This is a genomic window from Streptomyces albireticuli (assembly GCF_021228125.1).
GTDB lineage: Bacteria > Actinomycetota > Actinomycetes > Streptomycetales > Streptomycetaceae > Streptomyces > Streptomyces albireticuli.
On the sequence record NZ_JAJQQS010000026.1, the window covers coordinates 1 to 53,567 of the forward strand.

General features: G+C 70.9%; 70 protein-coding genes and 1 pseudogene (1 of these 71 running past the window's edge). 55 read left to right on the forward strand and 16 right to left on the reverse strand.

Annotation, left to right across the window (positions count from 1 at the left end; translation table 11 throughout):
- Positions 1–291 precede the first annotated feature (291 nt).
- From LUZ64_RS33300 to LUZ64_RS33320, 4 genes are all read right to left on the reverse strand, one after another.
- Positions 292–663, reverse strand: coding sequence for a DUF6907 domain-containing protein (locus tag LUZ64_RS33300; RefSeq protein WP_095582963.1), 372 nt, complete (start codon positions 661–663; stop codon positions 292–294).
- A gap of 1,012 nt (positions 664–1,675) precedes the next feature.
- On the reverse strand, positions 1,676–2,125 hold the full coding sequence (locus tag LUZ64_RS33305; RefSeq protein ID WP_095582962.1) for a GIY-YIG nuclease family protein: 450 nt from the start codon (positions 2,123–2,125) through the stop codon (positions 1,676–1,678).
- A 21-nt stretch (positions 2,126–2,146) separates the two neighbouring features.
- Positions 2,147–3,355 (reverse strand): NsdA family TPR-like regulatory protein, encoded by a 1,209-nt coding sequence (locus LUZ64_RS33310; protein WP_095582961.1) that lies wholly within the window; start codon positions 3,353–3,355, stop codon positions 2,147–2,149.
- A 122-nt stretch (positions 3,356–3,477) separates the two neighbouring features.
- Entirely contained in the window at positions 3,478–3,777 is a 300-nt protein-coding gene (locus tag LUZ64_RS33320; RefSeq protein ID WP_170116846.1) for a hypothetical protein, read from the reverse strand.
- A 608-nt stretch (positions 3,778–4,385) separates the two neighbouring features.
- On the opposite strand from LUZ64_RS33320, the gene LUZ64_RS33325 reads away from it, so the two are divergent.
- The 34 genes from LUZ64_RS33325 (at position 4,386) to LUZ64_RS33495 (ending at position 25,959) form a co-directional block, all read left to right on the forward strand.
- On the forward strand, positions 4,386–4,616 hold the full coding sequence (locus LUZ64_RS33325) for a hypothetical protein (RefSeq protein WP_143593334.1): 231 nt from the start codon (positions 4,386–4,388) through the stop codon (positions 4,614–4,616).
- A gap of 147 nt (positions 4,617–4,763) precedes the next feature.
- Complete coding sequence (locus tag LUZ64_RS33330) at positions 4,764–5,090, forward strand: ParB/RepB/Spo0J family partition protein (protein ID WP_170116845.1); 327 nt, start codon at positions 4,764–4,766, stop codon at positions 5,088–5,090.
- 49 nt (positions 5,091–5,139) lie between these two features.
- Entirely contained in the window at positions 5,140–5,421 is a 282-nt protein-coding gene (locus LUZ64_RS33335) for a hypothetical protein (RefSeq protein WP_143593332.1), read from the forward strand.
- A 17-nt stretch (positions 5,422–5,438) separates the two neighbouring features.
- The gene (locus LUZ64_RS33340; protein ID WP_095582957.1) at positions 5,439–5,660 is read left to right on the forward strand and encodes a hypothetical protein; all 222 of its coding nucleotides are present in this window, start codon (positions 5,439–5,441) and stop codon (positions 5,658–5,660) included.
- A 43-nt stretch (positions 5,661–5,703) separates the two neighbouring features.
- The gene (locus LUZ64_RS33345) at positions 5,704–6,096 is read left to right on the forward strand and encodes a hypothetical protein (RefSeq protein WP_095582956.1); all 393 of its coding nucleotides are present in this window, start codon (positions 5,704–5,706) and stop codon (positions 6,094–6,096) included.
- Positions 6,097–6,177: 81 nt separating this feature from the next.
- The gene (locus LUZ64_RS33350) at positions 6,178–6,369 is read left to right on the forward strand and encodes a hypothetical protein (protein ID WP_095582955.1); all 192 of its coding nucleotides are present in this window, start codon (positions 6,178–6,180) and stop codon (positions 6,367–6,369) included.
- Between the two features lie 19 nt (positions 6,370–6,388).
- Entirely contained in the window at positions 6,389–6,571 is a 183-nt protein-coding gene (locus LUZ64_RS33355; RefSeq protein ID WP_143593330.1) for a hypothetical protein, read from the forward strand.
- A gap of 112 nt (positions 6,572–6,683) precedes the next feature.
- Positions 6,684–6,932 carry a hypothetical protein gene (locus LUZ64_RS33360; protein ID WP_095582953.1) on the forward strand — a complete coding sequence of 83 codons (249 nt, stop codon included), beginning with the start codon at positions 6,684–6,686 and terminating at the stop codon, positions 6,930–6,932.
- An 86-nt stretch (positions 6,933–7,018) separates the two neighbouring features.
- Positions 7,019–7,597 (forward strand): DUF6197 family protein, encoded by a 579-nt coding sequence (locus LUZ64_RS33365; RefSeq protein ID WP_095582952.1) that lies wholly within the window; start codon positions 7,019–7,021, stop codon positions 7,595–7,597.
- A 31-nt stretch (positions 7,598–7,628) separates the two neighbouring features.
- Complete coding sequence (locus tag LUZ64_RS33370) at positions 7,629–8,024, forward strand: hypothetical protein (RefSeq protein WP_095582950.1); 396 nt, start codon at positions 7,629–7,631, stop codon at positions 8,022–8,024.
- 87 nt (positions 8,025–8,111) lie between these two features.
- Positions 8,112–8,765 (forward strand): hypothetical protein, encoded by a 654-nt coding sequence (locus LUZ64_RS33375; protein ID WP_095582948.1) that lies wholly within the window; start codon positions 8,112–8,114, stop codon positions 8,763–8,765.
- Complete coding sequence (locus LUZ64_RS33380; protein ID WP_095582946.1) at positions 8,762–8,989, forward strand: hypothetical protein; 228 nt, start codon at positions 8,762–8,764, stop codon at positions 8,987–8,989. Before LUZ64_RS33375 ends, LUZ64_RS33380 begins: the two co-directional genes overlap by 4 nt.
- 21 nt (positions 8,990–9,010) lie before the next feature.
- Positions 9,011–10,279, forward strand: coding sequence for a hypothetical protein (locus tag LUZ64_RS33385; protein WP_095582944.1), 1,269 nt, complete (start codon positions 9,011–9,013; stop codon positions 10,277–10,279).
- 64 nt (positions 10,280–10,343) lie between these two features.
- On the forward strand, positions 10,344–12,464 hold the full coding sequence (locus tag LUZ64_RS33390) for a hypothetical protein (protein ID WP_095582942.1): 2,121 nt from the start codon (positions 10,344–10,346) through the stop codon (positions 12,462–12,464).
- A 525-nt stretch (positions 12,465–12,989) separates the two neighbouring features.
- A complete protein-coding gene (locus LUZ64_RS33395; RefSeq protein WP_095582940.1) occupies positions 12,990–13,223 on the forward strand; it encodes a MerR family transcriptional regulator in 234 nt (77 codons plus the stop codon).
- A gap of 73 nt (positions 13,224–13,296) precedes the next feature.
- Positions 13,297–14,643, forward strand: coding sequence for a collagen-like protein (locus tag LUZ64_RS33400; protein WP_095583347.1), 1,347 nt, complete (start codon positions 13,297–13,299; stop codon positions 14,641–14,643).
- A 13-nt stretch (positions 14,644–14,656) separates the two neighbouring features.
- Positions 14,657–14,998 carry a hypothetical protein gene (locus tag LUZ64_RS33405; protein ID WP_095583346.1) on the forward strand — a complete coding sequence of 114 codons (342 nt, stop codon included), beginning with the start codon at positions 14,657–14,659 and terminating at the stop codon, positions 14,996–14,998.
- A gap of 75 nt (positions 14,999–15,073) precedes the next feature.
- Positions 15,074–15,421, forward strand: a complete 348-nt coding sequence (locus LUZ64_RS33410) for an HNH endonuclease (RefSeq protein ID WP_095583345.1) — start codon at positions 15,074–15,076, stop codon at positions 15,419–15,421.
- 204 nt (positions 15,422–15,625) lie between these two features.
- On the forward strand, positions 15,626–16,090 hold the full coding sequence (locus LUZ64_RS33415; RefSeq protein ID WP_095583344.1) for a phage terminase small subunit P27 family: 465 nt from the start codon (positions 15,626–15,628) through the stop codon (positions 16,088–16,090).
- Between the two features lie 109 nt (positions 16,091–16,199).
- Positions 16,200–17,774, forward strand: coding sequence for a terminase large subunit (locus LUZ64_RS33420; protein ID WP_232399018.1), 1,575 nt, complete (start codon positions 16,200–16,202; stop codon positions 17,772–17,774).
- A gap of 24 nt (positions 17,775–17,798) precedes the next feature.
- Positions 17,799–18,020, forward strand: a complete 222-nt coding sequence (locus LUZ64_RS33425; RefSeq protein ID WP_095583342.1) for a hypothetical protein — start codon at positions 17,799–17,801, stop codon at positions 18,018–18,020.
- A gap of 2 nt (positions 18,021–18,022) precedes the next feature.
- Positions 18,023–19,954 carry a phage portal protein gene (locus LUZ64_RS37365; protein WP_095583341.1) on the forward strand — a complete coding sequence of 644 codons (1,932 nt, stop codon included), beginning with the start codon at positions 18,023–18,025 and terminating at the stop codon, positions 19,952–19,954.
- A gap of 1 nt (position 19,955) precedes the next feature.
- Positions 19,956–20,168, forward strand: a complete 213-nt coding sequence (locus LUZ64_RS33440) for a hypothetical protein (RefSeq protein ID WP_095583340.1) — start codon at positions 19,956–19,958, stop codon at positions 20,166–20,168.
- A gap of 1 nt (position 20,169) precedes the next feature.
- Complete coding sequence (locus tag LUZ64_RS33445; RefSeq protein WP_095583339.1) at positions 20,170–21,111, forward strand: HK97 family phage prohead protease; 942 nt, start codon at positions 20,170–20,172, stop codon at positions 21,109–21,111.
- A gap of 7 nt (positions 21,112–21,118) precedes the next feature.
- Positions 21,119–22,441 (forward strand): phage major capsid protein, encoded by a 1,323-nt coding sequence (locus tag LUZ64_RS33450; RefSeq protein WP_095583338.1) that lies wholly within the window; start codon positions 21,119–21,121, stop codon positions 22,439–22,441.
- Positions 22,442–22,453: 12 nt separating this feature from the next.
- Positions 22,454–22,666: a hypothetical protein gene (locus tag LUZ64_RS33455; protein ID WP_095583337.1), complete on the forward strand. Its 213-nt coding sequence runs from the start codon at positions 22,454–22,456 to the stop codon at positions 22,664–22,666.
- A complete protein-coding gene (locus tag LUZ64_RS33460; protein WP_095583336.1) occupies positions 22,666–23,013 on the forward strand; it encodes a hypothetical protein in 348 nt (115 codons plus the stop codon). The genes LUZ64_RS33455 and LUZ64_RS33460 overlap by 1 nt, the downstream gene beginning before the upstream one ends.
- A complete protein-coding gene (locus LUZ64_RS33465; protein WP_095583335.1) occupies positions 23,003–23,554 on the forward strand; it encodes a head-tail connector protein in 552 nt (183 codons plus the stop codon). The genes LUZ64_RS33460 and LUZ64_RS33465 overlap by 11 nt, the downstream gene beginning before the upstream one ends.
- The gene (locus tag LUZ64_RS33470) at positions 23,554–23,904 is read left to right on the forward strand and encodes a hypothetical protein (protein ID WP_095583334.1); all 351 of its coding nucleotides are present in this window, start codon (positions 23,554–23,556) and stop codon (positions 23,902–23,904) included. The genes LUZ64_RS33465 and LUZ64_RS33470 overlap by 1 nt, the downstream gene beginning before the upstream one ends.
- 9 nt (positions 23,905–23,913) lie before the next feature.
- Positions 23,914–24,198 (forward strand): hypothetical protein, encoded by a 285-nt coding sequence (locus LUZ64_RS33475; protein WP_095583333.1) that lies wholly within the window; start codon positions 23,914–23,916, stop codon positions 24,196–24,198.
- An 8-nt stretch (positions 24,199–24,206) separates the two neighbouring features.
- The gene (locus tag LUZ64_RS33480; protein WP_232399020.1) at positions 24,207–24,632 is read left to right on the forward strand and encodes a hypothetical protein; all 426 of its coding nucleotides are present in this window, start codon (positions 24,207–24,209) and stop codon (positions 24,630–24,632) included.
- Between the two features lie 53 nt (positions 24,633–24,685).
- A complete protein-coding gene (locus tag LUZ64_RS33485) occupies positions 24,686–25,207 on the forward strand; it encodes a hypothetical protein (protein ID WP_211305111.1) in 522 nt (173 codons plus the stop codon).
- Between the two features lie 72 nt (positions 25,208–25,279).
- On the forward strand, positions 25,280–25,615 hold the full coding sequence (locus LUZ64_RS33490) for a hypothetical protein (RefSeq protein WP_095583332.1): 336 nt from the start codon (positions 25,280–25,282) through the stop codon (positions 25,613–25,615).
- A 2-nt stretch (positions 25,616–25,617) separates the two neighbouring features.
- Positions 25,618–25,959: a hypothetical protein gene (locus LUZ64_RS33495; protein WP_095583331.1), complete on the forward strand. Its 342-nt coding sequence runs from the start codon at positions 25,618–25,620 to the stop codon at positions 25,957–25,959.
- Here the strand turns inward: LUZ64_RS33495 and LUZ64_RS33500 are convergent.
- Positions 25,905–26,189 (reverse strand): hypothetical protein, encoded by a 285-nt coding sequence (locus LUZ64_RS33500; protein ID WP_143593377.1) that lies wholly within the window; start codon positions 26,187–26,189, stop codon positions 25,905–25,907. The two genes, LUZ64_RS33495 and LUZ64_RS33500, sit on opposite strands and share 55 nt — an antisense overlap.
- Positions 26,190–26,393: 204 nt before the next feature.
- On the opposite strand from LUZ64_RS33500, the gene LUZ64_RS37655 reads away from it, so the two are divergent.
- The 10 genes from LUZ64_RS37655 (at position 26,394) to LUZ64_RS33550 (ending at position 36,736) form a co-directional block, all read left to right on the forward strand.
- Positions 26,394–29,774 carry a phage tail tape measure protein gene (locus tag LUZ64_RS37655; protein ID WP_095583329.1) on the forward strand — a complete coding sequence of 1,127 codons (3,381 nt, stop codon included), beginning with the start codon at positions 26,394–26,396 and terminating at the stop codon, positions 29,772–29,774.
- A 3-nt stretch (positions 29,775–29,777) separates the two neighbouring features.
- On the forward strand, positions 29,778–32,015 hold the full coding sequence (locus tag LUZ64_RS33510) for a hypothetical protein (protein ID WP_232399022.1): 2,238 nt from the start codon (positions 29,778–29,780) through the stop codon (positions 32,013–32,015).
- Positions 32,016–32,025: 10 nt separating this feature from the next.
- Complete coding sequence (locus LUZ64_RS33515; protein WP_232399024.1) at positions 32,026–33,108, forward strand: DUF5047 domain-containing protein; 1,083 nt, start codon at positions 32,026–32,028, stop codon at positions 33,106–33,108.
- Positions 33,105–33,845 (forward strand): hypothetical protein, encoded by a 741-nt coding sequence (locus LUZ64_RS33520; protein WP_095583327.1) that lies wholly within the window; start codon positions 33,105–33,107, stop codon positions 33,843–33,845. Before LUZ64_RS33515 ends, LUZ64_RS33520 begins: the two co-directional genes overlap by 4 nt.
- 10 nt (positions 33,846–33,855) lie before the next feature.
- Positions 33,856–34,521, forward strand: a complete 666-nt coding sequence (locus LUZ64_RS33525; protein ID WP_095583326.1) for a hypothetical protein — start codon at positions 33,856–33,858, stop codon at positions 34,519–34,521.
- Positions 34,522–34,585: 64 nt separating this feature from the next.
- Positions 34,586–35,530 carry a peptidoglycan recognition protein family protein gene (locus LUZ64_RS33530; RefSeq protein WP_095583325.1) on the forward strand — a complete coding sequence of 315 codons (945 nt, stop codon included), beginning with the start codon at positions 34,586–34,588 and terminating at the stop codon, positions 35,528–35,530.
- Between the two features lie 7 nt (positions 35,531–35,537).
- Positions 35,538–35,786 (forward strand): hypothetical protein, encoded by a 249-nt coding sequence (locus tag LUZ64_RS33535; protein WP_095583324.1) that lies wholly within the window; start codon positions 35,538–35,540, stop codon positions 35,784–35,786.
- 11 nt (positions 35,787–35,797) lie between these two features.
- Positions 35,798–36,211, forward strand: coding sequence for a hypothetical protein (locus LUZ64_RS33540; protein WP_143593376.1), 414 nt, complete (start codon positions 35,798–35,800; stop codon positions 36,209–36,211).
- On the forward strand, positions 36,208–36,564 hold the full coding sequence (locus LUZ64_RS33545; protein WP_095583322.1) for a hypothetical protein: 357 nt from the start codon (positions 36,208–36,210) through the stop codon (positions 36,562–36,564). Before LUZ64_RS33540 ends, LUZ64_RS33545 begins: the two co-directional genes overlap by 4 nt.
- Before the next feature lie 13 nt (positions 36,565–36,577).
- A complete protein-coding gene (locus LUZ64_RS33550) occupies positions 36,578–36,736 on the forward strand; it encodes a hypothetical protein (RefSeq protein ID WP_170116864.1) in 159 nt (52 codons plus the stop codon).
- A 51-nt stretch (positions 36,737–36,787) separates the two neighbouring features.
- On the opposite strand, the gene LUZ64_RS33555 is transcribed toward LUZ64_RS33550, so the two are convergent.
- Positions 36,788–37,129, reverse strand: a complete 342-nt coding sequence (locus LUZ64_RS33555) for a hypothetical protein (RefSeq protein ID WP_095583321.1) — start codon at positions 37,127–37,129, stop codon at positions 36,788–36,790.
- A gap of 86 nt (positions 37,130–37,215) precedes the next feature.
- Here LUZ64_RS33555 and LUZ64_RS33560 point away from each other — a divergent pair, with 86 nt between their 5' ends.
- The gene (locus LUZ64_RS33560) at positions 37,216–37,521 is read left to right on the forward strand and encodes a hypothetical protein (protein ID WP_095583320.1); all 306 of its coding nucleotides are present in this window, start codon (positions 37,216–37,218) and stop codon (positions 37,519–37,521) included.
- Between the two features lie 37 nt (positions 37,522–37,558).
- Here the strand turns inward: LUZ64_RS33560 and LUZ64_RS33565 are convergent, their stop codons facing one another.
- From LUZ64_RS33565 to LUZ64_RS33575, 3 genes are all read right to left on the reverse strand, one after another.
- Complete coding sequence (locus LUZ64_RS33565; protein ID WP_095583319.1) at positions 37,559–37,864, reverse strand: DUF6233 domain-containing protein; 306 nt, start codon at positions 37,862–37,864, stop codon at positions 37,559–37,561.
- Positions 37,865–37,906: 42 nt separating this feature from the next.
- On the reverse strand, positions 37,907–38,155 hold the full coding sequence (locus LUZ64_RS33570; protein ID WP_095583318.1) for a hypothetical protein: 249 nt from the start codon (positions 38,153–38,155) through the stop codon (positions 37,907–37,909).
- 238 nt (positions 38,156–38,393) lie between these two features.
- Positions 38,394–39,068: an HAD family hydrolase gene (locus tag LUZ64_RS33575; RefSeq protein WP_095583317.1), complete on the reverse strand. Its 675-nt coding sequence runs from the start codon at positions 39,066–39,068 to the stop codon at positions 38,394–38,396.
- Between the two features lie 126 nt (positions 39,069–39,194).
- Between LUZ64_RS33575 and LUZ64_RS33580 the strand changes: the two genes are divergently transcribed.
- The 5 genes from LUZ64_RS33580 (at position 39,195) to LUZ64_RS33600 (ending at position 42,036) form a co-directional block, all read left to right on the forward strand.
- Positions 39,195–40,427 (forward strand): helix-turn-helix domain-containing protein, encoded by a 1,233-nt coding sequence (locus LUZ64_RS33580; RefSeq protein WP_095583316.1) that lies wholly within the window; start codon positions 39,195–39,197, stop codon positions 40,425–40,427.
- Positions 40,428–40,495: 68 nt separating this feature from the next.
- A complete protein-coding gene (locus LUZ64_RS33585) occupies positions 40,496–40,852 on the forward strand; it encodes a hypothetical protein (protein ID WP_095583315.1) in 357 nt (118 codons plus the stop codon).
- Complete coding sequence (locus LUZ64_RS33590) at positions 40,849–41,181, forward strand: DUF6415 family natural product biosynthesis protein (RefSeq protein ID WP_248289091.1); 333 nt, start codon at positions 40,849–40,851, stop codon at positions 41,179–41,181. The genes LUZ64_RS33585 and LUZ64_RS33590 overlap by 4 nt, the downstream gene beginning before the upstream one ends.
- Before the next feature lie 214 nt (positions 41,182–41,395).
- The gene (locus tag LUZ64_RS33595; RefSeq protein WP_095583313.1) at positions 41,396–41,659 is read left to right on the forward strand and encodes a hypothetical protein; all 264 of its coding nucleotides are present in this window, start codon (positions 41,396–41,398) and stop codon (positions 41,657–41,659) included.
- A 212-nt stretch (positions 41,660–41,871) separates the two neighbouring features.
- A complete protein-coding gene (locus tag LUZ64_RS33600; protein WP_170116863.1) occupies positions 41,872–42,036 on the forward strand; it encodes a hypothetical protein in 165 nt (54 codons plus the stop codon).
- Positions 42,037–42,202: 166 nt separating this feature from the next.
- Here the strand turns inward: LUZ64_RS33600 and rpmF are convergent, their stop codons facing one another.
- A complete protein-coding gene (rpmF, locus tag LUZ64_RS33605; protein ID WP_095583312.1) occupies positions 42,203–42,373 on the reverse strand; it encodes a 50S ribosomal protein L32 in 171 nt (56 codons plus the stop codon).
- 70 nt (positions 42,374–42,443) lie between these two features.
- Positions 42,444–43,211, reverse strand: coding sequence for a type I methionyl aminopeptidase (map, locus tag LUZ64_RS33610; protein WP_095583311.1), 768 nt, complete (start codon positions 43,209–43,211; stop codon positions 42,444–42,446).
- Between the two features lie 89 nt (positions 43,212–43,300).
- On the opposite strand from map, the gene LUZ64_RS33615 reads away from it, so the two are divergent.
- The 5 genes and pseudogenes from LUZ64_RS33615 to LUZ64_RS33630 all read left to right on the forward strand — a co-directional run bounded on the left by LUZ64_RS33615 (position 43,301) and on the right by LUZ64_RS33630 (position 47,000).
- Positions 43,301–43,579 carry a helix-turn-helix domain-containing protein gene (locus tag LUZ64_RS33615; protein WP_095583310.1) on the forward strand — a complete coding sequence of 93 codons (279 nt, stop codon included), beginning with the start codon at positions 43,301–43,303 and terminating at the stop codon, positions 43,577–43,579.
- A 191-nt stretch (positions 43,580–43,770) separates the two neighbouring features.
- Entirely contained in the window at positions 43,771–45,024 is a 1,254-nt protein-coding gene (locus tag LUZ64_RS33620; RefSeq protein WP_095583309.1) for an MFS transporter, read from the forward strand.
- A 245-nt stretch (positions 45,025–45,269) separates the two neighbouring features.
- Positions 45,270–46,310 (forward strand): FAD-dependent oxidoreductase, encoded by a 1,041-nt coding sequence (locus tag LUZ64_RS33625; protein ID WP_170116861.1) that lies wholly within the window; start codon positions 45,270–45,272, stop codon positions 46,308–46,310.
- Positions 46,268–46,513 (forward strand): annotated as a pseudogene (locus tag LUZ64_RS37915) (type III PLP-dependent enzyme); the annotation flags it as partial. The gene LUZ64_RS33625 and the pseudogene LUZ64_RS37915, both read left to right, overlap by 43 nt.
- A 49-nt stretch (positions 46,514–46,562) precedes the next feature.
- Complete coding sequence (locus LUZ64_RS33630; RefSeq protein WP_095583307.1) at positions 46,563–47,000, forward strand: hypothetical protein; 438 nt, start codon at positions 46,563–46,565, stop codon at positions 46,998–47,000.
- A gap of 43 nt (positions 47,001–47,043) precedes the next feature.
- Here the strand turns inward: LUZ64_RS33630 and LUZ64_RS33635 are convergent, their stop codons facing one another.
- The 5 genes from LUZ64_RS33635 to LUZ64_RS33655 form a co-directional block, all read right to left on the reverse strand.
- Positions 47,044–48,582 carry a class I adenylate-forming enzyme family protein gene (locus LUZ64_RS33635; RefSeq protein ID WP_095583306.1) on the reverse strand — a complete coding sequence of 513 codons (1,539 nt, stop codon included), beginning with the start codon at positions 48,580–48,582 and terminating at the stop codon, positions 47,044–47,046.
- Between the two features lie 49 nt (positions 48,583–48,631).
- Complete coding sequence (solA, locus tag LUZ64_RS37660) at positions 48,632–50,575, reverse strand: N-methyl-L-tryptophan oxidase (protein ID WP_095583305.1); 1,944 nt, start codon at positions 50,573–50,575, stop codon at positions 48,632–48,634.
- A gap of 9 nt (positions 50,576–50,584) precedes the next feature.
- A complete protein-coding gene (locus tag LUZ64_RS33645) occupies positions 50,585–51,319 on the reverse strand; it encodes a class I SAM-dependent methyltransferase (RefSeq protein WP_170116860.1) in 735 nt (244 codons plus the stop codon).
- A gap of 404 nt (positions 51,320–51,723) precedes the next feature.
- Positions 51,724–52,536 carry an NmrA family NAD(P)-binding protein gene (locus tag LUZ64_RS33650; RefSeq protein WP_095583303.1) on the reverse strand — a complete coding sequence of 271 codons (813 nt, stop codon included), beginning with the start codon at positions 52,534–52,536 and terminating at the stop codon, positions 51,724–51,726.
- Positions 52,537–52,810: 274 nt separating this feature from the next.
- Positions 52,811–53,567, reverse strand: partial view of an acyl-CoA dehydrogenase family protein gene (locus LUZ64_RS33655; protein ID WP_232399026.1) — the 3' portion only. The gene runs 311 nt beyond the window's last position; 757 of the gene's 1,068 nt are visible here — the last part of the coding sequence; the start codon falls outside the window, past its right edge; the stop codon is at positions 52,811–52,813.

The window sequence follows — 53,567 nt, forward strand, 5'->3', positions numbered from 1 at the left end:
CGACTGCACTCAAGTCTGGGCATGACCAGTCCCACCGAGTACGAAGCAGCACACTACGCTGACACAGAACCAGTAGCCGGCTGATCACCGGCCAACAAACCACCGGCAGGAAAGTCGGAACGGTTCACTGCCGCATCCCGCACGAGATCGTCTGCCCGTGCAACGAAGAACCCGCAGGCCCGCCCGTCCTCAAAGTCCTCTGGCAGTACAACTCAGGACTGATCGCCTATTTCAACCCGTAGTCGCATGAACCGGTGGCCGGGCGGCACCCAGCCGCCCGGCCACCCGGCGTCAGCCCATCTGCCGGCGCAGGACCCGCAGCGTCGCCACGAACGCATCCAAATCTGCGATCAGCACGTCCGCCTCGTCCCGCCCCAGATCGATGTCCGTCTCACCCGACAGGTACAGCTTCACCTCACCCGTCCCGGACTCCTCGTCCGACCGGTACAACTCCGACCGCAGAATCACCGGGACATCGCCCTCCAGCGGCCGCGGGTTCGACAGCCGGTACTGCGGCGACCAGTGCCACGTCGCCGTCGGACCGAAGTGATGCGCCGCCGGCTCCTGCCGGTCCCGGCACCACGACGGGCACACCGTCGGATGCGACAACGGGGCCGGGGCGGCGGGGGCCGACGGCTGGGACGGGATCGTGGCCTCGGCCACAGACGGAAGCGGGCAGGCAGACGAGGGCAGTACATTGGACATGGTGAATCCCCTCATGGCAGATGGATCACTACTGATCAGCGGGCTGGACCCCGCTGGTTCTTGCGGTGGCCGGGTGTTCCACCACCCGGCCACCGCGCTGTCCACCCGAACCGGGCAGACCTCCACACTCGAATGACACGCTAGTTCAGGACAGCCCCTTTGCGGGTCGGCGACGGAGGGATCCGGATGGTCTTCGAACCCCCTCGTGACACATAAGAGTTGATAGTCGCCGCAGGTCACGTAGGGTCTTAAGGGTCACCATGACCCTCCCACCTCGCTTGATCTTCTTTTCGTTGTTGCACATCTCGATTTTCAGATGCACTTTGATCGATCTTCAGAGCTCTTCAACGATGGCCGAAACCCGCCCCTCGATCGTTCAGGTGCCGTGAGGACGCTCGAGCATGGCACCTGAACCCCTGCCGTTTACTCACAAAATTGTGAGGATGATTCTCAAGCGAAGCCGTCTCGCCGAGGCGGGAGGTTTGGTAGGCCAGGCTCGATGAAGCTCCAATCACACTTCCTTGAGCGGCGGGCCGATCTCCGCCCCCACTCTCCAACAGGCGGCGGTGCTACCGCCAGGTCCTGCGTTCTCTCGCGGAACGAGAGAACCCCGCCTCCCACCTGTTGAGGTGGAAACCATGCACGCGGTCCCGTGGTGTGGGCCACGCGACCAGCCTCCCCCAGCGCGGCGGCGACGGCCAGCGGGTGGAACTTGCGTACCGCGAATACGCAAGGTCAGCCCTGACGCCGACTACATGCCCCAAGCTCAAGCCCATCATCCCGGCCTCCAGGCCCACGAGTTGACACAAAAGTTGCACAGATGGTTCGCGGCGCCGGCCGCCCAGCCACCCTCCACCGAGTGCGATCGCGATGACTAGGGGGTGGGAGTTGAATCCCGAATTTACTCAACTGCAGCATGCAGCTATCTGTCGAACACCTGGCCGGATTATGGGCCGCCCGCGCGCTCGCGTCAGGGCATGCGGTGGGCCTCGACGTAGCGCTCCCGGGCCAGCTTCGCTTGCTCTCTTGCTTCGGCTTCCGGAACTCCCTGCTCCAGGAGATCGCGGAGTGTTCGCATCTGGAGAGTTCGAGCCCTCAATCCAACCCCCCGGTTACGAATCTTCTCGGGCGAGATGGCCATGCTGGTGGCCCTAACCTGCTCCCGATAGGCAGCAGTCCCTTGGACGTTGTACCGCGGGTTCTCAGTGGCGATCGCATTGGCTTCTGCCACGCCAGCCTTGTGGCGAGCGTCGTACCAGTGGATCGATATCCCGTCGACCTCGTGCCACCAGGGCTTCTTCCTGCGGTGGCGCTTGAAGCGTGACTCAGGGTCGTGCGAGATGCCGACGTACAGCAGACGTTTGTCGGCGCCGTATAGGCGGTAGAGCGCGGTGCGCCCCGCCCCGGTCTGGATACTCACAAGATCCTCCTTGTCTTCTTCCTAGCCGAGGGCGCCGATGGCTTCCCTGAGGTCTACGGCGGCCGGTGATCGTCGGTAGCGGGGTGCGGCCAGCATGGAGCCAACTCGGTGCGCGCGCTTGTTGATCCACGAGATCTGAGCCTCGGCCGGCAATGCCAGGACGGGCGTCATCGCCTCGGCCGCGGCCTCCACCTCGCCGAGCTGCACGTGGGCGGTGGCCAGGTAGATGCGGCACAGCCGTTCGTCGTCGAGCGATCGCTTCTCCACTGGCATGCGTTCCCACGCGCCGATCGCGGCCTGGGCTTCAGCAGCGGCGGTTCGCGCATCATCCCCACCGTTGAGCCAGATCAGGCTCGACGCGGCGTAGTACCGCTGCTTCGTCTCGGAGAACTCGAAGAGGCCGGCCAGCGAGTCGGGGCGCCGTGCGCGTTCCCGGGCCTGCTCGGCCATGTGGAGCATGCGGTTCGCCGCCCGGCTGTCGCCCAAGTTGGCCAGGCACTGGACTTCCCCGCACAGCAGCCGGGCCTCGCCGGTTCCAGGGACGTCCCCGACGTACTGGAGGCCGTCCCGCACGTAGTCGAGGGCGATGCCGTAGTCGCCGTTGAAGCGGGCGATCAAGGACTGGGTGCCGCGAACCCACATCAGCAGCTCCGTGTCGCCGGCGTGCTGGGCGCACCGCCCGGCGGCACGGGCATGCTCTAACGCGGCGTCGGCGTCGCCCAGGTCGAGTGCGGAGTAGGCCAGGATTCCCGAAAGCCTCCCGGCGGCGACGTACAGGTCCGATCGCTCGTGGGGGCCGTGCCGGTAGTCCCGCAGCCGGGACAGGGCGTCTCGGCGTAGCGCGTCGGCTCGATGCAGCATCGGCCCCGGAGCTGTGCCGAGGTAGTCGACGGCAGTCTCCTCGACGCCGGCGTGAAGCTCGTCGAGCTCCAGATCGGCCAGCTCCACGAGCTTCCGGGAAGCGCCGAGCGAGGCAGCGAGGGTCCGGCGGGTCGCCGCCTGCTGCCGCCGCTGCTGGTCTTCCTCGTCGAAGGCCTGGACGAGACGGCCATCTGCCCCGAGGGCCTGGTCAGCAGCCTCGGCGAGTTCGCGGCTGGGTACCCGCTTGCCCGTCTCGACGTGGTGCACGTGGGTCCGGTGGACATGAACCTGGCAGGCGAGATCGGCAAGGGATTGGCCTGCCTCAAGGCGGTGCTGGCGGAGCTGGGATCCGAAGGTCATACCCGTCATCCTGTCGCCGCGATCCGGTGGTGGAGAGGGTGGAACTGTTGTCAGATCCGCCTGCCGCCGATTGACGACAGGCCGGATCTAGAGCATCACCCAGAGCAGTGATGCCCTGGGGGCGTGGAGAACTACTGCTCCGGTTCGGAGCCCTCTGAGGTCGATTCGGCAGGACGCGTGACGGGCCCTCTGCCTCTCGCAGTGCGCTCGCTGAAGAACTTCTCAATGGGCTCCCAGAGCATGACCCATGCTGAGCCAGCCTTGATCCACTGGCCCGGCGGGGTCGGCCAGTTGGGGTCGTGGTCGGCGATGTACCTAACACCTTGGCGTGTGATCGGGCGGCTCACGAGGCCACGTTCATTCACGCGCTGGGCGATCTCCGTGAAGGTCACGAAGTCGGGCTTCTCTCCCTTCTTCTCGTCATCGGCCATGGCCGTATCTTCCCACTCGGCGGGCAGTACTTGTCAACATGCAAGTTCTCCTCTACTGTCGAAATCGCAGAAAGCCCCGGCTGGTGGTTGCACACCAAACCGGGGCTGCAAGACGGCCCTTCCTGGTGGTTGCACACCAAGAAGGGCCGCAGCTCCGGCTCGGTGGTTGCACACCGGGCCGGGACATCCGGAGCCACCTGCGCTATCAGGAGGACCAGACATGACAGATAGTACTTGCGTCTCGCGTAGTACCGGTAGCGGCTCGGCCGCGCCGAGCAACCCCACCGATTCCGACCCGCACTCCGACGAGGCCCTCCTCCGCGCCCTGGGTCTTTCCGCGCTGACCCTCCCCCCGCCTCCCTCCGCCCCGGCTGCTCGTCGCCGTGTGATCTCCTCGCGGGGGTGGTGAAGGTGGCGACGATCCCTGTCCCGTCCATGGCGCACGCGGAGCAGCGTCGTGCTGATGGTCTGGTGGCCCGTATCGCGGTGATCGCTGCCGACCCCCGTCATCCGTCGCACGAGAGTCTCGACCTGTATCGGGCGGCTGCTCGGTTGGCGTTCGAGGAGGCGGCCCGGTTTGCGGTGCAGCCGCGGCGGGGGTGGGTGTGATGGCGCCGGCGGATCGTCTGCTGGATGTGCTGAACGCGTGGCTGTCGACGACGGCGGCGCCGGGTGCTCCGGTTGCGGCTCGTCTGCACGTGGCGACCGTGTCGGGTTCGGCGCTGTTCGCGAAGGTGTCCGAGGAGCAGGTGGACCGGCTGGGGCATCTGCTGGCGACGGACGACGCGGTCCTGGTCGCGAACCAGGCTTCGACGGGTGGCGGTTATGTGGACTGCTGAGCCTGAGCCGCAGCACGACCGCGCGGAGGCTCGCACCGACGTCTTGGAGCCGCTTCCCCAGCGTGTTCCCGGTGGCTCGCTGTAGCCGCGCCCCCTGCCCCTCCCGGCACCACCACCCGGAAGGCTGTCATGAAGTACCGCGGTGAGATGCCGACTTCGTGCATCAATGACCAGCAGATCCGTCCGACGGAGTACCGCAAGTGGCGTCACGCCGTCCGCTACTTCGAGCAGCGTGACAAGGACCGGCGGAAGGTTGAGGAGCTCAAGGTGTCGATCGCGGAGCGTGGGCTCCAGGTGCCGATCATTCTCGGTGTCTCGGACCGGTACCCGGATGTGTACGTGGCTGACGGGCACCACCGGGCGGTCGCGCTGATGCAGCTGGGCGTCCTCACGTTCCCGTTCCACTGGTACTGGATCACGTCGTTCGGGGGCGTCCGCATGGAGCGCGAGCCGTTCCCCTTTCACCTGCTGTAGCCCCATCCCTCATCCCGGCACGACTACCTGGAAGGACACCGTCATGCCCGTGACCCGGATTATCGCCGAGCACGGCCGGACCATCGCCAGCATCACCGGACAGCCGGTCGCCACCGATCTCGCCAGCTTCGTGGAGCAGGTCCAGGACGCCGTTCAGATCATGGATCTCGGCTTGGCTGGCCACTTCCGGGACGACGCCGAGTCGCTCGGCTCTGCCGCCACCTACCTGGTCGACGCTGTCGGCTTCGACGACGACGCCCCGGCGCGGGCCTTCCTCCTGGGGCGCGCCAGCCAGCACCTCGCCGACATCGACGCCGCCGACTACCTCTGACTCGAAGGGACACCGCCATGCCCAAGAACACCCGCACCTCGCAGGTTCCGACTCCGCTGGATGTGGCGCAGCGCGCCGCGGAGAGGCAGCCGGCCGTGGACTTCGCTGCCGCGTGGTCTCGTGGCGACGAGTGGGGGATGAACGCGGCTGCCGCTGACGCGATCGCCTACGACCTGGAGCACCCGGGTGGCGGCGCCCGTGCCGCGGTCCAGGCAGTCGCCGGTTCGGCCGCTGCCTGATGAATCACCCGAACTGATCACTACAGAACGGAAAGGAAGAGATATGTCCATTCACCACTTGACGGCGGAGTCGGCCGGGGCTGCTCGGTACATCGCGTGGTCGGCCAAGCTCATCCTCGACGCGTATCTGACGGACACGGCTCCGGACGGGTTTGCCTGGTCGACGGAGGCGGGTGGGCTGCCGGTGGAGCTGGCCGCGTCGCTGACGTTCCCGGGTGGGGAGGCCCGGCAGTTCAGTGCGTCGTCGGGTGAGTCGGCGCGGCTGACGATCAAGGCGATCGAGATGCTGACCGAGAGCTACAGGGCGGTGGTGGAGATGGACACGTTCGGTCTCCAGTCGCGGGCGCCGCTGGAGCTGGATCTGCGGCTGCATCTTCCTACGGCTCTGCCGGCGGCCGGTCCGGTGGTCTCACAGGCTGTGGCCCGGACCCGCTGACCTGTCTGGCTTCTGTGCTCCGCGGCTGTGGCCGGCCGTGGGGTGCGGTGGCCGGAGAGTCCGGCCGGAGAGGGGGTCGTCATGGGGCGACGCGTCGACAAGGTCATCGGGAGTCGTGAGGCGCGGGCCGAGTATCGGGCGGCGAAGGAGGAGCTGCACCGGGTGAGCTGCCGCGACCAGGAGGAGACGGACGACTTCCTCGCCGCGAACGGGGCGGTGATCGAGGCGGAGAAGAAGCTGCCGAGGTGGCGCCGGTACCCGGACGCCCGCTGATCCGGAAGGGATAATGATCATGGCGTTTTTCAAGCGGGGATCGAAGCCCTCCGGGCATCGTCCGAGCGACGACGAGGTTCGTGCCGCTGCGGCGGCTTTGAACGCCGGCGACCAGGGTCCGGCGGACCGGCTGGTTGCCGAGTCCGGTGACTACTCGCAGGAGACCGCGATGCGGGTGCTCAGCATGAGTGTCGAGGTCTGACCGTTGCCCGATCCGCCGGTCGCGTACCGGCGGTGAGGGGAGCCGGACAGGCTCGCTGATCAATCCCATGGGTGTCGTGTTCTCGGCACCCCCATGCCTGAAGGAGGCCGTTATGTTCGGTAAGTCTTCTCCCAAGCCTGCCGTCCGCTTCGTCCCCGGCTGCCCTCACCGCTGGACCATGTGGATCCGTATCGAGGGCTCGAAGTACACCGATCAGCACTCCGGCACCGATCGCGGTGATGCCTTCCAGACGACCGCGAAGCTGAGGGCGTCGGCCCAGCGGACGGTGGCGGCCGAGGTCGGCCACGTCCCGTTCGAGGTCGTCCGCTTCGAGGCCGAACCGATGAGCCGCTGGGTCTGAGTCCGACCGGGGCGCTCCCCTTCGCCTGGCAGCACCGGGAGCGCCCCTCCCACCCGCACCCATGAAGTACAGGAGGTGTTCGCATCATGCCCGCGTCCCTGGTGGCCGACACGGTGACGGAGGAGTTCCTGGCTGAGGCCGGGTCGGTGCTGGTCGAGGAGATCGAGCGGTATCTGGCCGGGCAGCGTCGGACGGCGCACCCGCTGGTGTCGAAGACGACGGCGGAGCTGGTCGAGGAGGCCCTGGGCGCAGCCCGGCCGGCGGCCCCGGTTGCCGCGCCGGTGCTGTCGGTGCCGGGGAGGGTGGCGCGCGTGCTGCCGGACTGGCTGCTGCCGGTGTTCCGGCAGGCGCACGGGGCCGGTAGGGGTGTCAGCGTCGCGGAGCATCTGGAGCTGACGGCGCTGCTGATCGAGCGGCATGGGTGGGCGCAGGGCCGTCTGCGGTCGCCGGGCGGTGCCCGGTGTCTGCTCGGTGCGCAGCGGGTGCTGGTGCGGCTGGGGTACGGCGACGAGGCCACCGCCCGCGCGGCGGGCCGCCGGGTGCAGGCCGTGCTGACGGCCCGCGGGATCACCCAGGACTACTACGAGTGGAACGACCACCCCGACCGGACCGCCGGTGAGGTGCTGTACCTGCTGCGGCAGGCTGCCGACGGCGCCCGCAGCTGACCCGGATCAACTACCGCAAAGGAGTACGACCATGGGGTTCTTCTCGGCGATCGACGGGTTCGTCGGCGACTGCAAGGCCGGGGCCCAGGCGAACAAGTTTGCCCGCGGGGTGCGTGTCGGTGACGTCTGGTACTCGGTCGAGACCCACGCCATGCCCTGGGGTGACGTCCAGTTCGTCCAGGAGCACAAGTTCACGCGGAAGTGCGGGCTGACGGGTCAGGCGATGTGCGGGCACCGGACGGCGGCCCACGTGTGGCTGGAGCACGATCTGGTCAAGCGCCGCCCGGCCGGGATTCCGACGCTCGAGGAGTACTCGGAGACCGGGTCGTGGCACCTGCCGGGCCTTTCCGAGGACGTCGCTGGGGCCCATGCGGAGGAGATCCAGGCGGCTTTCCGCCGCCTGCGGCAGATGATCGGCGCCCGCTGATCCGGGGTGGCTGCCTCTCGTCGCCCGGCCGGTGCCGGGCGGCGGGAGAGAGCTGATACCGGCTCAACGACCAGAAGGGAACCGATCATGACGGAGATCGAATTCCAGCCTTCCGGGCTCGCGTCGCTGCGTGTGGCTCGGCGGGTGGAGGCGCTCATGCCGGAGGCTATCGCCGCAGTCGAGCGGCACCTGGGAGAGACTGTGCCGCCGCTGACCGTGGTGATCGCCGGGCGTACCGGGCTCGCCACTGCCCAGACGCTGGCCGCCGGATGGCGGACAGCCGGGCTCGGGGCCGCGGCCCGGTACTGGTGGGACTGCCGCCAGAATGCCCCGGAGTTCCTGGCCTGCACGACGGTGACCCGCACCGACCGGATAATGATCGCCTTCAACTCCTCCCAGCTCCGGCGTCGGCCCGAAGAGATCCGGGCGACGGTGGTCCACGAGGTGGTCCACGCTGTGCAGATCGGCCGACCCGGTCGCCGCGGGGAGCTGCAGTCGGAACTCGATCACAACTTGAGGATTGCCGAGATGCCGGCCGGTCTGCGTCAGGTCATGGAGGCGGTGCGGGCGATCGAGGAGGCCGAGGCGTACCGCGTCGAGGCCGCCCTCGCTCCCGAGGCCGGTGAGCAGTCCGCGTTCGACCGTGCGGCCGTGCTGCACCGTCTGCTTGACGCTGCGGCCCGCTGGGATGCCGCCGCCGAAGCCGCCGAGACCGGCCTGGTGAAGGCGGGGGCCTCGTGAGTATCGCCTTCCAGATCGGGCTCGCGCGGGCCCGCGTCGCCCTCCTCGCTGCTGGCCTGGCCTGGCTGTTCGGCCTCCAGGCGCCTGTCGCGATACGCGCCGCGATCGGCGGCCTCGTGATCGCTGCCGTGGTCTTCGATGGGGTCGTCGCAGACCGAAGCACCGCCCAAGCCGTGATCGACACCAAACCCCCACCCCACAACGACTACCGACCCGCAGCCTGACCCGCCAGAAAGGACGATCCCGTGACCACCTACGCTGCGCCGGAAGCCGGCGCCGATGCCGTCGAAGTCCGTGCCCGAGCCCTGCTGGCGGAGGCTGAAGCCAACGCGATCCAGGCCCGTACCCAGGCCGACGTCGAAGCCCGTCGTGTCACGGCGGCCGCCGAAGCCGACGCAATCCGTCTCAAGGCCGCCGAGGAAGCCGAGCGGCAGAGGATCGCCAACGAGCGGTCCGCGATGAGGCTGGAGAAGGAGAAGGCGGAGAACGCGGCGAAGGTTGCTGAGGCCAACCGTAGGCGTGAGGAAGCCGATCGGCTCGCTGAGAAGGCCCGGGAGGAGGCCGCGCAGGCAAAACAAGCGGTCGACGCCGAGGAGGCGAGGCGGGCCGAGTCGGCCACCTCGTGGAAGCGCGCCGCGCTGGGGTTCGCGATCGTGTGTGCGGTCGTGGCGCTGCCCGTGCAGATGTCGGCGTTCTACTCTCCTGGCGCGCCGTGGCTTCTGGTCGCCCCGCTGGTGCTGGAGGGCGGGGCATGGGTCGTGCTGCGCGGGGCTGCTGCCGCGGTGGACGAACGGCGCCCGCACTGGCACTACCGGCTGATCGCGTGGACGCTGGCGTTCATCGCGGCGGGCATCAACTTCGCCCACGGCCTTCGCGCGTTCGATCTCGCGACCGCTGCGGGAACCGCGTTCGCGTCCCTCGCCGGGCCCGGCGTGTGGGATCTCCATGAGCACGGCCGGATCAGGGTCAGGGACGGCAAGCTCACCCGGGCGCAGCGCAAGGAGAAGCGGGCCGCCGAGAAGAAGGCCGCGGCGGAGAAGACGGCGGCGGAGACGCGGGCCGCGGAGGAGAAGGCAGCCGCGGAGAAGACGGCGAAGGAGGCCCGGGAGGCTCTGGCCAAGGAGCGGGCGGAGAAGTACCCGACGGAGTGGGAGCACGCGCTCAAGCTTGCTGCCGCGATCGGTCAGGTCGAGGTGACGGATGCCGTGTGGAAGCGGACGTGGGACGAGCTGCATGCCGCCGATCCGGGTGTCACCGTCGATGTCATCCGTGGCCGGAACGCGGCGGCGCGGCGCGTTCTGAGCGCCCGTTCCGAGGAGCCCGGCAAGACGCCCGTCAAGGTCACATCGTCGCAGCGTGTTCCACATCTGCCCCCGACGTCCGGGCGGGGGGCGAAGACGGGGCCGAAGGTGCGCGGGGTGCGCCGTTCTGGTGACGCTCCGCGGTTCGTCAAGGCCGCCCGGACCCAGGCATCCATCGCTGCCAAGAGCGCGGCTCCCCACCAGCCCGGCTGATCTTCAGGCTGACGTCATGACACGCCACGCCACCTCATTTCATCTCACTGGAAGGGACCCGGCCATGACCACCGCCGAACAGCCGCCGCTGAGCCTGGTGAAGAGCCCGACCCCGGTCGAGGGGACCGTTGTCGAGCATCAGGGCGGGGGGCGGGTCGTCGAGCCCCGACCGCGGCCCGTGTGGACGCAGTCCGCCGAGGCGCTCCGGCAGCACGCCGCCTATGCCCGGGATAACGTCCTCGACTGGGCGGGGCACCATGTTGCCCACTCGCCGTACTACGTGGGGTGGTCGGTGCGCGGCTACCGGCGGCTCGGTCGTCGGTGGCTGGACGCGCACCGGGACGACTACCCGCAGATGATTCAGTCGCTCCGGCAGGCGCTGCGCGACGCGGCCGGTGACCCGGCGGCGGAGGCGAAGCTGAAGGCGATGCTGGAGGCACGCCGGGCCGAGTACCGGCGGTCCAAGCGGGTCCACTGGGCGAAGAGCGGCGGTTGGACCCTGGCCGCCGCCGGAGGTGGTGCGACCGGTGTCGTCTTCGGCGGGCTGTGGGTGGAGATCCTCATCGCCCTCGCCTTCATGGCCATCGGTGCGCGTCACGGGCGGCCGACCGCGGAGGAAGAGGCGGCTGCGGTTCGGCTGGCTGCGCCTGTGCCTGAGGGGGCCGAAGTCCTCTCCTATGACCCTCCACTGCCTCCTGCTCTCAGCGACGACGCTCTGACGACGGCGCTCCGGGACATCAATCTGATCAAGCCGGGCGCCACGGTCAAGGTCCTGGTGGCGCCTGTGTGGGGGACGGACGGTACGGCCACGACGGTCTTCGATCTGCCTTCGGGCGTGACGGTGAACATGCTCAGGAAGAAGAGCGAGGAGCTGGCCAGTGCGCTGGGCCGGGACTCTTCCATGATCGATGTGACGAAGGCGGGAGCCGCCGGGCGGGCATCACTGTGGATGAGTGACGTCGACCCGTTCGAGGCGCCGCGGCCCTCGCCGCTCCTCACCTCGTCCGGCGGCCTGGACGCCTGGAAGGACGGCGTCCCCGTCGCGTGGTCCAAGCGCGGTACGGCGGTCCGTCTACCGATCAAGAACAGTAACTTCCTGATCGGTGGGATGACCCGCTCCGGCAAGGGCGTCGGCGCTGCAAACCTCATCGCCGGGGCCGCTCTCGACGTGCGCATCAACCTGCGCATCGTCGCCGGGAAGCACAACGGGGAATGGGACGCATACGCCAAGGCCGGTGTCGCGGCTACGTACTTCAAGCCCAGCCCGGAGAGGCTGCTCGCCTTGCTGAAGGCGGAACTTGCCGAGAAGGGCCGCCGGGAGGCCGAGCTCGGACGCCTGGGGAAGAGCAAGCTCATCCCCGAGGTGGTCACCCAACTCGGGGGGATCGAGCTGGTCGTTGTCGACGAGCAGGCCACCTACACCCGCCCCGGCAAGCCTTTGCGCGACGAGATCCTGGAGGACCTGATCGAGCTGTCCGCGGTGGCGGCCGGTGCGGGAATCCTGGTCGTGCTGATCACGCAGTACCCGGAGGCTGACGTCATCCCACAGGGCCTGGCCATGAACTGCGGTACCCGCTGGGCGATGCGAGTCGACAACGCCACCCAGTCGAACGCCATCCTGGGTGGCGGGGCGAGCGGGTCCGGAAGGGACGCCTCGAAGTTCGATCCGCCGATCCCGGGGCTGGGGTGGCTGGTGAATCCGTTCGCCGGCGTGATTGACCTGGCCCGGTCCTTTGACCTCGACGAGGACGAGCGCGGGGAAGTGTCCCTGCTGCTGTCGCGCGCCGCGGAGCTGCGCAAGGTGGCGGGGCGCCTGGCGGGGCAGTGGGACGACCCGATCGAGAAGCAGCTGCTGGCCGCGACGGGTTCCTCGTCGGTGGCGGGCGGCCCGGAGCACAACGGTGTCCCGGGGCGGGACGTCCGCCTGTCGGGCGCGCAGCAGGAGCAGGTCGCTGCTCTTCAAGGCGCTCTCGCAGCGATAGATCAGCTGGAGCGGCCGGTTGCCCAGCTGGATGAGATGGCCCGGCTCATGGGCGGCAATATGGCTGGTGATCAGTTGGGCGAGATCCTGCGGCGGGCGGGCGCTGGCGGTACGACCAAGGTCACCATCGAGGGTCGAGGCCGGGTGAACGGCTACCGGCGAGAGGACATCTCGGAGGCCTTGAAGTTCCTCCAGGGGGCATGACCACCCCGGACAGCACCCTGGTTTGCCCCGGTATATCCCCTGGTCGGGAGGCGGACAGGGGGCGGACACCGCCGTAAGCGACCCGGACTCCGTCCACCCTCTGTCCAGGGTGCATACCGGGGCAACTTATGTCACCGTCCGGGGCGTGTCCACCCCGCAAACCATCACAAATCAACCTCACGAAGGAGATCGCTGCGCCCATCACTCCGAACCCCGACTTCAACCGCGGGCTGCGGACCGGCGACACGGTCGACGTGTACGACCCGCCCGAGCACTGCGGTACTCCTCTGCGCATATGGCGCTGCCGCGATGGCTACGGCTACCTGCTGGAGTGTCGTGCGCGCTGCGGCTACGAGATCCACGTCGATGATGCAGAATCCTCACCGAACCGCCGTACATCACAGAGGGCTGACAGTAGTTGACGGCTTGACCAGCCCGAACGTATCGTGATTCTCACTGGACACGTATGACCCGAGAGGCCGCCTGGCGCAGGCGGCCTCTCGGCGTATCAACAGGAGGTGCCTCATGACCTCCGAACCCCTCCTCGTCACCGAGGACATGGCCGCCGAGTACACCGGCCGGCCCGGTGTGACGATCCGCCGCTGGGCCCACGAAGGACGCATCCACCGGCACGGCTCCGGACGCGGGCGCGTGCGCTACGACCTGTGGTCCCTCCCACGCAAGACCCGCGACGAGCTCACCGGCGAGATCACCCCTGGCGCCCCGCCACCCCTCCCCGAAGGCCGCCGCGCCGCCTGACCTCAAGCCCCCGCAGCCCCGCTTCCACGGACCCCCACCAGGGGCTGCGGGCCCCACCCGGCAGGAGGTGGCCATGCCGCTCCCGCCCGGACTTCAGACCGTGACCGTCACCGGCAGCTACCAGCACCCCAACGGGAGCCCGTTCACCGGGCGCGTCATCTTCACCCCGGAGCCCGCCGTCCTCACCTCCGCCGCCGAGGACACCATCGTCCTCGGCCCCGTCGAGGCGCAGCCCGACGCCACCGGGGCGATCTCGGTGACGCTCCTGGCCACCGACGCCGCGGGGGTCACACCGACCGGGTGGACGTACCGGGTCACGGAACGCTGGTACGACGCACCCGGCCGCTCGTACCCGATCTCGCTGCCCGCCGCCGCACCCACGGTCGACCTCGCCGACATCGCCCCCACCGCGCCCGCGGAAGGCGAGTACGTCGTCGTCACCGGACCCGCCGGCCCCACGGGCCCGCAGGGACCGGCCGGGCCGCAGGGCCCGCAGGGCTCGCCCGGGTCGGAGGCCGAGGCTCAGGCGTACACCGACGCCGCCGTCGCCACCCACGCTGCCGACACCACAGCCGTCCACGGCATCACCGACACAGCCCTGCTGGAGACCCAGGCCGGCGCCACGGCGAAGGTCGCGGCCCACACGGCCGCCAGCGATCCGCACGGGGACCGGGCCTACGCCGACAGCAGCAAGCTGTCCAAGGCCGCGAACCTCAGCGATCTCGGCAGCGTCAATACCGCCCGGACGAACCTCGGGCTCGGCAACTCCGCCACCCTCAACGTGGGGACGACCGCGGGCACGGTGGCCGCCGGCGACGACGCGCGGCTCTCCGACGCCCGGACCCCAACCGCGCACGCCTCCACGCACGCCGCAGTCGGCAGCGACCCCGTCACACTCACCCAAGCCCAGGTCACGGGCCTAGTCTCCGCACTCGCCGCACTCCTCCCGCTCGCCGGTGGCACCATCAGCGGCAACCTCACCGTCAGCGGCTACACCACCCTTCAGGGCGGCCAGTTCAACTCGGACTTCGCGGCCTTCGGCGACCTCCGGCTGATCGGCTCCGGCAAGGCATATCGACTCCGACGTGGCGGCAGCAGCCTCGACTTCGAGGGCGGCGGAGCAGACGTGATCATCTCTGTCTGGTCCGCCGACACCTTCACCGGTACCCAGCGCTCGTACTTCCGCCTGAGCGCCGACGCCCAGAACATCCAGATCGCGGGCAAGGCCGAGTACGTCGACGGCCTCTACGGGACCACCCGCCATGTCCTCGACGGCTCCACCAACACGCTCGGCTTCCACGGCGCGAGCCCGGTCACCCAGCAGGCCGTGACCGGCTCCCGACTATCCGGGGCCGCCCTCGCCTCCCTGCTCACCGCGCTCGACACGCTCGGCCTTATCGACGACCAGACCACAGCCTGACTGAGGAGCCCCGATGCCCCGCGTCAACGTGCCCGTCACCTCGATCACCCGCACGGGCATCGCCCCCGCTACCGAGGTCAACGGCGACGCCACCAACAACCACTCCCTGACGAACAACGGCACCACCTGGCTCATGGTCCGCAACAGCGGATCCACCGTCGCCCGAGTCGTCAGCGCGATCTACGAGAACACCGTCGACGGACAGACCGTCCCCGCCAAGACCTGGTCCATCCCCACCTCGTCCACGAGGTACATCGGCCCCTTCCCCGTCCGACTCTTCGGGACGCTCCTCCTCATCGACGTGGACAACGCCGAGCTCAAGCTGTCCGCGTACACCCTCCCCGCCACCACATGACCCCCCGGGCCCCCGGGAAGGCCCCCCGGGGGGCCCGCGAAGGTACCCCGGGGCACAGACCAGAGAGGGGGGAGCATGCCTACCTCCCCACCCACACGGTGCAGTGAGGGCGGATGCCACGAGCTCACCACCACCGGGCGATGCGAACGGCACACACGCAAAGCCTGGGCCAACAAGTCCAAGGCATGGGGCGCGGGCAGCACACGCAAGTGGCGCACACGCCGAGCACAGCAGCTCGCCGACGAACCCCACTGCCGGCGCTGCGGGACCAAGGCCACCCAGGTCGACCACATCGTCCCGCTGTCCGAAGGCGGATCACAGTGGGACCAGGCCAACCTCCAGAGCCTCTGCGCCGACTGCCACGAGCTGAAGAGCGCGGAGGACCGCAGGCGGCGCACCCGTGACCGCTACCTGACCACCTGACCAGACCTCACCAGCCGTCCGGCAAGCCGAAATCAGGGTCCACGGGCCATGATCCGGAGCCGCCCGACCGGGTATAATCGGACATCCGGGACGCGATTCCCACCCCGAGGGGGTAGGGGAGCCGGAATCACCAAAACGGACATCTTGGACAGCGCCCCGGTGAGCTGGGATGGCGTGCGCTCACCTCGTGGATAGGGGGATGCCATGGCCAAGACCCCTGCTCCGGCCTCGCTGAAGCTGATCACTGGCCGTAGTCCTGGCCGGGATTCCGGGGGTCGGAAGGTCAACCCCGGGCCCGCGTTCAAGCGGGTCCCGCCGTCCGCCCCTGAGTGGCTGAGCCCTGAGGCCGCGGCCGAGTGGGACCGCGTGCTGCCTGAGCTGTCCCGCCTGGACCTGGTCAAGGAGTCTGACCGTGCCGGGCTGGCCGCGTACTGCGAGGCGTGGGCGACGTTTGTGGAGGCGACGCGGACGGTGCAGGTGGAGGGGCTGACGATCGAGGCTCGTCAGGGGGCGCTGGCGCATCCGGCGGTGGCGATCGCCCGGAACGCGGGCCGGGAGATGCGGTCGTGGGCGGCTCATTTCGGTCTGACGCCGTCGACGGAGCAGGCCCTGGCGCGGGGCGGGGGCGGCGATGGCGACGAAGCGAACCCGTTCGCCGGATCCGGCTGATCTGGGGATTTCTCCTGAGGTTGCCTGGTACCTGAAAGATCGTGGGATTCCGCTGCCGGACTGCCCGCCGAAGGTCCGGACGCCGTCGCCCGGTGAAGCGCCGGGGGCGGTGTTCGATCCGGACCGGGTGGACCGGGTGCTGCTGTCGTTCCATCTGCTGCGGCACACCCAGGGCAAGTGGGCGGGCAAGCCTCTGGATCCGGACCCGTGGCAGGTCGCCTACATCCTGGCCCCGGTGTTCGGGTGGGTGCGGTGGGACGACGAGGCCGACGGGTACACCCGGATCGTCCGCAAGCTCTACGTGGACGTCCCTCGCAGGAACGGCAAGACCACGCTCAGTGGCGGCATCGCTGTGTACCTGATGGCGGCGGATGGGGAGCCGGGTGCGCAGGTGTACGCGGCGGCGACGTCGGAGAAGCAGGCGCGGTTCACGTTCGACCCCATCCGGCTGATCGCGGAGCGGGCGCCGGCGCTGAAGGGGAACGTCAAAGCGTTCACGAAGAAGATCACGCATCCGGCGAGCGGCAGCTACTTCACGGTCGTCTCCTCGGTCGCCGAGGCGATGCACGGCGCGAACGTGCACGGCGGGATCATCGACGAGCTGCACGTCCACAAGACGGCGGACCTGGTCGAGACGATCGAGACGGGCACAGGGTCGCGTCGTCAGCCGCTGGTGGTCACGATCACCACGGCGGACGAGGGTAAGCAGGAGTCGATCTACGACCGGAAGCGTCAGTACATCGAGCAGCTGGCCCGGGGCGCGCTCCACGACCCGGACACCTACGGGGTCGTGTGGGGTGCGGACGAGGAGGACGACCCGCACGCCGAGGCCACCTGGCGGAAGGCGAACCCGGGCTACGGGGTGTCGCCGTCGGCGGCGTACCTGCGCGGCGCGTCGGCTGAGGCCCAGCAGTCGCCTGCTGACCTGGCGAAGTTCCTGCGCCTGCATCTGGGGATCCGCACGAAGCAGGCCAAGCGGTTCCTGCTGCTGGAGGACTGGGACGCGAACGCCGGCCTGGTGGACGAGGAGCGGCTCAGGGGGCGGGAGGCGTATGGCGGCCTTGACCTGGCGTCCACGTCGGACCTGTGTGCGCTGTGCTGGCTGTTCCCTGACGACCGGACCGGCACCCTGGATGCGCTGTTCCGGTTCTGGACGCCGGAGGACAACCTCAAGTCCCTCGACAAGCGGACAGCGGGCGCGGCCTCGCGCTGGGTCCGGGAGGGCTTCCTGGTGGCGACGCCGGGGAACGTCGCGGACTACGACTTCATCAAGGAACAGATCCGCCGGGACCGCGACCTCTTCAAGGTCAAGAGCATCGGCTACGACCCGTGGAACGCCTCCCAGCTGACGAACGACCTGATCAGTGAGCGGGCGCCGATGGTCAAGGTGCGGCAGGGCTTCGCGACGATGAGCCCAGTGCTCAAGGAGGTCCAGCGGCTCACGCGTCAGGGCACCCCGGAGGCGCCGGCGCTGCGGCACGGCGGGCATCCGGTCACCCGGTGGTGTGTGGACAATCTCGCGGTGGCGATGGACCCGGCGGGCAACGTGAAGCCGGACAAGGCCAACAGCGGCGACAAGATCGACGGGGTGTCGGCGCTGGCGACGGCGATGGCTGAGGTTGTGGCGCGGCCGCCGCGGCGTAAGAGCCGGTACGCGGATGAGGACGAGATCATGGTCGTGTGACGGCCGGGAACAAGGGGGCCGTAGATGTTCGCGTGGCGCCGTACAGCGGTCCGTCAGCGGGTCGTGGTGAACCTGTCCGACAAGGCGTTCTCCGGGGTGCTGTGGGCGCAGCGGGGCCCGTTGCTGGTGCTGCGGGATGTGGAGCTGCTGGAGGCGGGGCGGGAGCCGCAGCACGTCGACGGGGAGGTCGTCGTCGAGCGCGCGCGGGTGGAGTTCACGCAGGTCCTGCCGGGCGGGGGTGGCTGAGCGTGGCGTTCGTGGTCTCCTCGGGCCGTCTGTCGGTCACCGGTGCCGGGGTGCTGCCGTCGTTCTCGCCGGTTCCGCTGCCGGCGGCGCCGTGGGAGTACGAGGCGATCTGGCGGTCCCAGCCGCAGGTGCGCACGGTGATCGGCTTCATCGCCCGCAACGTCGCCCAGCTGGGGATTCATGTGTTCCGGCGGATCAGCGATACCGACCGGGAGCGGCTGACGGATCACCCGCTGGCGGTTCTGCTGGGGGAGCCGTTGCCGGGGATGACGCAGTACCGGTTCGTGGAACGGATGGTCTCCGACCTGGCGCTGTATGACAACGCGTATGGGATCAAGCTGCGGCTGGACGGGCGGCTGCGGATCCTGCCCGTGCCGCCCACGCTGATCCGCCCCTATGGGGGGAACTGGATCGCGCCGGATCATTACGAGACTGCGGGCGGCCGTGATTTCGGTGTGGACGAGGTGGTGCACCTGCACGGGTACGCGCCGGAGACGCTCACGTATGGGTCGTCGCCGATCGAGTCCTTGCGGGAGCTGTTGCTGGAGTCGACGGAGGCGTCGAAGCAGCGGGCGGCGATGTGGCGGGGTGGGGCCCGGATGACGGGTGTGATCAAGCGGCCCATGGACGCGCCCGAGTGGAACACCAAGGAGAAGCAGCGCTTCCGGGAGATGTGGCGGACGTTCGCGTCGGGGGGCGGTGCGGAGGGCGGGACGCCGATCCTTGAGGACGGCATGGAGTACGTGCCGGTCGGCTTCAACCCGGAACAGGCGCAGTACATCGAGGCGAGGAAGCTGACGCGGGAGGAGGTCAGTGCGGCGTACTACATTCCGCCGCCGCTGATCGGGATCCTCGACCACGCCACGTACTCGAACATCCGTGAGCAGCACAGTCACCTGTACCAGGACACGCTGGGGCCGTGGCTGGTGATGCTGGAGCAGGAGATCGGCGCGCAGATCCTCCCCGACCTTCCCGGCAGCAGCGGCGTGTACGCGGAGTTCAACATCGCCGCCAAGCTGCGCGGGTCCTTCGAGGAGCAGGCGATCGCGGCGTCGACGGCGACGGGCGGGCCGTGGATGACCCGCAACGAGATCCGGGCCCGTAACAACCTGCCGCGGGTGGAAGGCGGGGATGAGCTGATCGTTCCGATGAACGTCACGGAGGGTGGTCTGGCGTCGCCGCGGGATACGGCGCCGGAGCCGGAGGCGCTCCCAAAAGGGCGGGGCCTGGCGCTGGTCAAGGCGGCCAGGCCGGCGGGGCTGGGGACGGCGGTGACGGAGCGGGAGGCGCTGGAGTCCTCGCTGGTGCGGTGGACGGAGCGGGCCGCGGACAGGCTGCTGGTGGTGGCGGGGTCGAAGGCCGGGGGGATGCCGGATCTGCTGGAGCTGTGGGCGGCCGGGCACGATGACCGGCTCGCGCAGCTCCAGGCGCTGCTGGCCGATCACGGGTACCGGATCGCGCAGGCCGGCGCCTGGGAGGTGTTGTCGGTTTGGAATCCGGAGGCGGAGGGCTGGTCGGCGGAGGTGATGCTGGCCTGGATCCTGGCCGCTGCCGGGACCCATGCCGAGCAGCATGAGGAGGCCGGCCGCAAGGCGGTGGCTGCTGTGCAGGAGGAGGGCGGCGACGCCTGGCAGGCGGACCTGGCGGCGGCGGCCTCCTCGTGGGGTTCGGCGGCGGTGGTGCGGGCGGTGACCGCTTCGACGGAGCTGCGGTCCTTCGGCGGGCACGACGCCGCCGGTGCTTCGGGGCTGACGAAGAAGGTGTGGGTCACCGGGGGCAGGAACCCCCGCCCCTCGCACAAGGGCCAAAACGGCGAGCGGGTCTCACTCGATGACGTGTTCTCCAACGGGCTGCGGTGGCCGGGGGACGGGCGGGGCGAGACGAAAGAGCTCGTGAACTGCAACTGCACGCTCGACTACGCGAAGGAGGGCTGACATGGAGTGGGCCCGGCCATTCAGCCTCCACCTGACCGACGGGCGTATCTGGCACGGGGTGCAGTTCCCGACAGGGGAGGTCTGTATTGCCCACGTTGGCGAGCCGTCTGGTGCTTTCACCGTGGGTCTGTCACTCGATGCCGTGTTGGGAGACCGGGTGCCGGACGACCCGCTGAACGGTGCCCGCGTGCAGTGGGCGGACGAGGAGAGCTGACGTGCGCACGAAGGATTTCACTGCGCGTGTGAAGGCGGCGGGCGTCGCCGACGGGCTGGCCGAGGAGGGGCAGTTTGTCGCGCTCGTCTCCGTGTTCGGCAACGAGGACTCCATGGGCGATATCGTCCGCCCTGGGGCGTTCACCGACACCCTCACCGAGTGGCAGGCCAAGGGCGACCCGATCCCGGTGATCTGGTCGCACGACTGGTCGGACCCGTTCTCCCACATCGGCACGGTGATCAAGGCGGTCGAGACGCTCCAGGGCCTGGAGGTCACCGGGCAGATCACCGACCTGGACACCAATCCCACCGCAGCGCAGGTCTACCGGCTGCTCAAGGGCCGCCGTGTCACGCAGTTCTCCTTCGCCTACGACGTGAACGAGGGCGCGTGGGTGAGCGATGACGCGCACCCGTGGGGCGGCTACTACGAGCTGCGCAAGCTCTCGCTGCACGAGGTCGGCCCGTGCCTGGTCGGCGCGAACCAGGAGACCGAGCTCCTGGCGGCCAAGGCCGCCGGCATCGCCCGGGGCCTGAAGGCCGGCCGGGTGCTGTCGCAGGCGAATTTCACGACCCTCACCTCGGCGTATGAGTCGATCGGTGAGGTCCTCGCGGCGGCGACGCCGGAGAAATCCACTACCTCCCAGCCTGAGGACCCCGGCCAGCCGGGTGCCGCGGTGGCCGCCGGCGAGACGCCGCCCGCCAAGACCGCGGACACCCCGCCCGCCAAGGGGCTCGGCGAGGACGAGCTGGCGCGGATCGCCGAGCTCGTGGCCGCACATCTGGCCAAGGCCCCCGCGGCCGCCCCCACCAGCGCCACCGAGGACGAGACCACGCCGGATCACCGCGAAGCCCCCGCCGAGGGGGCCGCCATGGCCGACGCCGCCTCTGCCCGTCTGCGCACCGATCTCCAGCTCCTGGAGCTGGAGTCCTTGCTCACGGAATGAGGACAGCATGAACGCCAAGGAACTCGCCGAGGAGATGAAGCACCACCTCACCCAGGCGCGGCTCATCGCCAAGAGCGCCGAGGAGGAGGACCGGGACTTCACCCCCGAGGAGGCCGGCCAGCTGCGCGAGCACATGGCCAAGGCCACCGAGGCGAAGTCCAAGCTCGAAGCCGCCCGCGGCAACGAGGAGCTGCGTAAGTCCCTGGCCGAACTCGGCGACGACATCGCCCTGAACGCCAAGACCGACGACGACGGCCGCCGCCGGACCGCGTCGGGGTTCGAGCTGCCGGACCGGCGTAAGAGCCTCGGTGAGCAGTTCACCGACTCCGCCGAGTACGCGGCCCTGATGGCCACCGCCCCCAACGGGTCCTTCGGGCAGAAGCAGCGCGTCCAGTCCGGTCTGGCCGGCTTCAAGTCCCTGGTCACCGGCGCCTCGGACACCTCCGCCGGCGCCTTCGTCGTCAACGACCAGCTCGGCCTCCAGGTCGGCCTCAGCGCTTTCCAGCGCCCGCTGCGGGTCCGCGACGTCGTCACGCAGGGCACGACCACCTCCGACACGGTCGACTACGTGCGGATGACCTCGATCACCAACAACGCGGCCCCGGTCGCGGAGGCCACGACCTCAGCCGCACCGACCGCCCCGGCATCCGTGCCCGGCGCGCTGGTCAACGCGGCCGGAGGCGGCTACAAGCCCGAGTCCGCGCTGGCCGCGGCGAAGGTGACCACGCCGGTCAAGACGATCGCGCACTGGATCCCGGTCACCAAGCGGGCCCTGTCGGATGCCGCGCAGATCCGCACCCTGATCGACGCGTTCCTGCGCTACGGCCTGGAGGAGGAGCTGGAGGACCAGATCATCCAGGGCGACGGCACCGGCGAGAACTTCGAGGGCCTGGGCACCGTCTCCGGCGTGCAGGCGCAGGCGTGGGACACCAACGCCCTGATCACCCTGCGCAAGGCCAAGACCAAGGTCCGCACCGTGGGCCGGTCGATCGCCAACGCCTACCTCCTCAACCCCGCGGACGTCGAGACCATCGACCTCCTTGAGGACAACGAAGGCCGCTTCTACTTCGGGGGCCCCTCCGGTGTCGGCACCGCACAGATCCTGTGGGGCCTGCCGGTCATCGAGACCGAGGCCGTCCCCGCGGGCACCGGCTACGTCGGCGACTGGCGCAAGGCGATCCTGTGGGACCGCGAGCAGGCCACCATCCAGATGACCGACTCCCACCTGGACTTCTTCGTCCGCAACCTCGTCGCGATCCTCGCCGAGATGCGCGCCGCGTTCGGCGTCATCCAGCCCAACGCCTTCGTCGAGGTCGACCTCACCGCCTGATCGGAGCCCGCCATGCCCTACCTCCATCCTGCGGCGGGCGCGGCCCGCGAGGCCGAACAGACCGCCGCCGTCGCCAACGCCGCCGCAGCCACCGCCACGGCGGCGGCCGGCGCGACCCCGACCAAGGCCGAGTTCGACGCGCTGCTGGCGGACACCAACGCCCTGCGCACCAAGCTGAACGCGCTGCTGGCGGCGATGCGCACCTCCGGCCAGCTCGCGCCCTGATGCTGATCACCTCACGCATGGTGGACGGGCGGTGCCCGTGCGGCGCCGCGCACGCGGCGTGCGGCCCGCCCTCCACCAGCGTTCCCGTCGACGACAACTTCCAGGAGGTGGCCGTCGTGGGCGGCCCGCTGAAGAAGTACAAGATCCGCACCGCGAGCGGGGCCGAGACGGTGATGAAGTACAACGCGGCCGACGCCGCACGGTACGGCCTGACCGACGCCGACCTCGCCGAGACCCCGCCCACCCCCGAACCCGAGGGCGGAGCCGCGGGGAAGCCGGCGGGCAAGGCCCGCACGGCCGCTGCGAACAAGGCGCGCACGGCTGCGAACAAGGCACGTGGCCACTGACCTGCTGGCCGACCCGGCCGAACTGGCCGTGTGGCTGGGAAGACCGGCCGACGACCCCAAGCTCCTGGCGGCCCTGCGCGCCGCGACCCGCCGCTTCCGCGGCGCCGTCGGCCACCCGGTGACCCTCGTCGCTGGAGACACGGTCCGCCTGGACGGCAACGGCCGTGAGGTGGTGCTGCTGCCGGTTTGGCCGACGGCGGCCGTCGCCTCTGTCAAGCTCGACGGCGTCCTCCTCGTCGCGGGCACCGACTACGAATGGTCGGAGTCCGGGATCCTGCGACGGCTAGGTGGCCAGTGCTGGCCCAACCGGCTGGGATGCCTTGAGGTGGTCTACACCCACGGGTGGGCCCAGATCCCCGACGATGTCGCCGAGGCGATCATCGACCAGGCCCGCTCGCTGTACACGGTGGTGCCGGGCGTGCAGTCCAAGGCCGTCGGTGGCCAGTCGGTGACGTTCGGGGCGCAGGCGGCGGTCGGGGTGACGGCGCAGTGGTCGGCGGCGGTGGCTCGCCACCAGGTCCGTACCGGGAGCGACTTGTGATGATGTTCTTCGACCAGGACATCGTGCGCCTGCGCGCGGGCACCCGCGTGGACCGCGGTGGCAACGCCGTCCCGGACTGGTCACCGGACGCGGTCTCGCGGCTGGCGATCACCGAGGTCAGCATCCAGCCCACCACCGCCACCGAGACCGCCGCGCCGGAGCGCACGGCGGTGGTGACCGGCTGGCACGTGCAGTCCCAGCCGGGCACCGATCTTGATATCCGCGCCGCGGACCGTATCGAGTGGGACGGCATGATCCTGGAAGTCGACGGCGAGATCGCTCGCTGGACCGACCCGGTCGAGGGCGGCATCCACCATGTGGAGCTCGACCTGGTCCGCGCGACCGGATAGGAGGTGGTCATGCTCAAGGACTTCCGTCTGGACACCGCCGGTGTGCGCGAGGTCCTGCGCGGCCCGGCCGTGCGGGCCCTGGTCGACACCGTGGCGGCCGAGGTCGCGGCGAGCACGCGGGCGCTGGTCCCCGACGGGGTGCCCGTCCTCGTGCGCGCCTACACCACCGACCGCGGGGCGGCGTCCGTGGTGATCGCCCACCCGCGCGGCATGGCCCTCCAGGCCAAGCACGGCGTCCTGACCCGGGCCGCCGGCGCGGCCCGCCTGGAGGTCCGGGAGTGGGGCGCCCGGTGAAACCCCTGGTGATCTTCGCTGACGCGCAGGCCGCCGCCGCGGGCGTCCTGCGCACCGCCCTGGCCGGGCGGAGTGAGCCCTACGCGGCCGGGGTCACGGTCGGCACCCGGGTTCCCGGGGACCGGTCGCCGGAGATCCCGCACCTGCCCTACGTCCTGGTCCGCAAGGACACCGACCTGCCGCACTCCTCGATGGCCAACACCCGCGCGACACTGCGGGTCACCGTCTGGCACACCGACGCCGATCAGGCCCACGATCTCGCCCAGTTGTGCCAGGGACTGCTGATCGTCCACTCCGGTCCGGTGATCCGCGGCGTGCGCCCGGCCACCGGCCCGCTCGCCGCCGTCGACGACACCAGCCGTGGGACACCGGGGAGCGACATCGACCTGAGCACCTTCACCGTGCTCGCCAACGTCCGGCCCGCCACGGCCTGACCCGCCCCGACCGAACCGCGACGTCCTGACCACCCGATACCGAGGAGGACGCCGTGGCCGGCGACCCGACCAATGCCGCACTGTGGACCGACGCCGATGTGTACGTCGGGCCGCTGACCGCTGTGAACCCCGCGACGATCGATGACCCGTTCCCCTCCGAGTGGGACCTGGTCGGTCTCCTCGACGGCGACGACGGTTTCACCGAGTCCCGGGACGAGGACGTCGATGACAAGTACGCCTGGGGCGGCATCCTCGTCCGCACCTCCCGCGCGCACTTCAAGCTGACCAAGTCCTTCACCGCGCTGGAGGACAACACGACCACACGGGATCTGCTGTGGCCCGGGAGCACGGACTCCCAGATCATCGTGCCGCGCCCGGCCCAGGTGAAGATCGCGTTCGAGACCCGTGAGGACGACAAGATCAAGCGGCTGATCACCGCCCAGTACGCCGAGGTCACCGTCGACGGCGACGTCACCGAGAACGAAACCGACCTGGCTACCGCGAAGTTCATTGCGACGATCTTCCCCACGTCCGGGAAAGTCCTCTTCATCCGCCAGTTCACCGCCGGCGCCTGAGCCCCGGGGCGTGGTCCTTGCGTCGCGGTTCGGACCACGCCCCGGCCCACCCCTTTTCGGAAGGACCGCGGCATGCCTCCCACCTTCACGAACGACCAGATCTCCGCCAAGGCGACTCAGCTCGGCCTCATCACCGAGGGTGAGGAACTCCCGCGCCACCAGCGGAGCAAGGTCGTCGCCGCCCTTCTCCAGGAACGGCCCCGGTCGGCGGCCGCCTCCCCGGTGGCCGCGCGCATCGTCATCCAGCCCGGCGGCGCCGTCGAGGTCGACGGCCGCCCCTTCCCCTGGCTGGTCCAGTCCGACCTCATCGAAGTCACCCTCCAGCCCGACGGCGCCGGCATGGTCCGCCTGACCCTGCCCGCCCGCAGCATCCAGATCCGCGAACCCGCACCCGAGAGCGAGAGCTGACCATGGCACCCCGAACCGCGACCACACAGGACGACCAGCCGTTCGACTTCAACCTCGACGCCCTCCAGTCCGAGGTGGACCTCACCGCCTGGCGGGTCCACTGGGACGGGCGCAGGTGGACCTTCGCGCACATGCAGGCCCTCGACGTGTGGGCCCTGATGGAAGCGGCCGAGGGCGGCGACGTGACCGCCACGATCGGCATCCTCCGGGCTGCCCTCGGCGACGAGCAGTGGGCGGAGTTCCGCAAGATCAAGCTGCCGCAGTACAAGCTCAAGGCGCTCTTCGACGGCTACCGGCGCCACTCCGGGCTGGAGCCGGGGGAATCCGGGGCCTCTGCGAGCTGATCCGCCACCACGGACCAGCCGTAGAGGCAGACCTCCGCCGTGAATACGGCGTCCGCCTGCGCGACCTGTTCACCGGCGACCTGACGTGGCGGGAGCTGTCCAGCCTGGTACGCGGCCTCTCCCCCCAGTCCGCCACCCGCACCGCGCTCGGCGGCGGCCGCCTGGAACCCACCGGCGAACAGGTCCTCCTCGCCGACCTCGCCGACCTCCTCCAGCGCCTGGACTGGCACGTCCAGGCCACCGCCGCCACTAAACGCTCCGAACTCCCCAAACCGCCCAAGCCGTACCCGCGCTGGTGGGCCACCGGCCGCGCGGAGAACCAGCCCAGCCCCCAGCGCCTCGCGCGCCTGGACGACGCCCGCCGCCGACGCGCACATCGCCGGCAGGCCATCGCCGAGGGCCGCCTCGCCTGACACACCACAAGGGGGTGCCCGGTGGCGAACGTGGGCTACGCCTCGCTCCAGATCATCCCCTCCGTCCGCGGCATCGGCGACGAACTGCGCCGCCAGCTCGTCGGCCCCGCCGGGGACGCCGGCGAGGAAGCGGGGCAGGAGGCGGGTACCGGCCTGCGGGACAAGATCAAGCAGGGGGCTGCCGCCGCCGGCGTCGCCGCGGGCGCCCTGATCGTGGCGGGCCTCCACGAAGCGCTGGAGCAGGCCAGCATCACGGGCCTGCTCCAGGCCCAGCTCGGGGCGACCGGCCCGCAGGCCGCCAAGTACGGGAAGGTGGCCGGGCAGCTCTACAGCAAGGGGATCACCGAGAGCTTCGAGCAGGGCGCCGAGGCGATCCGGGCGATCGTCAACGCCGGCCTCGTCCCCCCGGACGCGACGAACAAGCAGCTCGAATCGATCGCCGCCAAGATGTCGGACGTCAGTACGACGTTCGGCACGGACATGTCGATGCAGACGCAGGCCGTCTCGGCACTGCTGAAGAATGGCCTCGCGCCCTCGGCCGAGGGTGCCCTGGACATCATCACCACCGGCATGCAGAAGCTCGGCCCCAACGCCGAGGACCTCCTGGAGACCTTCCAGGAGTACCCGGTCCAGCTTCGGAAGCTGGGCCTGGACGCCCAGACCTCCCTCGGCCTGTTCCGGCAGGGGCTCCAGGGCGGTGCCCGCGACACGGACATCATCGCGGACGCTTTCAAGGAGTTCTCGATCCGCGCGATCGACATGTCTAAGGGCTCGCGCGAGGCTTACGAGGCGCTGGGGCTGAACGCCGAGCAGATGGAAGCCCAGATCAGCAAAGGCGGGGAGGGTGCCAGAGCAGGGCTTCAGACGGTCCTGGACAAGCTGCGCGCCATGACGGACCCCGTCGAGCAGAACGCCGCCGCGGTCGGTCTCTTCGGCACCCAGGCCGAGGACCTCGGAGCCGCCCTCTTCGCTCTCGACCCGGGCAAGGCCACCGCCGGCCTGGGCAAGCTCGGCGGCGCTGCGGCCCAGCTCGGCAAGGACCTGCACTCCGGCCCGGCCCACGAGCTGGAAGTCTTCACCCGCACGCTCAAGCAGGGCTTCGTGGACTTCCTCGGCGGGCAGATCCTGCCGGTCCTCGTCTCCGGGACCTCCGCCCTGATCAGCGGACTGAAGGGAGTGGCCGCGGGCGGGTCGGCGTTCGTGGGCTGGCTGCGCGACATGGGCACCTGGCTGATCCCCCTGGGCATCGCCGTCGGTGGCCTGACCCTGGCCCTGACCGCACAGGCCACAGCGACGGCCGGGGTGACCGCGGTGTTCGCCGTGTACCGGGCGGTGATCCTTGCCTGGACCGTCATCCAGAACGGCGCCACCGTGGCGATGGGCGCCTTCAACCTGGTCATGAACGCCAACCCGATCATCCTGGTCATCACCGCCGTGGTCGCCCTGGGCGCCGCCGTGGTCGTGGCGTTCCAGCGCGTGGGGTGGTTCCGGGCGGGAATCATGGCCGCCTGGGCGGGCATCAAGACCGCCGCCTCCGTTACCTGGAACACCGTCCTCAAGCCCGCCCTCGCCGGGATCCAGACCGGTCTCCAGGCCGTGGGGGATGCGGCGGTCTGGCTGTGGTCCACCGTCCTCAGCCCGGTCTTCTCCGCGATCGGGCTGGCCGCCCGCGTCCTGCTGGCCATCGTCGTCGTCGCCGTCCTCACACCCATCTACCTCGCCCTCAAGTTCCTCGGCGCGCTGGCGATGTGGCTGTGGACCGTGGCGATCAGGCCCGCGTTCCAGGGCATCGCGGCGGCCGCGATGTGGATGTGGACCACAGCGATCCGCCCCGCCTTCCAGGGCATCGCCGCCGTCGCGATGTGGCTGTGGACCAACGCCTTCAAGCCCGCCATCGACTCCATCGTCGGCAAGATCAGGCTGCTGGCCCTGACGGCCACGTGGCTGTGGAACAACGTGATCGTCCCGGTCTTCCAGGGCATCGCCGCCGAGATCAGCCGCTGGTGGTCCCGGGTCAGCGCCACCTTCAACACCGTCCGCACCTACCTCACGGGCACCCTGGCCACCGCCTTCCGGTGGCTCCTGGACAACGTCATCCGCCCCGTGTGGAACGGCATCACCAGCGTCATCTCCAGCACCTGGCGCAATGGCATCAGCCCCGTCTTCGAGCTCCTCAAGCGCGGCGTGCGCGCGGTCGGCGACAGCTTCAACTCCGGCGCTGGCTACATCGGCCGCGTCTGGTCCACGATCAAGGACAAGACCAAGGGCCCCGTGCAGTTCGTTGTCGATGTTGTCTACAACAACGGCATCCGCAACGTCTGGAACGCGGTCGCCAAACTCCTTTCCCTGGGCAAGCTGGACACGGTCAAGTTCGCCCGCGGCGGCCGCACTCACGGGGGCGTGCCGGGGCGGGACTCCATCCCCGCCCTGATGATGGCTGACGAGTACGTCATCAAGCGCGACTCCGCCCGCAGCGTGGGCTTCGGGACGCTGGACTACATCAACCGCTACGGCGCCCTCCCGGGGTTCGCGGGCGGTGGCCCGGTACAGCGGTTCGCGGACGGCGGGATCGTCGACGACATCTGGGGCGGCCTGACCGGCGCCGCGAAGACGATCGGCGGGTGGACCGGTCAGGCATGGGACCTGATCACCGACCCCTCGGAGATCTGGGACAAGATGATCAGCCCGGTCCGCCGGAAGATCAGCAGCATCGGCGGCAGCCCCTGGGCCCGCGGCATGGCCCAGCTCCCCACCCGCATGATCAAGGGCCTCAAGGACAAGGTCGTCAGCACAGCCAAGGGCCTCCTCGACTTCGGCGGCGGCAGTGCGAACATCGGCGGATCCGGTGTACAGCGCTGGTCCGGCGTCGTCCTCCAGGCCCTCAAGATGGTCGGTCAGCCGGCGTCCCTGCTCCAGACCGTGCTCCGCCGCATGAACCAGGAGTCGGGCGGCAACCCCCGGGCGATCAACCTCTGGGACTCCAACGCCAAGGCCGGCGACCCGAGCCGCGGCCTGATGCAGACGATCGGGTCGACGTTCGCCGCCTACGCCGGACCGCTCCGGTCGCGCGGCATTTACGACCCGCTCGCCAACATCTACGCGTCCATGCGGTATGCGCTGGCCCGCTATGGCTCGCTGGCCTCGGCTTACAACCGGCCCGGCGGCTACGACAACGGCGGATGGCTGATGCCGGGACAACTCGGCTACAACGGGCTGCGCACTCCCGAGGCGATCCTCACGCCCTCGCAGTGGCAGGCCCTTTCCACCGCCGCGACCAGCGGCGTGGGCGACCTACACGTCCAGGTCTACGTGGGCGACCGGGAGATCACCGACATCGCGCGGGCCGAGGTCCGCCGCTCCAACGGCGAGCTCGTCCAGACCCTGCGCGCGGGACGGAGGTGAGACGTGGCCATCGCCGGGAACTTCCTCAGCACGACGACCGAGGCCGTCGACCCGAACACGTCCGGCTGGGTCGCCAAGCTCAACTGCACGATCTCCCTGGGATCCGGCGGCCGGAACGGTGACGGGGTCCTCGCCGTCCGGTCGGTGGCGTCGGGGGAGATGCAGGCCCGCACCGTCTCCAGCTACAGCGTGGTGCCGTGGACCCAGTACGAGGCGTTCTGCGACGCCTCCGGAGCCACGGTCCCGGAGCGGATCGGGATCCGCTGGCTCGACGCCGCCAACACAGAAATCTCCATCACGTGGTCGCTGACGACCGCGTCGGCGTCGGCGACCTGGCACCGGATCGCAGTCGGCGGCGAGGCACCGGGTACCGCGGCGCGGGCCCAGGTCGTGGTGTCCTCCACCCCGGCCGCCGGCGCCGTCTTCTCCTACTACGAGAACTTTTTCTTCGGCTACCCGGTCACCACGGTCGGGAATCTGTTCGGCTTCAACACGGAGTCGAGCGAGATCGACGCCACGGCGTGGCTCAACGAGCTCAACTCCACGGTAGCCCGCCAGGCCCCCATGGTGTCGTGGCCGGTCGACTGGTACCTCGCCGGCGGGCACGTCATCGCGATGACCGCCTCAGCCAACGGCAACGCCTCCATGCGGTCGACGGACCGCCCGGCGGCGACACCGGGCGTGGAGTACGTCGCCCACTGCTACCTCAACCCGCCCACCAGCGGCTCGGTCACCTGGGTGGAGCTGCGGTTCTACGACTCCGGCGGATCCCAGATCGCCGCCACCCGCAGCGTCCTCGCCGCCCCCGGCACCGGCTGGTACCGGCAATACGCCTCCGCGACCGCGCCCGCGGGTACCGCCTCGTGCTCCATCGCGGCCGGCATCGACACGGCGACCGCCGGGCAGGTGCTGCGCGTCGACACCGCCGTCGTCACCACCGCCCCCATTCTCCGCGCGGGCAGCGTCCTGCCCTATGCCGACGCCTCCTTCGAGCAGGATGTGGCCGGGTGGACCGTGGTCTCCGGCGTCGCCACCATCACCCGCTCCACACCATGGGGCACGTACTTCTTCGACGGCGCCTACGCGGGCACGATCACCTCCAGCACCGCCACCACCAGCGTCATCCGCTCCGCCAAATTCCCCCTGCCCGCGGGCACTGGCGGCCTAGACTTCCGCACCGAGGTCTACAGCAACGTGTCCGCGGGCGGCTGGACGCTCACGCGCGGGGTCCGCTGGTACGACGCCGCGAACACGGATCTGGGTCTGACCAGCGGCTCCTCGGCGGCCATCCCCACCCCCAACTGGTGGCTCCTCGGCAACACCTTCACCGCACCCGCGACAGCGACGCAGGCCGCGATCGAGTACACACTCACCGCCACCTCGGGCAGCAGCGTGTGGCGCATCGACCGCCTCGCCCTGTGGCAGTCCCTCCCGCTGACCGACGTCGAGGCCCACGACGACACCGCGTCGATCACCCTGACCCTGCGCGAGCTCACCGTCGGCGAGTACATCACCATCTACCGGATCACCCCGGACGGCACCCGCACCCTCGTCCGCGGACCCAGCGGGCTGATCAGCCTGGTGGCGATCACTTCGGATCTGACGGTCATCGAGGACTACGAGGCCCCGATCGGCGTCGAGGTCTCGTACTACATCGAGCTCCGGGCCACCCTCTCCTCCACCCCCGGTTTCCGGGCCAGCAACGGCATCACCCTCACCGCGGGCGACGCGAACATCTGCTGGATCAAAGACCCCGGGCAGCCACAGCGGAACGCGTCCTTCATGGTCGTCTCGCCCCCGCCCTGGAAGCGGCCGATCACCCAGGCCGCCTACCGGGTCCGAGGGCGCCGGAACCCCGTCGTGCTCTCCGACGTGCGCGGCGGCCTGGAGGGCGACCTCGTCATCTGGACCCGGAACGACGCCGAAGCGGCCGCCCTGCACTGGCTCCTCGACTCCGGCAACACGCTCCTGTGGCAGGTCGTCCCCGGCATCCATGAAACGGACCTCTACGTCACCGTCGGTGAGGTCGCTCTCCCGCGCCTCATCGATCAGACCGACGAAGACTGGCGCCAGTGGACCCTCCCTCTCACCCAGGTCGACATGCCCACCACCGTCGGCGTCGCGGGCTCCGCTGGCCGCACCTGGCAGGACGTCCTCACCGGTTTCGCGACGTGGCAGGACGTCCTCGACGCCTACGCCACGTGGGAGGACGTTCTCTTCGACCGGCGGATCGGAGGGTGACGTGTACTCCGTGAGCAGCCGCTTCCTCGCCGCCATCGCCGAGTCCGGCCCCCTGGCGACCGAGGTCGTGCTCTTCCGGACGGACGGGCGCGTCGAGCGACTGGAGCACACGGGCGGATCGGTCACCGTCGACCGCGGGCAGGCTGTCCGGCGCACCTGCTCCGTGACGCTGGCGGACACCGCTCTGATCCCGCGCACGCCCACGGACCGGCTCAGCGTGTACGGGGCCACCCTGCGGATCAGCCGCGGTGTCCAGTACTCCGACGGGTCCACGGAGTTGGTGCCGCTCGGGGTCTTCCGGGTCGACTCCGTGGCCGGTGACGTCGACGAGGGGCCCGTCACCATCAGCGGGAAGTCGCTGGAGGCGGTCGTCGCTGACGACAAGTTCACGGCCCCGTACAGGGCCAGCGGCACCGCGGTCGCCGCCGTGACCACGCTGATCCAGTCCAGCATCCCGGCCGCCTCCGTGATCAACAGGGCGACCGATGCCGCCATCGGCCCCCGCACATGGGACATTGAGGGCGACCGCTGGGCCGCCGTCGCCGAAATCGCCGCCGCGATCGGCGCCGAGGTGTACGCCGACCCGGACGGGGACTTCGTCATCGCCGAGTTCCCCGACCTCCTCACCACCACCCCCGTGTGGACGATCGCAGCGGGCGAGGGCGGCGCCTACGTCTCGGCCAGCCGCGGCATGACGGCCGACAAGGTCTACAACGGGGTGCTCGCGCGCGGCGAGAACACCGAGACGAACGTCGCCCCGGTCTCGTCCCTGGTCGTCGACAACGACCCGACCTCGCCCACGTACTGGAGTGGCCCCTTCGGCCACCGGCCGGCGTTCTACACCTCCAGCACCCTGACCACGACAGGCGCCTGCACGGCCGCGGCCACGCTGAAGCTCCGCGCGGCAGCGGCCCCGAACGCGAGCGCGGACATCTCCTCGCTGCCGAACCCTGCCCTGGAGCCGGGCGACGTGATCCGCGTGCTCTACCCGGACGGCACCAAAGAGCTCCACCAGGTGCAGTCGTTCACCGTCCCCCTCGACGTGGGCGGGGACTTCACCATCGCCACGATCTCCGCAAAGGAGGACTCTTGAGCTCGTCTTCCGCCTCCCCGGCCGACCTCGCGGACGCCATCCGCCGCCAGGCCGTGCAGGCCGGCGCCGAGACCCCGGCCGTGCGCGGCGCGGACTGGCGGCTGGCCACCGTCGCCACCGTCAACACGGACGGCACCATCATCACCACCGACGGGATCACCGCCCGCAGGCTGGAGACGTACCGGGCCCCGGCCGTCAACGACGTCATCGTTGTCACGGTCTCCGGCAACGGAAACTGGATCGCCGCAGGGCGCATGGCCACGACGCTCGACACGGTCGGGACGAAGCTCTTCGCGCGCAAGACAGCCAACACCGCACGCAACACTACGACCACCCTCGCCGATGATCCGCACCTGACAGTGACCGTCACCGCGAACGCGGTCTACGAGCTGGCCCTGACGCTCTTCTGGACCGGCCCCAACGCTGGCGGGATCAAGGGGGCCTTCGCGGTCCCCTCCGGGACGGCTGGCCGCTGGTCCCTGTACGGGCCCGACGTCAGCATGACCGCCGGAGGCAACACCGCGCAGGTCCGCGCGGACTCCGTTGGCTCCCTCACCACCGCCCTGCCCGCCGGCTCCTCCGACACCAGCCACGCCATGACCGCGCAGCCCACCGGGCTCGTCGTCGTCGGAGGGACCGGCGGTTCCTTCACATTCCAGTGGGCCCAGAACACCAGCAACGCCAGCGACACCACGCTCTTCACCCACTCATGGATGTCCTTGATCCGAGTCGCCTGAGGAGGCGCCCATGCCCACGACCGACGCCTACGGGCAGGGCGTATCCATCGCCGCCCTCACCGACGCCCCCAACGCGGCCACGCTCGCGCAGAACATCGCGGACGGGCTCGCCCAGCGGGGCGTGATGCGGTTCGCGTCCGCCTCCGCACGGGCGGCCACGGTCACCAGCCCCGTGGAGGGGATGGAGTCCTGGCTCCAGGACACCAATTCGCTGGAGGTCTACGACGGGTCGGCGTGGAAGGCGGTGCCCTACGGCACCCAGTGGACGAGCTACGCCGTGGCCTGGACCGCGACGACGACCAACCCGAGCCTGGGCAACGGCACCCTTGTCGGGCAGTACATGAAGATCGGTACCACCTGCCACATCTACATCAAGCTCGTGATCGGCTCGACCACGAACGCCGGCTCCGGCACCTACCGCTTCAGCCTGCCGTTCACCACCGCGACGATCACCAACTCCGACCCCGGATGCCTCGTCGCCGTCTTCTCCCGGGCCACAACCCCCAACCACGGCACCGGCAACAGTCCCCTCGGCGGCGGCTGGACCACCACCGACCAGATCTGGTTCCCCTCCTCCACCCCCGGCGACGAGAACGTGTGGACCAACACCCAGCCCTGGGCGCCCGCGACGACCAACGTCTTCCGTATCCACGGGACCTACCAGACCGCCACTTGACCAGCAGCACCATCCGCGAACCGCGCCCCCGGAGAGGGGCAATTTTCATGCCCTGGAGGCACCCATGGCCTGGTACCCAGGCGCCCAGAAACTGGAGCTTCAGCCGGAGTCGGACGCCCAGGAGGCGATCCGGCCGACCCAGTTCATCCTGCACAGCATCGCCGCACCCTGGACGCCGCAGCGGACCTACGAGTACTGGCGCGACAGCACCAACCTGGAATCGCACTTCGGCGTGGGCTTCGACGGGTCGTGCGCGCAGTTCATCGGCACGCAGACCAGGGCCGACGCGAACTACCGCGCCAACGCGCGCCCGGACGGCACCGGGGCGGTGTCCGTCGAGACCGCGTCCAACCTGGACGCCACCGACCCCTGGACCCCCGCCCAGATCGAGACCCTCATCAAGATCGGCGTGTGGCTCCACCAGCAGCACGACATCCCACTGAGGATCTGCCGCACCGCCGACGACCCCGGCTACGGCTACCACCGGCTCCACGCCGCCTGGTCGACGAGCGGGACCAACTGCCCCGGTGACGCCCGCGTCCAGCAGTTCCGCGAGGCGATCTTCCCCGGCATCGTCGCCCGCGCCGGCGGCCAGCGAGACCCCCAAAGCCCCCAGGAGACCGTTGTGCCCTTCGCTCTCGGCGAGTACACCGGCGCCACTCTCAGCCTGCCGCCGAACGTCTGGACGACGCTGACGGTCGGTCGCCAGGACCTCATCTCCGGCGCCCAGTCCTACACCGCCACCGCCTTCCTCACCCTCAAGGCCAAGCCCGGCGGCGTGCTGCAAGGGCGCTTCTACCACCAGAAGGCCGACGGCTCCCGCTGGGACGGGCCCATCGTCGAACGCATCTGCACCGAAGGATCATCCTTCGCCGACTTCACCCACGCCGGGTCGATCTCCTCTGGCGAGACGGTCCGCTTCGAGATCACCTACGCGCCCACCAGCGCCCTCGACACGGCCCCCGCCACCATCACCGCCGCCCGCGCCCGCGGCCTCTACTGGAAGTAGACAAACCATGACCACCACCAACGTCATCCGCACCGCGAAGACCTACGCCCGCGACCTGGCCGAGCGCGTGATCTGGACGTTCCTCCTCGCCGCCGGGGGCATCGCCCTGGCCGCCGGCCCCGCCGACATGCTCAACGTGTCCTTCTGGCACACCGTCGCCACCGCGGGGATCGCGGCCGTCGGCTCCCTCCTCAAGGGCCTCTTCGCCCGCGTCATCGGCGACCCGAACAGCGCCTCCACCAGCTCGGCCGTGTGATGCGGCGGGCCGTGACCCGGCTGCGCCGGATGCTCGGCCGCCGCGGCACCATCCTGCTCGCCTACGGGACTGTCTGGGCCCTCTACGGCTACGGGCAGCTCACCATTCCCCAGCCCGACCAGCGCGGCCTGACCCTCGTACTGCACCTGTGGCCGCTCTCCACATGGGCGTGGCTGTGGATCACTGCCGGGACCATCGCGATCGCAGCCGCCTGGATGCCCCCACGCCGGGACTGGTGGGGGTTCCTCGCCCTCGTCGTGATCGTCATCCCCTGGACCCTGTCCTACCTCGCCAGCTGGTGGCCCCTTGGCATCTTCCCCCGCGGCTGGGTCGCGACGGCCGTCTGGACGGTCATCTCGGTGCCGGTCATCGTCGCCGCCGGGTGGCCCGAGCCCCCGAGACCGAAGGGGGACCCGCGCCCATGAGCCCCGAGACCCTCGCCTCGATCGGAGTGTCTCTGATCACCGCCGTCTGCGGCGTCTGGGCGGCGCGGGTGGCACGAAGAACCCCTCGCCAGGAACGCCGCGACGACTTCGTCGCGGTGTCCGAACAACAGGGCAAAGCGATCGAACGCCTTGAGGGGCGGATTCAGCGGCAAGAGACCGAGGGGGAGCGGCAGCGCGAGCGCATCGCCGCTCAGGACACGACCATCGCCTACCTCCATACCTGGGTACGCCTCCTCGCCGGCCACATCCGCAGCCTCGGCCACGAACCCCCACTGGCACCCCAGCCCGTACCCGCAGAGGTCCGGCAGCTCCTCCGCGACATCGACGTGTGAGAACTGGAGTGCCATGCCCGACCAGCAGCCCACCCCCGTGCCCGCACAGCCGCGCACACCACCAGCCGCCGACCTCGGCACCCTCGAAAACCTCGGCTTCATCGACCCCCAGCCCGAGCCGTCACCGGAACCGCCGACGCCACCGCTCGACGGCTACGACGTCACCACGTGAAGATGCCCCGCTGCCCGAGGGGCGGCGGGGCATCTTCGCGTGATTCTGCGGCTAGCCGCAAAAGCACGCGAAGTTGAAGGTGATGTCGTGGCCATCCTGGTCGGTGACCAGGATGTCCCATGCCTCGCCCCGGGTAGCGGCCCGGGTGACGGCGGCGCCCATCGTCTCGATGGCCCTGGTGCCGCTGAGGGTACGAGCGACCGCGCCCTCCGGGGTGGCGTAGGTGAGTGTGTACTGGGGCTCGCTGCCAAGGCGGCTGCCGGTGCGGTAGCCGGGGATCTGCTCGTGGCATTCCTGCCAGGTGGGGCGGCTGCGGTGGCTGTGGACGCGTGCGATGCCATGCTCAGTGCCGCTGGTGGTGTGGGCGGTGTACTCGATGAGGTGGATGGTCATCTGCGCCTCCTCGGACTGGCTGTCTGAACAATTCGACTGTAAGGGGACCCCTTACAAACCGTCAACCCTCCCCTTACGATGAGCTCGTGACGACACCGCCAAGCCCCTTCGAGAACCTCAAACACCTTGCCGAGCAAGACGACGCAGAGCGGCGCGCCATGGACGTCAGCGCGGCCCTCCGGGCCATCCCGGACTTGCAGAAATGGCTGCGCGAGATCCGCCAAGGGGCCGTCCAGGAAATGCGCGACCGCGGAGCGAGTCACGCCGGGGTCGCCAAAGTGATCGGCACCAGCCGCGCCCGTGCACAGCAGATTGCGGAAGGTCGCGCCACCGGGAAGCGCGCCGACGATCGACGAGACGAAGGGGGCCCCGACGCGTCGGCCGATGCTTAGCGCCCCCCACCGTCACCCTGCTAGGTGGAGGACTTCCTCATTCCCTCAGGCCTTCCTCCGGGAGGCAGCCGGTGCAGGGCTCGATCCCGGGCTCGCGAAGGGCGAGCCTCGCCTCCATGCGGTTCAGCGTGGGGCCGGATGAGAGGTGGCAGGTGGAGCGGTGCAGGCGGCCGAGGGGCCTCTGCGGGTCGGTGCGGATCCGTTCGAGCGTCCACGCCTCCGCCGCTGGGGAGACTGGAGGGTGCTGGAGCTCGGCGATGCTCCGCCGGACAGCCCGCAGCTGTAGGTCGAGGTACGTCTCCAGGACCGTTAGGCGGGGCAGATCCGGCGGCAAGTCGTTCATGTGTTCGAGTGTAAATCGAGCGGAAGGTGATCGCTTCCAGGGCTAAGCGTCAGGCTCGGGCTCCGGGTGTCGGACCGCCTTCTTCACGGCCATCTCCAGCTTGTACCGGGACTGGCTGGACTCCTCCGCGTGCGCGGTCACGGCTGCCAGTGCAGCCACGGACGCCTCCCACCACGCGATCAGCTGAGCGTCCCACGCCTCGCCCTCCAAGCCGGCGAGGCCCTCCCGGGCGGCCTCCGCCGTGCGCTCCAGTTCAATCAGGTCATTTGGGATATTTAGGTCACTAGACACGTGATCGATTCTCAGCCGCTCCCTGGCCGAATCACGCCGCCCTGCCGTACCGGGCCCGCCGCACCGCCGCCACCCACTCCGCCCGCAGACCCTCGTACACCACCCGCTCCGACGCCGTCAGCCCTCGACCCCGACGTGCCGCGAGGAACGTGCGGATCAGCTCATTCACGGCATCGGGACCCGGGGACGTGCAGGACGACGGCATGAGAGGGAGAGTACGGGCAGGCACTGACACCGGTCAGACTCCCGCCACCAACTCGACGAGCCGACGCGTATTTGTCAGGTCCGGCAGCGCCGCGCCCGCGCCGGCCGCCCGCAGTTCTCCCTCGCTGCTTCGCCCTGTCGCCACGGCGATCACCCGGACTCCGCTGGCGACGCCTGCCTCCACGCCAGCTGGCGTGTCATCGAACAGCACCGCCTGCTCTGCCTCCAGGCCAGCGCGCTCCAGGGCGATCCGCACCAGGTCAGGCCGCTCATCCGCGTCCTCCCCGTAGGCACCGAGCTCCCAGCGGATATGCCGGTCGAGCCCGAACACCGCCAGCTTGATCTCCGCGACGGCGCGCACGTTGCCGGACACCACCGTCTGCACGATCCCGTCGACAGCGGCCAGCGCGCTCAGGGCCGCGGCAGCACCGGGCAGGGCGTGACCGCGCTCCCGCAGCTCCGCCGCCCGCTGCACGTGCGCCTCCGCCAGCGCCTCAGCGAACCGCTCGAAGTCGCTGCGGCTGCTATCGATCCCGTGGAGTCCTGCGGTCTCCCGGAAGATCACCGGCTCGGTGATCCCGTCGATCTTCGCCTGCCGCTCCATCCGCCGACCGGTGACCCGCTCGAACGCCGCTGCGGACAGCTCTCTGCCCACACCGCGCGTGTCGATCAGCGTGTGGTCGATGTCCCACAGCACGATCCGCCGCATCCGACTCCTCCCCAGGGCCCGCCGCCAGGGACAGGCTGTCACACGAACGAGCCGACGAAACCACTCTCAGCCACCCGCAGCGCTACGGTGAACTCCAGAACGGGAACCACCAGTTCAGGAGCCAGCATGGTCAGCGACCTGCCCGTCGGCGCACGCATCAGATACTGGCGCAGACGCAACGGCGGCCGATCCCAGGCCGCCATCGCCGGCCTGTGCGGCATCACCGAGGACTACCTCAGCAAGATCGAGCGCGGCCAGAAGGCGCCCTCCTTAGACGTCCTCGTCGCCCTCGCCCGAGAAATCGGCGTCCCAGTCACCGCCCTCCTCGACCACCCGACGCCCGCCGACGAAAGCGCCCCGCACCAGACGGCACCCGACGTCGCCCGCATCCTCATGGGCTACAGCCCACCCGGCCACGGCGCCCCCGTGGAACCGGCCGTCCTCCGCGAGCGCGTCGAGGCGGCCTGGCGTACCTGGCAGACCTCCCCCACCCGCTACACTGACGCCGCCACGATCCTGCCCACCCTCCTTGCCGACACCGAACGGACCGTCCGCGCCCACCGAACGGGCCCCGACGCGGGGGCGCGCCGGGACGCCCTCCGTGCCGCCGCCGATCTGTACGGCCTCCTCCGCTCCTACTGCCGCCGCACCCAGCGCCTCGACCTCTCCCTCCTCGTCGCCGACCGCGCCCTCCGGGCCGCCGAAGACGCCGACGACCCCCTCCGCATCGCCGCCGCGCAATGGAATCTGGGGCACGTCCTCCTCGGGCAGCGCGAGCCCGAGGGTGCCGAGCAGGTCGCCACCCAGGCAGCCGAGCAGCTACAGAACGCCCCCGCCGACGCAGACGGTGAAGCGCTGGCTGGAGCCCTGCACCTCGTCATCTCCACCGCCGCAGCCCAGCGCCGGGACTGGTGGAGGGCCCGCGCTCATCTCGAGCAGCAAGCCCTGCCGCGGGCAGAGGCAGCCGGGGAGGGCAACATCCACTGGACGGTGTTCGGCCCCACGAACGTGCACCTCCACGCACTGGGCATCGAGATGCTGGCCGGAGAGGCCGCCGAAGGACTCCGCCACGCCGACGACATCGACATCTCCCAGGTGTCATCCATCGAGAGGCAGTTCACCTTCCTCCTCGACGTCGCCCGCTGCTACGACCTCCGCCGCGAGGACGCCGCCGTCCTCGTCCACCTCCTCGACATCGAACAGCTGGCCCCCGAGGACCTCACCCGGAGTCTTCCTGCCCGGCAGATCGTCGATCGCCTCCGGCACCGGGTCCGCCCCACCTACCGTCGGCAGGTCGAAGCCCTCGTCGAGCGCCTCGGCATCGACAGCGAGTTCGGACCTGCAGGGCACCCGGACTGACAGTCCGGGGTCGAGCGCCCCATCGCCCCTACCTTCGTCGCCACACCACACCGGCGACAGGGGCACTCATGAACACGATCACCGCAGTCGGGTACCAGTGGGACGCCATCCGCATGCCCCGCTACCTCGGGCTCGCCGCAGCCGCACTTCTCGGCGACGGCATCGGCACCGTCATCGTCGAGCCAGGGGAACGCCGCATGTACGTCCTCGTGCCCGCCGGCGCTGCGGCCACCTGGGACTACCCCGAGACCCGAGCCCTCGGCAGGGACTCCTACCTCCCGCTCCCTCCTCCCGCCTGTACCAGACCACCTGGACCGTACTGGCTCACACCACCCGACTGGCGGTGGCCCCTCGCCGACCCTGCCAAGCTGCTCACCGCGCTGGAGGCAGTCGCCAGTCCGACCCGGGACGCCCCATGCCCATGACCCGCGCTCACGACGACTCCGCGGTCCGGGCCCACATCCACCAGGCCGCGACCCTCCGCCGTCGTCGGCCAGCCGCAGGCGAGGTGGCAGAGCTGGATACCCTGCTCCGCAGGGACCTCCAGCAACTGCTCCCCGCGGTCCAGGCCCAGGTCGAGCGGCTCTGGCACGGCAGCCTCCACTGGTATCTCGACCAGGCTGCCCTCGACCTGATCGCCGAGCACACCCGGCACCGCCTCACCGGCGAACCCCTCCACGACATCGCCCACGTCGCCCAGCTCGCCCGCGACTGCCAGCGCCTCCTCGACTGGCCGTCATCGAGAAGCCGTTGACACCGTTGTCGCAGGTCGGCGAGTTGTGTGCATTTTGGTCACGGCCGGATTCCATCGGTGCATATATCTGCCGCATGGGCCGGAGGCATGGCACAGTGGATAGGAACGGTTGATGATTCACCCACGTCAGTTCGCAGATCAGTGGCCTCAGAAGACCAGCTGTCAGCGATCGACGGGGAGCACGAGATCGGCAGTCTCGACGGGGGATCCATCCATGCTGTACCGCGTGCGCTCCACCAGGAAGGCCATCGACCAAGACGAGATCACCGCCCTCTACGCGTGGGCACCCGGCTCGTGCTTCCGGTGCGCCGCAGTCGGCGCCGACACGACGAAGCTGGACGTTATCGACACGCCCATCGGAGATCGGTACGAGATCCGAGCATGCCGCCGCTGTGTCATCGACCTTGAGGGCGAACGGCGGTGGCATGCCGAGCGCTGCGAAACCGACTACGCGCCAGGCGGGCTCGGCGCCGTGTAGACACCCAGATGGACCTCCCCGGTGTTGCTGCGGGGAGGTCCATCTGGGTGTAGACGCAGTGGCGATGGGCGTCGGAGCCGGGGGGAATCTGGGGAGTTTCCCTCTCTGGAGAGCCTTGGGGGAGAAGCGGATGCGCCATCAACGACTCGTCAAGGGAACAGAGCAGACCATCAAGGGAACGCAAAGTATGCAGGTAGTTGCCCCTGCGGCTCATGTCGCGAGATGTTCGCCCTGATGCCGAGGAGTACCGGCCGATGTACATGACCTACCCGGACCCGGCGGCACTGCCGGCGATCACGCGGGCGATCGGCAAGGCGTACCTGCCGCACATGACGGCGGCGCAGGGGGTGCGCCTGATGCGGCAGTTCTCGTCGTAGACGGGCGCGTTCCCGAGCGGTCCCGCGCCGCGTCCGCTTCCGGGTGAGGAGCGGAGCCCGCGGCGGTGGCCCTGAGGGGCGGCATGCCGACGGCCCCGGCGCCGCTCGGGGCGGTACGGGGCCGTCGCGCACCGCCTGTCCGCCGGGCGGCGGTCCGGTGTCCGGGTCAGGCCTCGGGCTGGAGCAGGCCGCGCTCGTACGCCTTCACCAGGCGCTGGGGTACGAGGTGCACCGTGCCGTCGAGGGTGACGGGCACCAGGGCCGGTGTCGTGGCCTTCCACTGGGCGCGGCGGTGGCGGGTGTTGCTGCGGGACATCTTCCGCTTGGGTACGGCCATGGGGATCCTCCTCGTGCGGCGGGCGGGACGACGCGAACGCTACATGAAAACGGATCCCATTTCCAAGAAATTAGGGGGCGGTGAGGATGCGCGGGCCCTCCTCCGTGATCGCGACCGTGTGCTCGAAGTGCGCCGCCCGGCTGCCGTCGGTGGTGCGCAGCGTCCAGCCGTCGGCGTCCGTGCGGTAACCGTCGCGGCCGCCCGCCATCAGCATCGGTTCTATCGCCAGCACCAGGCCGTGCCGCAGCGGCATTCCCCGGCGCGGGCGCCCGCGGTTGGGGACGGGCGGGTCCTCGTGCATCTGGCGGCCGATGCCGTGGCCGCCGAAGTCGGTGGGCGTCCCGCAGCGGGCCGCGCGGACGACGCCGCCGATGGCGTGGGAGATGTCCCCGAGCCGGTTGCCCACGACGGCCGCGGCGATCCCGGCGGCCAGCGCCTCGCGCGTGGCGTCCATCAGCTCCGTGTCCCCGGCGCGCGGCGTGCCGACGCCGAACGTGAGGGCCGAGTCGCCCGTCCAGCCGTCGAGCCGGGCCCCGCAGTCGACGCTCACCAGGTCGCCGTCGCGCAGCCGGTAGTCGTCGGGGATGCCGTGGACGATCGCGTCGTTGACCGACGCGCAGATCACCGCGGGGAACGGTGTGGGTGCGAACGAGGGGTGGTAGCCCAGGAACGGCGAGGTCGCGCCCGCCTCGTCCAGCACGGCGCGCGCCGCCTCGTCCAGCTCCCGCAGGCTCACCCCCACACCCGCCGCCTCACGCGCGGCGGCCAGCGCGCGGGCCACGACGCGGCCCGCCTCGCGCATGGCGTCCAGCTCGGCATCGGACTTGATCTCCACCATGGTCTGTCGCTCCCGTTCTCTCGGCCCGGCTCGACGAGCCGGGCCAATTCTTATACCGGTATAGTTATCACGGTATTAGTATCACGGTCATGGTGAGGAACCCTTTGACCCCCTGGGAGCGCCGCCGCGGCGAGACCTTCGGCCTGCTGCTCCGCAGAGCCCGCGGCGACCGGAGCATGGTGGAGATCGCGGCGGCCGCCGGGCTGTCCGCCGAGACGCTGCGCAAGATCGAGACGGGCCGGGCCCCGACCCCCGCCTTCTTCACGGTGGCGGCCCTGGCCACCGTCCTCGGCCTGTCCATGGACGACCTGGCCGCGGCCTCCGCGGAGGGCGCCGGCACGGAGCCGGAACTCGCGGAGGTCGGATGAGCGAGGCGCCGTAGGGCGGCCCCGCCCGCGCCCTCGTGGCCCTGGCGCGCCCGCGCCCGCGGAACCGCCTGCCGGAACGGCAAGCGGAAGGCGGCGAGCGTGCGGCACCCGAGTGGGATCGTCCGCCCCGTGGACGTCTCCACCACGCTTGATGGGTGCCGGACCCATGTCCGGGGAAGAAACCCCGACACATGAGCGGAACGGCAGGGCGGAGTACGCGACGCATGACGGGCAGCTACCGCGCGCTGTTCCGGCACCCCGGTGCCGTACGGCTGGCGCTGGGCGGGCTCATCGGGCGGCTGCCCGTCGGAATGCTGGGGCTCGCCTTCATCCTGGTGCTCCGTGACTCCGCCGGCTCCTACGCCGCGGGCGGCCTCGCGGCCGGAAGCTACCTGCTCACCGCCGCGGTGTGCGTGCCGCTGTGGAGCCGGGCGGCGGACCGCGTCGGGCCGCGACCCGTACTGATGACCACCGGCCTGGGCCAGGCGTGCGTACTGGTCACCTTCTCCCTGCTGGCCGGTCACGGCGCCGGCACGGCGGTGCTCGTGACCCTGGCGGCGGCCACCGGCGTCCTGCTGCCGCCGCTCGGGGCCGTGATGAGGGCGCTGTGGTCGACGGCGCTGGCCGACGAGCCCGACGCCAAGAGAGCGGCCTTCGCCTACGAATCCCTGGTGATGGACCTCGCCTTCGTCATCGGACCGACCGTGGTCGCCGGCATCGCGGCACTGACCGGCGCGGCCGGAAGCCTGCTCTGCGCGGCCGCCGCCACCGCCGTCGGATGCCTCACGGTGGCCGCCGCCGCGCGCGTGTCCGTCGTCCCCGTCCGGCGGCGGCCCGGCGACACGCCCCGGCTGGGCCCCCTGCGCGACCCCGCCCAGCTGAGCCTGCTGCTGATCGGCTTCCTGCTGATGGGCAGCGTCAACCTCACCGAGATGTCCCTGGTGGCCTCCGCCGACGCGGCCGGTCACCGCCATGCCTCCGGCCCGCTGATCGCCGCGCTCGCCTGCGGCAGCCTGATCGGGGGCTTCGGCTACGGCGGCCGGCGGTGGCGGGCCGGCCCCGCCCGCCGGCTCGCGCTCCTGCTCGCGGCGCTGGCGGCCGGCTGGGCGGCCCCGGCGGCGGTCGGCAACCTCTGGGCGCTGGGCGCCGTGCTCGCCCTCGCCGGACTCGCCCTCACCCCGGCGATCACCGCGCAATACGAGACCCTGGACGGCATCGCCGTGCCCGGCTCGCTGACCGAGTCGTTCGGCTGGCTCAACGCGGCCGGCGCCGCCGGCATGTCGGCGGGCGCCGCCGTCGCCGGACTCCTGGCGGGGACACCTGCCCACGGCTTCCTCCTGGCCGCGGCGTCCTGCGCCCTCGCCTGCGCGCTGGCCTGCGGATGCCGCGGCGTCTGGCGCGGCCGGACGAAACCGGCCGAGGGCGTTCCCCTCATGCGGACATGACGTTCCGGCCGGGGTGTGCTTCGCGGGGCGCGTGAAGACGGAAGGCGCGTCCCCGACCGCCGACCGGTCGCAGGTGGTGAAGACACCCTCACGGGTGAACTTAGACCGGGGCGACCGTCCGGAGCCGGCGCGGAGGTTCTCCGGGAAAGCCGAGGGTAGGTTCATGGAGCGGCTTCGGACCGGCCTTCCGTCCGGATCGGAACAGCCGGGTTCGCGCGCCGTAACCGGGGGGCGGGATGCGCGGTATGGCAGATGTCGTGGTCGTGGGCAATGGCGCGGTCGGCCTGTCGGTCGCGGTGGAGATCGCGCGCCGGGCACCGGAGTTGAAGATCTCGGTGATCGGTCCCGCGGAGCGCGCGCGGGCGGCGAGCGTGGCCGCGGGGGCCATGCTGAACTGCTTCGGCGAAGTCACCACGCACACCCGCCGGCATCCCGTGTCCGAAGCCCGCTTCGCCGTCGCGCGGGCGGCCCTGGACCTGTGGCCGCGGTGGCTCGCGGCACTGGAGGAGGACGTCGGCGAAGCGTCCGCGTCCGCGGTGCGCGCCTCGTGGAGCGACGGCACGTTCGTCATCATGAGCAGCAGCTCGGGGCGGATCGCCGGTGAGAACTTCGAGGCGATGTGCGCGACCGCCGCCGAGCTCGGCGAGCCGCACGAGCTCGTGGCTCCCGAGCAGGTGGACGGCCTCGCGCCGCGCCTGGGGCACCGTCCGCTGCGGGTCCTGCACCTGCGGAGGGAAGGCGCCGTGGACGGGCGGGCGCTGGTCGCCGCCCTCGAACGAGCGGCATGCGAGCGGGGCGTGGAACGCGTGCCCGCGACCGTGCGCTCGCTGCTGCGGGCATCGGGCGGTGCGGTGTCCGGGGTGGAGCTGGAGGACGGCAGGCGGGTGGCGGCGGGAGCGGTGGTCCTGGCGGCCGGCGTCGCCGGCGGCGCCCTGGCGGACCAGGTGCTGCCCCCGGGCGCCGTCCCGCCCATGCTGCACGGAACGGGCCTCGCGGTGACCGTGAAACGGGTGAACACCGGCCCCCGGGGGCCTCATGTGATCCGCACGCCCAACCGGGCCGGCACCTGCGGTCTGCACGTGGTGCCGCTGGCCGGCGAGGACGAGCAGTACATCGGCGCGACGAACGTCATCACCTTCGGCCCGGCGACCGGCTTCGCCCCACACCCTTCACGGCGTTCGACGTCGGCGCGGCCGTGGCGGCCTACGACCGGCTGGTGGCGGTCTTCGACGGACGGGCACGCGTGCAGTACGCCGTCAAGGCCCGCCCCGACCGGGCGCTCATGACCGCCCTCGTCCGGCGCGGCGGCGCCCTGGACGTCGCCTCACCGCGCGAGATCCAGCAGGCCTTGGACGCCGGCTGCCCACCGGAGGACATCGCCTGTTCCAACGCGTTCGCCGACGCCCGGGAACTGGCCTTCGCGCGGGAGAAGGGCGTCGCGGTCTTCACCGCCGACAGCACCGCCATGGTGGAACGCCTCGCCACCGTGTGCCCGGGGGCAACGGTGTTCGTCCGCGTCGCGCACGAATACACCACCGGTGCCGCCCAGCCCCTCGTCGGCCGCTTCGGCTGCGAAGAAGGCGAGGCGGTCCGGCTCGGCGAAGGCCGTCGTCGAGCGCCCCTGCGGTACCTATGTCGTCCTCGACGCCGGGCTGTGGAACGCCGGTCTCCTGGACAATCTCGGCGGCATCGAATACCGCGTCACCTTCCCCGGCCACCCGGAAGGCGTCGCCACCCGGCCCGTCACCCTGTGCGGCCCGACCTGCGACTCGCTCGACACCTTCACCACCGACGGCGTCTACCAGGCACCGCCGGCCCTGGCCCCGGGCGACCGGGCCGTGATCTGGTCGACGGGCGCCTACTGCTCGACCAGCACCCTGGTGGGCTTCAACGGCTACCCGCCCGTGCCGCAGCACGTCCACGTGCCTCCGGGCGAGGACGCGGGCGGGCCGCCGGAGGGGGCCCGGGAGCCCTAGCCGTGTGGCTGGTCGCCGGCCGGCAGTGTGCGGGTTCCACCCCTCAGCCGTCGGCCGCGGGCGGATCCGCCCGCCGCGCGGCGTCCCGGAGAGCGACGCGGTCCGGCTGGCCCTTGCGGGTCCGTGGCAGTTCGCGCAGGAAGCGGATGCTGCTCGGTGTGTACCGCTCGCCCGCGGTGTTCCGGACGAAGTCCGCGAGCTCGTGCGCGCCGACAGCCGAGCCTTCGGCGCGTACGACGGCCGCGTGGACCGTCTCGTGGAGGCGCGCGTCGGGGACGCCGAAGACGGAGGCCTGGTGCACACCGGGGTGCGAGGCGAGGACGGCCTCGACGTCGTGGGCGTAGACGCACAACCCGCTGGCCACGATGATTTTGTTGCTCTCGCGGCCGGTGAGACGCAGGTACCCGGCGGAGTCGACGCGGCCACGGTCGCCCATGCGGAACCAGCCCTCCCTGAAGGACGACGCCGTCAGCGCCGGGTTGCCCCGGTACTCCGTCGCCGCGGCGGGGGAGCGGACCCAGACGTCCCCGTCGTCACCGGTGCCGTCCGTGCCCGCCGAGCCGTCGCCGACGCGGACCGTGACCCCGGGGAGGGGCCTGCCCACCGACCCCAGCGGACCGGCGGTGTGCTCTTCCGTGCCCAGGGCCGTGACGTACGCCGCCTCGCTGGAGGCGTAGACCTGGACGAGCCGCGGGCCGAAGCGGTCCAGGGCCTCCTCGATGATGGCGCGGTCGGCCGGCGCGCTCCCGTACTCCACCTGGCGCAGATGCGGACAGCGGGCCGCGCCGGTCTCCGCCGCGAGCTCCTCCAGCAGCCGGGGCATGCAGTACAGATGCGTGATGCGCTCCCGTTCGAGCGCCTCGCTCACCCGCGAGGGGCCCACATCGCCGAGCAGGACCGCCGAACCTCCCGCGGCCAGCGTCCAGATCACATGCTCGACCTCCGGGGAGAGCATGTCCCTGGCGTGATGGAGGAACCGCCGGGCGGGGCCGCCGGGAACGTCGCGGCGCAGCCACCCGTCCATCCGCCGTTGCGCGGCCAGGCCCGCGAAGGTGTGGACCGGTGCTTTGGGGAGGCCGGTGGAGCCGCTGGTGCACATGATCAGCGCGGGGTCGGTCTCCCGGCCGCCGGGCGGGACGGCCCGGGCCGGTGCGAGGGCGGCCGCGGCGAGCAGGTCCCGTCCGTGGCCGGCCGGCCCGAGGGACAGCACGTGCCGCGGGTCCAGGGCGCCCAGCACGGCCTCGGCGTTCTCGCCGAAAGCGGGGGCGAAGACGAGGTCCGTCGTTCCGACCGTCCGGGCCAGCGCGACCAGCGCCGGGGCGGGGACCCTGGTCGAGAGCGGGGCGTAGCAGGCGCCGAGCAGCTGCACCGCCAGGCGCAGGGCCACCGCCTCGGGGGAGATGAGGTCCAGGGCCGCCACGGTCCTGCCCGGGCCGACGCCCGTCCGGGCGAGCACGTGGGCGAAGCGGTGCACCATGTCGAGCACTTCACCGTGGGTGAGACGGCGGTGCCCCTGTACCAGGGCCTCGCTGTCCGGGGCGCGCCGTAGGCCGGAGACGATGCCGTGGAGAAGCCGACTCATACCTGTGCCTTCCTGATCCGTGACATCCCGGGGGCGAGCCGGCGGTTCGTCATGATCGTGGCTGTCGTCGGCCCAGGGCGAAGGCCGCCGCGAACGCGTATGCGTCCGGGTCCCAGCCGAGCTCCCTGATCTCGTCCGTGCGGGGCAGGCCCGCGCAGGCGCAGCCCGCCAGGCCCCGTTCCTCGGCCAGCAGATAGGCGCTCTGCACGGCTGCTCCGGCGTCCCAGAAGACGGCCAGCAGCCCGCCCCCGGGGTAACGGGCCATGATCCGCACCCAGTCGGCCCGCCACAGCAGGACGACCGGGGGAGGGCCGGCGGCCGGATCGCGCCGCAGGTAGCCGTTGACACGGTCGTTCACGGACCGCCGCCAGGCCGGCGGGACGGGATGGCCGATCAGCTCGCTGCCGTCGGCGCAGGCGTAGAGCCCTGGCGCGAGCCCGGTGACGTCGTTGGCCAGCAGGTACGGGGTGAGGCTGCCGGTGCCGCCGCACGTCGGGCTGGTCGGCGTCGTCTCCTTGGGGCCGCGGAACAGGCCCGTGAGCACATCGGCGAGGGCGGAGAGCGGCAGCGGGCCGGTCATGTCACGCCGGGAGCGGCGTCGCCTCAGCACCTCGGTGACCGCCGAACCGGTGGGTGCGGTGGGCAGCGGGACCCGCAGACCGTCGAGTGACGGGTCGCACCGCTCGGGGATGTCGGAACGCCCGACCTCGGGACCGCGCTCCAGATCCCGCCAGACGCGGCGTTCGGCGGCGCTCCAGCCCGCGGGGACCGGCCGGCCGGTCCGCGCCCGTCGGCCGCCCGCCGCACCGGCCGGAGCCGGTGTCCGTGCCTCTTCCCGAGCGCCGGCGGACTCGTACACCCGGTCCGGCGCGAAGGGCCGCAGCTCCTCCGCCGTGAAACGGCCCCCGCCGGTCAGCAGGCCGAGGACGATCTCCCCGAACACGGGCATGAACTTGAAGCCGTGGCCGCCCAGCCCCGTGACGAGGGTGACCGCCTCATGGCCCGGCGCCCGGCCCAGGACGAAGTGGTTGTCGGGCGTGCGCGGATACGTGCACACCGTGCTCCGCATCCAGCGGCCCGTCCGCCCGGGAAGATAGCGGCGCAGCTCGGCCGCCGACCGCTCGATCTCGTCCCGCCGCACCCGCCGGTCCACGGCGTCCGGGTCGCACGGGGGCGGGTCAGCCTCCTGGCTGCACTTGACGCCGCCGGCCGGGCCGTCGACGGCAGGCATGGCGAAGAAGATGCCGGGGGCCTGCCAGATGTGCACGGGGAAGCGGTCCGGCGCGAAGTGGTGGGCAGTGTCGGGACGCAGCTCGAACCAGTGCTGGACCTGCCGCCGCGCCTGTACGGGCACGGACACCCCGGGCAGCAGCAGCTCGCTCCATGAACCGGGGCAGAGCACCAGGTGCCCCGCCGCGTAGCGGGCCCGCGGGGTCTCCACCGTCAGCCCCGAGCGTCCGGCGGCGAACCGCACCATCGGCTCGTGGAACCGGAGCCGGGCCCCGTCGCCCCGTGCCAGCCGGTGGTGCAGGAGCAGGGCCTCCTCCGGGTGGACGAGACCCGCCGTCGGGTCGTAACAGGCCACCGCCTCGTCCGGCACCCAGGCACCGGGAACGGACAGCCGCCGGATGCCGTCGGCGTCCAGCATGTGGTGCTCCAGCGCGAACCGGCGCGCGCACTCGGCGGTGCGCACCACCGCCTCACTGTCCTCCCGGCCCGTGATCAGCACACCGGTGCGCCGCCACACGGCACGCCCGGTGGTCCGGGAGAGCTCCTCCCACAACTCGTGGGCGCGGAGCAGCAGGGGCACGAACGCGGCTCCTTCCGCGTAGGCACGGCGCACGATGCGCGTGCCCCCGTGGCTCGACCCGCGGGCGTGCGCGGGGCCGAACCGCTCCAGGCCCAGGACGCGCATCCCGGCCGCCGCCAGGGCACGCACCGTGCTGCTCCCCGCCGCGCCCAGGCCGACGACCACGACGTCGTACGTCTCCACCGGAACTCCTCACTCCTGCGGCCGCGCGCGCAGCGTGGCCAGGAACCGGCCGTCCGCGCCCGCTTCGACGTGGGTCTCGAACCCTCTGTCCGCGGCGCGCGCCGCCAGCGTGTCCGGGTCCAGGTCGAGCCAGGGGAACCAGGGGCCCGCCTGCCCGGCGTACAGGTGCCGGATGCGGCGGTCGCCCGGGTAGGGGCGGTCCCCGCCGGCCGTCCAGTCGTCCAGGCCGCGTCCGTCCCTCCCCGACATCAGCACGCTGCCTCCCGGGGCCAGCAGGCCCGCCAGCCGGTCGAGCAGCGCCGGGAGCAGCGCGAGCCGCCCTGCGAGGCCGGTGTTGTTCCCCATCAGCAGCAGATGCCGGTAGGCGCGGGTGGGCCGGAAGGTCCACAGGTCGGCGAGCCGTACCCGGCAGCCGTGGAGCACCGCCTGTTCCACCGCGGCCTCCAGCAGGTCGATGCCTTCGGCGTCGATCCCGCGGGCCATGAGGTGTTCCAGGTGCCGGCCGGTGGAGCACCCGATGTCGAGCACCGGGCCTTCCTCGATCATGTCCAGGGCGCGGAGGTCGGCCGGCGCGGTGGCACCGGACTCCCGGAGCCACCACCGCAGGCTGGTCGGTTCGGGAAGGCGGCCCTCGCGCTCCACCAGTAGCTCACCACGGGCCCCGCGCTCCCTCAGGGCCTGTCCGTCCAGGGGCTGACCGGCCCCCGACGGGTTCTCGCAGGAACAACTGCACGGATGCCTCATGTGTCGCGCCTTCCTCGAGGCATGTGCGACGGCGCCGCCGTCGCCGCCTGCCGACGAAGCCCCTCCCCGGCCGGGCGAACCGGTCACAGGCTTCCCGGGCACCCTGGGCGCAACCCTTCCCCTGTGCGAACTAATCCGAAAGCGTGAACGGCAGTCTCTGCTGAAACGGTTTCTCCCTCCCGCGTGCTCCGGCGCGCACCCGTGCCCCACACCGACCTTTTTCACCCCCGATGGGTGTTGACGTACACCCGAGTTCATCATCGGGGCGGCAGTGCACCACCGGGCGATGACGGGGCGCGCGCCGACGCCGTGCCGGGAACCCCGGGAAGCACCGGCGGCTTCCCGCCGGTGCTCGTCGGACGCGTCGCATCTGCGAATCCGTGTCCCCGGCCGACACCGGTCGGCTACGACCAGACGCCCGTCGCCGCCGTCGCCCGCACGTAATCCCGGAAGGAGCGCGGCTCCCTGCCCAGGGCCTGCCGGACGCCGTCGCTCAGGAAGTCGTCGGCTCCCTCGCCGATGCCGGCGAGGAAGCCCGCGACCGCCTCGGCGTCGTCCCGCGGGATGCCCGCGCCGGTGAGGTTCTCGACGTAGACGGCCGGTGGGACGTGCCGGTGGCGGACGTCACGGCCCGCCGCCTCGCCGATCAGGGCCAGCGCCTCCGCGAACGAGAGCGTCTCCGGCCCCGACAGCTCGTAGGTCCGCCCGTCGTGGCCGTCGGCGGTGAGCGCCGCCACCGCGACGTCGGCGATGTCCTCGGCGTCGATGAACGGCTCGCGGCCGTCGCCCGCCGGCGTCGACACCTCGCCCGCCAGGACCTCGGGCAGGAAGAAGTCCGCCGCCGCGAAGTTCTGCGCGAACCAGCACGGGCGCAGGATCGTCCACTCCAGCCCCGACTCTCGGACCGCCGCCTCGGTCGGCGGCACCCCGCCCTCGTCGATGCCGCGCACCGACAGCTGGACGAGCCGCCGGACGCCCGCCTCCTTGGCTGCCGCCACGAAGTCCGCCCGCTCGGGCAGGCCGAGCGTCTCGGTCGGGACGATGTACACGGCCTCCACGCCGGCGAGGGCCGGGGCCCAGGTGGTGCGGTCCGCCCAGTCGAAGCGGGTGGCGCCGGAGCGCGAGGCGGCCCGGACGGAGTGGCCGAGGGAGGTGAGGCGGGTGAGGACGCGGCTGCCGGTCTTGCCGGAGGCGCCGAGTACGAGGATCTCTGTCATGACACCCAGTCAACCGGCGGGCGGGACGTGACTCCATGGGTGAGAGGACGGGGTGCATAGGAGATCGTCCGGCCGCGGCCGGCGCCGGGCCGTCCGAGGGGAGCGCCCGGGCCCTTCGGTACTTCCCGTGAAAAGGAGTGGGGTGGTTACGCACGGATCAGCGGTCTCTCGATGCCTCCGAACCCGGTGACACCACCCCGAGCCGGGGGAGAGCCGCTGGGCCGCCGGCCGGTCTCGGCCGGTCGGCGGCGAGGCGGGGTGTGGGGGCGAGGGGTCAGGGTGTGGTGGTGAGGGTGGGCCAGAGGGTGGTGGCGGTGAGGGGGCGGGCCAGGCGGCGCGCCCAGTAGGTTTCGTCACCGTCTTCGTCGCGCCAGGACCACAGACGGGTGGTGGCGAGGTGGAGCGGGCTGAGCCGCGTGATGCCGATGGCGCCGTGGAGTTGGTGGGCGATGCGGGCGATCTCGGCGGCCGAGGCGGAGGCCTGGGTCTTCGCGGCGGCGATGGCGACGTGTGCGGCCGTCCCGCCGGTGTCGAGCGGCACGGCGGCGGCCTCGACGGCGGCGCGGACCAAGGCGGTCTCCTCGATCAGCCGCGCTTCTTCCTGCTTGACGGCCTGGAAGCGGCTGAGCGGACGACCGAACTGGGTGCGGGCGGTGGTGTGGGCGACCGTCAGATCGGCGCAGCGTCCGGCAGCACCGGCGATCAGGGCGGAGCGGGCCAGGGCCGCGCGGAGCCGGGCCTCGTCGAGCAGTTCGGGGGAGATCCGGCGGACCCGGGAGGCGGGGATCTCAAGGGTGGCGAGGTGCAGGTCGTCGCGGGGTTCCTCGGCGAGGTTGCCGCCGGGGGTGAGGACGGCCTGGCCGGGGGTGAGGGTGAACAGGGCAGGGCCGAAGGGGGCGGCGGCCAGCACGACCACCGCGGTGGCGGTGCGAGCCCAGGGGACACGGCGCAGGGTGCCGGTGACCCGCAGGGTGTCGTCGTCCCCGGAGGAACCGGCCGAGCCGACGGCGGAGGCGGCCGGGTGGGCGTAA

Excerpts from the sequence above, each read along its gene's own strand:
- LUZ64_RS33310 (WP_095582961.1), bottom strand. The coding sequence starts at position 3,355 with ATGACGGGTATGACCTTCGGATCCCAGCTCCGCCAGCACCGCCTTGAG.
- LUZ64_RS33320 (WP_170116846.1), bottom strand. The coding sequence starts at position 3,777 with ATGGCCGATGACGAGAAGAAGGGAGAGAAGCCCGACTTCGTGACCTTC.
- LUZ64_RS33325 (WP_143593334.1), top strand. The coding sequence starts at position 4,386 with ATGGCGCCGGCGGATCGTCTGCTGGATGTGCTGAACGCGTGGCTGTCG.
- LUZ64_RS33330 (WP_170116845.1), top strand. The coding sequence starts at position 4,764 with ATGCCGACTTCGTGCATCAATGACCAGCAGATCCGTCCGACGGAGTAC.
- LUZ64_RS33340 (WP_095582957.1), top strand. The coding sequence starts at position 5,439 with ATGCCCAAGAACACCCGCACCTCGCAGGTTCCGACTCCGCTGGATGTG.
- LUZ64_RS33345 (WP_095582956.1), top strand. The coding sequence starts at position 5,704 with ATGTCCATTCACCACTTGACGGCGGAGTCGGCCGGGGCTGCTCGGTAC.
- LUZ64_RS33350 (WP_095582955.1), top strand. The coding sequence starts at position 6,178 with ATGGGGCGACGCGTCGACAAGGTCATCGGGAGTCGTGAGGCGCGGGCC.
- LUZ64_RS33355 (WP_143593330.1), top strand. The coding sequence starts at position 6,389 with ATGGCGTTTTTCAAGCGGGGATCGAAGCCCTCCGGGCATCGTCCGAGC.
- LUZ64_RS33360 (WP_095582953.1), top strand. The coding sequence starts at position 6,684 with ATGTTCGGTAAGTCTTCTCCCAAGCCTGCCGTCCGCTTCGTCCCCGGC.
- LUZ64_RS33365 (WP_095582952.1), top strand. The coding sequence starts at position 7,019 with ATGCCCGCGTCCCTGGTGGCCGACACGGTGACGGAGGAGTTCCTGGCT.
- LUZ64_RS33370 (WP_095582950.1), top strand. The coding sequence starts at position 7,629 with ATGGGGTTCTTCTCGGCGATCGACGGGTTCGTCGGCGACTGCAAGGCC.
- LUZ64_RS33375 (WP_095582948.1), top strand. The coding sequence starts at position 8,112 with ATGACGGAGATCGAATTCCAGCCTTCCGGGCTCGCGTCGCTGCGTGTG.
- LUZ64_RS33390 (WP_095582942.1), top strand. The coding sequence starts at position 10,344 with ATGACCACCGCCGAACAGCCGCCGCTGAGCCTGGTGAAGAGCCCGACC.
- LUZ64_RS33395 (WP_095582940.1), top strand. The coding sequence starts at position 12,990 with ATGACCTCCGAACCCCTCCTCGTCACCGAGGACATGGCCGCCGAGTAC.
- LUZ64_RS33400 (WP_095583347.1), top strand. The coding sequence starts at position 13,297 with ATGCCGCTCCCGCCCGGACTTCAGACCGTGACCGTCACCGGCAGCTAC.
- LUZ64_RS33405 (WP_095583346.1), top strand. The coding sequence starts at position 14,657 with ATGCCCCGCGTCAACGTGCCCGTCACCTCGATCACCCGCACGGGCATC.
- LUZ64_RS33410 (WP_095583345.1), top strand. The coding sequence starts at position 15,074 with ATGCCTACCTCCCCACCCACACGGTGCAGTGAGGGCGGATGCCACGAG.
- LUZ64_RS33415 (WP_095583344.1), top strand. The coding sequence starts at position 15,626 with ATGGCCAAGACCCCTGCTCCGGCCTCGCTGAAGCTGATCACTGGCCGT.
- LUZ64_RS33425 (WP_095583342.1), top strand. The coding sequence starts at position 17,799 with ATGTTCGCGTGGCGCCGTACAGCGGTCCGTCAGCGGGTCGTGGTGAAC.
- LUZ64_RS33440 (WP_095583340.1), top strand. The coding sequence starts at position 19,956 with ATGGAGTGGGCCCGGCCATTCAGCCTCCACCTGACCGACGGGCGTATC.
- LUZ64_RS33450 (WP_095583338.1), top strand. The coding sequence starts at position 21,119 with ATGAACGCCAAGGAACTCGCCGAGGAGATGAAGCACCACCTCACCCAG.
- LUZ64_RS33455 (WP_095583337.1), top strand. The coding sequence starts at position 22,454 with ATGCCCTACCTCCATCCTGCGGCGGGCGCGGCCCGCGAGGCCGAACAG.
- LUZ64_RS33460 (WP_095583336.1), top strand. The coding sequence starts at position 22,666 with ATGCTGATCACCTCACGCATGGTGGACGGGCGGTGCCCGTGCGGCGCC.
- LUZ64_RS33470 (WP_095583334.1), top strand. The coding sequence starts at position 23,554 with ATGATGTTCTTCGACCAGGACATCGTGCGCCTGCGCGCGGGCACCCGC.
- LUZ64_RS33475 (WP_095583333.1), top strand. The coding sequence starts at position 23,914 with ATGCTCAAGGACTTCCGTCTGGACACCGCCGGTGTGCGCGAGGTCCTG.
- LUZ64_RS33490 (WP_095583332.1), top strand. The coding sequence starts at position 25,280 with ATGCCTCCCACCTTCACGAACGACCAGATCTCCGCCAAGGCGACTCAG.
- LUZ64_RS33495 (WP_095583331.1), top strand. The coding sequence starts at position 25,618 with ATGGCACCCCGAACCGCGACCACACAGGACGACCAGCCGTTCGACTTC.
- LUZ64_RS33525 (WP_095583326.1), top strand. The coding sequence starts at position 33,856 with ATGCCCACGACCGACGCCTACGGGCAGGGCGTATCCATCGCCGCCCTC.
- LUZ64_RS33530 (WP_095583325.1), top strand. The coding sequence starts at position 34,586 with ATGGCCTGGTACCCAGGCGCCCAGAAACTGGAGCTTCAGCCGGAGTCG.
- LUZ64_RS33535 (WP_095583324.1), top strand. The coding sequence starts at position 35,538 with ATGACCACCACCAACGTCATCCGCACCGCGAAGACCTACGCCCGCGAC.
- LUZ64_RS33545 (WP_095583322.1), top strand. The coding sequence starts at position 36,208 with ATGAGCCCCGAGACCCTCGCCTCGATCGGAGTGTCTCTGATCACCGCC.
- LUZ64_RS33550 (WP_170116864.1), top strand. The coding sequence starts at position 36,578 with ATGCCCGACCAGCAGCCCACCCCCGTGCCCGCACAGCCGCGCACACCA.
- LUZ64_RS33555 (WP_095583321.1), bottom strand. The coding sequence starts at position 37,129 with ATGACCATCCACCTCATCGAGTACACCGCCCACACCACCAGCGGCACT.
- LUZ64_RS33565 (WP_095583319.1), bottom strand. The coding sequence starts at position 37,864 with ATGAACGACTTGCCGCCGGATCTGCCCCGCCTAACGGTCCTGGAGACG.
- LUZ64_RS33575 (WP_095583317.1), bottom strand. The coding sequence starts at position 39,068 with ATGCGGCGGATCGTGCTGTGGGACATCGACCACACGCTGATCGACACG.
- LUZ64_RS33580 (WP_095583316.1), top strand. The coding sequence starts at position 39,195 with ATGGTCAGCGACCTGCCCGTCGGCGCACGCATCAGATACTGGCGCAGA.
- LUZ64_RS33585 (WP_095583315.1), top strand. The coding sequence starts at position 40,496 with ATGAACACGATCACCGCAGTCGGGTACCAGTGGGACGCCATCCGCATG.
- LUZ64_RS33590 (WP_248289091.1), top strand. The coding sequence starts at position 40,849 with ATGACCCGCGCTCACGACGACTCCGCGGTCCGGGCCCACATCCACCAG.
- LUZ64_RS33595 (WP_095583313.1), top strand. The coding sequence starts at position 41,396 with ATGCTGTACCGCGTGCGCTCCACCAGGAAGGCCATCGACCAAGACGAG.
- LUZ64_RS33600 (WP_170116863.1), top strand. The coding sequence starts at position 41,872 with ATGTCGCGAGATGTTCGCCCTGATGCCGAGGAGTACCGGCCGATGTAC.
- rpmF (WP_095583312.1), bottom strand. The coding sequence starts at position 42,373 with ATGGCCGTACCCAAGCGGAAGATGTCCCGCAGCAACACCCGCCACCGC.
- map (WP_095583311.1), bottom strand. The coding sequence starts at position 43,211 with ATGGTGGAGATCAAGTCCGATGCCGAGCTGGACGCCATGCGCGAGGCG.
- LUZ64_RS33615 (WP_095583310.1), top strand. The coding sequence starts at position 43,301 with ATGGTGAGGAACCCTTTGACCCCCTGGGAGCGCCGCCGCGGCGAGACC.
- LUZ64_RS33620 (WP_095583309.1), top strand. The coding sequence starts at position 43,771 with ATGAGCGGAACGGCAGGGCGGAGTACGCGACGCATGACGGGCAGCTAC.
- LUZ64_RS33625 (WP_170116861.1), top strand. The coding sequence starts at position 45,270 with ATGGCAGATGTCGTGGTCGTGGGCAATGGCGCGGTCGGCCTGTCGGTC.
- LUZ64_RS33635 (WP_095583306.1), bottom strand. The coding sequence starts at position 48,582 with ATGAGTCGGCTTCTCCACGGCATCGTCTCCGGCCTACGGCGCGCCCCG.
- LUZ64_RS33645 (WP_170116860.1), bottom strand. The coding sequence starts at position 51,319 with ATGAGGCATCCGTGCAGTTGTTCCTGCGAGAACCCGTCGGGGGCCGGT.
- LUZ64_RS33650 (WP_095583303.1), bottom strand. The coding sequence starts at position 52,536 with ATGACAGAGATCCTCGTACTCGGCGCCTCCGGCAAGACCGGCAGCCGC.